The 55,617-nt window shown below is 61.7% G+C and carries 53 protein-coding genes, 2 tRNA genes, 1 pseudogene and 1 riboswitch (1 of these 57 only partly in view); of the genes and pseudogenes, 27 read left to right on the top strand and 29 right to left on the bottom strand.

All coding sequences use genetic code 11. From position 1 onward, the window contains the following. Positions 1-465: the 5' portion of a DMT family transporter gene (locus tag J7557_RS13995; protein WP_291420673.1), read on the bottom strand. It extends 483 nt beyond the left edge of the window; 465 of the gene's 948 nt are visible here — the first part of the coding sequence; the start codon lies at positions 463-465; its stop codon lies off the left edge, out of view. A gap of 179 nt (positions 466-644) precedes the next feature. Between J7557_RS13995 and J7557_RS13990 the strand changes: the two genes are divergently transcribed. After that, on the top strand, positions 645-1,934 hold the full coding sequence (locus J7557_RS13990; RefSeq protein WP_291420672.1) for an adenylosuccinate synthase: 1,290 nt from the start codon (positions 645-647) through the stop codon (positions 1,932-1,934). A 48-nt stretch (positions 1,935-1,982) separates the two neighbouring features. Next, the gene (locus tag J7557_RS13985) at positions 1,983-4,013 is read left to right on the top strand and encodes a hypothetical protein (RefSeq protein ID WP_291420671.1); all 2,031 of its coding nucleotides are present in this window, start codon (positions 1,983-1,985) and stop codon (positions 4,011-4,013) included. On the opposite strand, the gene J7557_RS13980 is transcribed toward J7557_RS13985, so the two are convergent. From J7557_RS13980 to thiB, 3 genes are all read right to left on the bottom strand, one after another. Next, positions 4,014-4,652 (bottom strand): ATP-binding cassette domain-containing protein, encoded by a 639-nt coding sequence (locus J7557_RS13980; RefSeq protein WP_291420670.1) that lies wholly within the window; start codon positions 4,650-4,652, stop codon positions 4,014-4,016. It lies immediately after the preceding gene. Then, positions 4,639-6,228 (bottom strand): hypothetical protein, encoded by a 1,590-nt coding sequence (locus tag J7557_RS13975; RefSeq protein WP_291420669.1) that lies wholly within the window; start codon positions 6,226-6,228, stop codon positions 4,639-4,641. The genes J7557_RS13980 and J7557_RS13975 overlap by 14 nt, the downstream gene beginning before the upstream one ends. 177 nt (positions 6,229-6,405) lie before the next feature. After that, on the bottom strand, positions 6,406-7,410 hold the full coding sequence (gene thiB, locus J7557_RS13970; RefSeq protein ID WP_291420668.1) for a thiamine ABC transporter substrate binding subunit: 1,005 nt from the start codon (positions 7,408-7,410) through the stop codon (positions 6,406-6,408). A gap of 68 nt (positions 7,411-7,478) precedes the next feature. Beyond that, positions 7,479-7,580, bottom strand: a riboswitch (TPP riboswitch). Positions 7,581-7,613: 33 nt separating this feature from the next. Between thiB and J7557_RS13965 the strand changes: the two genes are divergently transcribed. Next, positions 7,614-8,291, top strand: coding sequence for a thiamine diphosphokinase (locus tag J7557_RS13965; protein ID WP_291420667.1), 678 nt, complete (start codon positions 7,614-7,616; stop codon positions 8,289-8,291). Positions 8,292-8,359: 68 nt separating this feature from the next. Here the strand turns inward: J7557_RS13965 and rpoH are convergent, their stop codons facing one another. Together rpoH and J7557_RS13955 are read right to left on the bottom strand one after the other, a co-directional pair. Beyond that, the gene (gene rpoH, locus J7557_RS13960) at positions 8,360-9,229 is read right to left on the bottom strand and encodes an RNA polymerase sigma factor RpoH (RefSeq protein WP_291420666.1); all 870 of its coding nucleotides are present in this window, start codon (positions 9,227-9,229) and stop codon (positions 8,360-8,362) included. Positions 9,230-9,461: 232 nt separating this feature from the next. Continuing rightward, positions 9,462-10,490: an RluA family pseudouridine synthase gene (locus J7557_RS13955; RefSeq protein ID WP_291420665.1), complete on the bottom strand. Its 1,029-nt coding sequence runs from the start codon at positions 10,488-10,490 to the stop codon at positions 9,462-9,464. Between J7557_RS13955 and J7557_RS13950 the strand changes: the two genes are divergently transcribed. After that, positions 10,489-10,842 (top strand): DUF6476 family protein, encoded by a 354-nt coding sequence (locus tag J7557_RS13950; protein ID WP_291420664.1) that lies wholly within the window; start codon positions 10,489-10,491, stop codon positions 10,840-10,842. The two genes, J7557_RS13955 and J7557_RS13950, sit on opposite strands and share 2 nt — an antisense overlap. A gap of 18 nt (positions 10,843-10,860) precedes the next feature. Here the strand turns inward: J7557_RS13950 and J7557_RS13945 are convergent, their stop codons facing one another. Both J7557_RS13945 and J7557_RS13940 read right to left on the bottom strand, forming a co-directional pair. Next, entirely contained in the window at positions 10,861-12,030 is a 1,170-nt protein-coding gene (locus J7557_RS13945; protein ID WP_291420663.1) for a hypothetical protein, read from the bottom strand. A gap of 180 nt (positions 12,031-12,210) precedes the next feature. Then, on the bottom strand, positions 12,211-12,783 hold the full coding sequence (locus J7557_RS13940) for a DUF1134 domain-containing protein (RefSeq protein WP_291420662.1): 573 nt from the start codon (positions 12,781-12,783) through the stop codon (positions 12,211-12,213). Positions 12,784-12,880: 97 nt separating this feature from the next. Here J7557_RS13940 and J7557_RS13935 point away from each other — a divergent pair, with 97 nt between their 5' ends. The 3 genes from J7557_RS13935 (at position 12,881) to J7557_RS13925 (ending at position 14,606) form a co-directional block, all read left to right on the top strand. Next, on the top strand, positions 12,881-13,378 hold the full coding sequence (locus J7557_RS13935; RefSeq protein WP_291420661.1) for a YHS domain-containing (seleno)protein: 498 nt from the start codon (positions 12,881-12,883) through the stop codon (positions 13,376-13,378). Positions 13,379-13,447: 69 nt separating this feature from the next. Further along, positions 13,448-14,158 (top strand): histidine phosphotransferase ChpT, encoded by a 711-nt coding sequence (gene chpT, locus J7557_RS13930; protein WP_291420660.1) that lies wholly within the window; start codon positions 13,448-13,450, stop codon positions 14,156-14,158. A gap of 76 nt (positions 14,159-14,234) precedes the next feature. Continuing rightward, positions 14,235-14,606 (top strand): PleD family two-component system response regulator, encoded by a 372-nt coding sequence (locus J7557_RS13925; RefSeq protein ID WP_035085758.1) that lies wholly within the window; start codon positions 14,235-14,237, stop codon positions 14,604-14,606. Here J7557_RS13925 and J7557_RS13920 read toward each other — a convergent pair. The 3 genes from J7557_RS13920 to ctrA all read right to left on the bottom strand — a co-directional run bounded on the left by J7557_RS13920 (position 14,603) and on the right by ctrA (position 17,679). After that, positions 14,603-15,868, bottom strand: coding sequence for an RNA polymerase sigma factor (locus J7557_RS13920; RefSeq protein WP_291420659.1), 1,266 nt, complete (start codon positions 15,866-15,868; stop codon positions 14,603-14,605). The genes J7557_RS13925 and J7557_RS13920 overlap by 4 nt on opposite strands. An 81-nt stretch (positions 15,869-15,949) precedes the next feature. Beyond that, on the bottom strand, positions 15,950-16,720 hold the full coding sequence (locus J7557_RS13915) for an alpha/beta fold hydrolase (RefSeq protein ID WP_367272904.1): 771 nt from the start codon (positions 16,718-16,720) through the stop codon (positions 15,950-15,952). 251 nt (positions 16,721-16,971) lie between these two features. Then, positions 16,972-17,679 carry a response regulator transcription factor CtrA gene (gene ctrA / locus J7557_RS13910; RefSeq protein WP_035085763.1) on the bottom strand — a complete coding sequence of 236 codons (708 nt, stop codon included), beginning with the start codon at positions 17,677-17,679 and terminating at the stop codon, positions 16,972-16,974. Positions 17,680-18,109: 430 nt separating this feature from the next. Here ctrA and fliI point away from each other — a divergent pair, with 430 nt between their 5' ends. Together fliI and fliJ are read left to right on the top strand one after the other, a co-directional pair. Next, on the top strand, positions 18,110-19,438 hold the full coding sequence (gene fliI, locus J7557_RS13905) for a flagellar protein export ATPase FliI (protein WP_291420657.1): 1,329 nt from the start codon (positions 18,110-18,112) through the stop codon (positions 19,436-19,438). A 58-nt stretch (positions 19,439-19,496) separates the two neighbouring features. Continuing rightward, the gene (gene fliJ / locus J7557_RS13900; protein ID WP_291420656.1) at positions 19,497-19,910 is read left to right on the top strand and encodes a flagellar export protein FliJ; all 414 of its coding nucleotides are present in this window, start codon (positions 19,497-19,499) and stop codon (positions 19,908-19,910) included. 95 nt (positions 19,911-20,005) lie between these two features. Here fliJ and J7557_RS13895 read toward each other — a convergent pair whose 3' ends face one another. The 3 genes from J7557_RS13895 to J7557_RS13885 all read right to left on the bottom strand — a co-directional run bounded on the left by J7557_RS13895 (position 20,006) and on the right by J7557_RS13885 (position 22,649). Then, positions 20,006-20,614: a PRC-barrel domain-containing protein gene (locus J7557_RS13895; RefSeq protein WP_291420655.1), complete on the bottom strand. Its 609-nt coding sequence runs from the start codon at positions 20,612-20,614 to the stop codon at positions 20,006-20,008. Positions 20,615-21,056: 442 nt separating this feature from the next. Then, on the bottom strand, positions 21,057-21,515 hold the full coding sequence (locus tag J7557_RS13890; protein WP_291420654.1) for a GNAT family N-acetyltransferase: 459 nt from the start codon (positions 21,513-21,515) through the stop codon (positions 21,057-21,059). 42 nt (positions 21,516-21,557) lie between these two features. Continuing rightward, the gene (locus J7557_RS13885) at positions 21,558-22,649 is read right to left on the bottom strand and encodes a putative zinc-binding peptidase (RefSeq protein ID WP_291420653.1); all 1,092 of its coding nucleotides are present in this window, start codon (positions 22,647-22,649) and stop codon (positions 21,558-21,560) included. Between the two features lie 97 nt (positions 22,650-22,746). Between J7557_RS13885 and J7557_RS13880 the strand changes: the two genes are divergently transcribed. Together J7557_RS13880 and J7557_RS13875 are read left to right on the top strand one after the other, a co-directional pair. Then, positions 22,747-23,358, top strand: coding sequence for a LysE family translocator (locus J7557_RS13880; protein ID WP_291420652.1), 612 nt, complete (start codon positions 22,747-22,749; stop codon positions 23,356-23,358). 79 nt (positions 23,359-23,437) lie between these two features. Continuing rightward, positions 23,438-23,635, top strand: coding sequence for a DUF2934 domain-containing protein (locus J7557_RS13875; protein WP_291420651.1), 198 nt, complete (start codon positions 23,438-23,440; stop codon positions 23,633-23,635). 62 nt (positions 23,636-23,697) lie between these two features. Here J7557_RS13875 and flhA read toward each other — a convergent pair whose 3' ends face one another. The 6 genes from flhA to fliF form a co-directional block, all read right to left on the bottom strand. Next, a complete protein-coding gene (gene flhA, locus J7557_RS13870; RefSeq protein ID WP_291420650.1) occupies positions 23,698-25,851 on the bottom strand; it encodes a flagellar biosynthesis protein FlhA in 2,154 nt (717 codons plus the stop codon). 92 nt (positions 25,852-25,943) lie between these two features. Beyond that, complete coding sequence (locus J7557_RS13865; RefSeq protein ID WP_291420649.1) at positions 25,944-27,311, bottom strand: sigma-54-dependent Fis family transcriptional regulator; 1,368 nt, start codon at positions 27,309-27,311, stop codon at positions 25,944-25,946. A 20-nt stretch (positions 27,312-27,331) separates the two neighbouring features. After that, positions 27,332-27,622 carry a flagellar motor switch protein FliN gene (fliN, locus tag J7557_RS13860; protein ID WP_291420965.1) on the bottom strand — a complete coding sequence of 97 codons (291 nt, stop codon included), beginning with the start codon at positions 27,620-27,622 and terminating at the stop codon, positions 27,332-27,334. A gap of 56 nt (positions 27,623-27,678) precedes the next feature. Then, positions 27,679-28,362, bottom strand: coding sequence for a hypothetical protein (locus J7557_RS13855; RefSeq protein ID WP_291420648.1), 684 nt, complete (start codon positions 28,360-28,362; stop codon positions 27,679-27,681). Between the two features lie 4 nt (positions 28,363-28,366). Next, the gene (fliG, locus tag J7557_RS13850) at positions 28,367-29,446 is read right to left on the bottom strand and encodes a flagellar motor switch protein FliG (RefSeq protein WP_084587782.1); all 1,080 of its coding nucleotides are present in this window, start codon (positions 29,444-29,446) and stop codon (positions 28,367-28,369) included. Positions 29,447-29,452: 6 nt separating this feature from the next. Continuing rightward, entirely contained in the window at positions 29,453-31,105 is a 1,653-nt protein-coding gene (gene fliF, locus J7557_RS13845) for a flagellar basal-body MS-ring/collar protein FliF (RefSeq protein ID WP_367272900.1), read from the bottom strand. A gap of 150 nt (positions 31,106-31,255) precedes the next feature. On the opposite strand from fliF, the gene J7557_RS13840 reads away from it, so the two are divergent. Further along, on the top strand, positions 31,256-31,876 hold the full coding sequence (locus J7557_RS13840) for a glutathione S-transferase family protein (RefSeq protein ID WP_291420647.1): 621 nt from the start codon (positions 31,256-31,258) through the stop codon (positions 31,874-31,876). Between the two features lie 237 nt (positions 31,877-32,113). Here the strand turns inward: J7557_RS13840 and J7557_RS13835 are convergent, their stop codons facing one another. Both J7557_RS13835 and J7557_RS13830 read right to left on the bottom strand, forming a co-directional pair. Continuing rightward, positions 32,114-32,392, bottom strand: a complete 279-nt coding sequence (locus J7557_RS13835) for a DUF1153 domain-containing protein (RefSeq protein WP_035085775.1) — start codon at positions 32,390-32,392, stop codon at positions 32,114-32,116. A gap of 130 nt (positions 32,393-32,522) precedes the next feature. Next, on the bottom strand, positions 32,523-33,116 hold the full coding sequence (locus J7557_RS13830) for a TetR/AcrR family transcriptional regulator (RefSeq protein WP_291420646.1): 594 nt from the start codon (positions 33,114-33,116) through the stop codon (positions 32,523-32,525). Between the two features lie 83 nt (positions 33,117-33,199). Between J7557_RS13830 and J7557_RS13825 the strand changes: the two genes are divergently transcribed. After that, on the top strand, positions 33,200-34,123 hold the full coding sequence (locus tag J7557_RS13825; RefSeq protein WP_291420645.1) for an SDR family oxidoreductase: 924 nt from the start codon (positions 33,200-33,202) through the stop codon (positions 34,121-34,123). A gap of 31 nt (positions 34,124-34,154) precedes the next feature. On the opposite strand, the gene J7557_RS13820 is transcribed toward J7557_RS13825, so the two are convergent. Next, positions 34,155-34,856, bottom strand: coding sequence for a flagellar hook capping FlgD N-terminal domain-containing protein (locus J7557_RS13820; RefSeq protein ID WP_291420644.1), 702 nt, complete (start codon positions 34,854-34,856; stop codon positions 34,155-34,157). A 12-nt stretch (positions 34,857-34,868) separates the two neighbouring features. Then, positions 34,869-36,272: a flagellar hook-length control protein FliK gene (locus tag J7557_RS13815; RefSeq protein WP_291420643.1), complete on the bottom strand. Its 1,404-nt coding sequence runs from the start codon at positions 36,270-36,272 to the stop codon at positions 34,869-34,871. Between the two features lie 283 nt (positions 36,273-36,555). Here J7557_RS13815 and mnmA point away from each other — a divergent pair, with 283 nt between their 5' ends. Beyond that, positions 36,556-37,707: a tRNA 2-thiouridine(34) synthase MnmA gene (mnmA, locus tag J7557_RS13810; protein ID WP_291420642.1), complete on the top strand. Its 1,152-nt coding sequence runs from the start codon at positions 36,556-36,558 to the stop codon at positions 37,705-37,707. A 173-nt stretch (positions 37,708-37,880) separates the two neighbouring features. On the opposite strand, the gene J7557_RS13805 is transcribed toward mnmA, so the two are convergent. Beyond that, complete coding sequence (locus J7557_RS13805) at positions 37,881-38,054, bottom strand: hypothetical protein (protein WP_291420641.1); 174 nt, start codon at positions 38,052-38,054, stop codon at positions 37,881-37,883. Between the two features lie 140 nt (positions 38,055-38,194). Here J7557_RS13805 and J7557_RS13800 point away from each other — a divergent pair, with 140 nt between their 5' ends. The 3 genes from J7557_RS13800 to J7557_RS13790 are packed head-to-tail and all read left to right on the top strand — an operon-like array spanning position 38,195 to position 41,501. Beyond that, complete coding sequence (locus J7557_RS13800; protein ID WP_291420963.1) at positions 38,195-38,716, top strand: RNA polymerase sigma factor; 522 nt, start codon at positions 38,195-38,197, stop codon at positions 38,714-38,716. After that, positions 38,713-40,761: a VWA domain-containing protein gene (locus tag J7557_RS13795; RefSeq protein ID WP_291420640.1), complete on the top strand. Its 2,049-nt coding sequence runs from the start codon at positions 38,713-38,715 to the stop codon at positions 40,759-40,761. The genes J7557_RS13800 and J7557_RS13795 overlap by 4 nt, the downstream gene beginning before the upstream one ends. 26 nt (positions 40,762-40,787) lie before the next feature. Continuing rightward, on the top strand, positions 40,788-41,501 hold the full coding sequence (locus J7557_RS13790; protein WP_291420639.1) for a hypothetical protein: 714 nt from the start codon (positions 40,788-40,790) through the stop codon (positions 41,499-41,501). Between the two features lie 39 nt (positions 41,502-41,540). On the opposite strand, the gene J7557_RS13785 is transcribed toward J7557_RS13790, so the two are convergent. After that, positions 41,541-42,491, bottom strand: coding sequence for a ring-cleaving dioxygenase (locus J7557_RS13785; protein WP_291420638.1), 951 nt, complete (start codon positions 42,489-42,491; stop codon positions 41,541-41,543). Positions 42,492-42,564: 73 nt separating this feature from the next. Next, entirely contained in the window at positions 42,565-43,602 is a 1,038-nt protein-coding gene (locus J7557_RS13780) for an AraC family transcriptional regulator (protein ID WP_291420637.1), read from the bottom strand. Positions 43,603-43,754: 152 nt separating this feature from the next. On the opposite strand from J7557_RS13780, the gene J7557_RS13775 reads away from it, so the two are divergent. After that, positions 43,755-44,498 carry an alpha/beta hydrolase gene (locus J7557_RS13775; RefSeq protein WP_291420636.1) on the top strand — a complete coding sequence of 248 codons (744 nt, stop codon included), beginning with the start codon at positions 43,755-43,757 and terminating at the stop codon, positions 44,496-44,498. Positions 44,499-44,602: 104 nt separating this feature from the next. After that, positions 44,603-44,812: a 2TM domain-containing protein gene (locus J7557_RS13770; protein ID WP_291420635.1), complete on the top strand. Its 210-nt coding sequence runs from the start codon at positions 44,603-44,605 to the stop codon at positions 44,810-44,812. Here the strand turns inward: J7557_RS13770 and J7557_RS13765 are convergent, their stop codons facing one another. Further along, positions 44,813-45,142 (bottom strand): putative quinol monooxygenase, encoded by a 330-nt coding sequence (locus J7557_RS13765; RefSeq protein ID WP_291420634.1) that lies wholly within the window; start codon positions 45,140-45,142, stop codon positions 44,813-44,815. Between the two features lie 225 nt (positions 45,143-45,367). On the opposite strand from J7557_RS13765, the gene J7557_RS13760 reads away from it, so the two are divergent. The 8 genes from J7557_RS13760 (at position 45,368) to J7557_RS13725 (ending at position 54,856) form a co-directional block, all read left to right on the top strand. Beyond that, positions 45,368-46,015 (top strand): glutathione S-transferase family protein, encoded by a 648-nt coding sequence (locus tag J7557_RS13760; RefSeq protein WP_291420633.1) that lies wholly within the window; start codon positions 45,368-45,370, stop codon positions 46,013-46,015. Between the two features lie 375 nt (positions 46,016-46,390). Beyond that, a complete protein-coding gene (locus J7557_RS13755) occupies positions 46,391-47,629 on the top strand; it encodes a putative DNA modification/repair radical SAM protein (RefSeq protein ID WP_291420632.1) in 1,239 nt (412 codons plus the stop codon). Then, positions 47,629-49,071, top strand: coding sequence for a UdgX family uracil-DNA binding protein (locus tag J7557_RS13750; RefSeq protein ID WP_291420631.1), 1,443 nt, complete (start codon positions 47,629-47,631; stop codon positions 49,069-49,071). The genes J7557_RS13755 and J7557_RS13750 overlap by 1 nt, the downstream gene beginning before the upstream one ends. A 77-nt stretch (positions 49,072-49,148) precedes the next feature. Next, positions 49,149-49,225 (top strand) — tRNA-Met (locus J7557_RS13745). A gap of 269 nt (positions 49,226-49,494) precedes the next feature. Further along, complete coding sequence (locus tag J7557_RS13740) at positions 49,495-52,284, top strand: bifunctional aconitate hydratase 2/2-methylisocitrate dehydratase (RefSeq protein WP_291420630.1); 2,790 nt, start codon at positions 49,495-49,497, stop codon at positions 52,282-52,284. A gap of 280 nt (positions 52,285-52,564) precedes the next feature. After that, positions 52,565-53,500 (top strand): VOC family protein, encoded by a 936-nt coding sequence (locus J7557_RS13735; RefSeq protein WP_291420629.1) that lies wholly within the window; start codon positions 52,565-52,567, stop codon positions 53,498-53,500. A gap of 29 nt (positions 53,501-53,529) precedes the next feature. Beyond that, positions 53,530-54,570, top strand: a complete 1,041-nt coding sequence (locus tag J7557_RS13730) for a maleylacetate reductase (RefSeq protein WP_291420628.1) — start codon at positions 53,530-53,532, stop codon at positions 54,568-54,570. Between the two features lie 211 nt (positions 54,571-54,781). Further along, positions 54,782-54,856 (top strand) — tRNA-Gln (locus tag J7557_RS13725). 197 nt (positions 54,857-55,053) lie between these two features. On the opposite strand, the pseudogene J7557_RS13720 reads toward J7557_RS13725, so the two are convergent. Next, positions 55,054-55,506: pseudogene (locus tag J7557_RS13720) on the bottom strand (IS3 family transposase); the annotation flags it as partial. Positions 55,507-55,617 lie beyond the last annotated feature (111 nt).

Below are 55,617 nucleotides of genomic sequence, written 5' to 3'. Positions count from 1 at the left end.
ATGCGTCGCGGTCAGGATCACGCCAAAGATCGCCAGCAGCACGCCAAAAATCTGCAAGAGATTGGCGCGCACGCGGAAAAACAGAAAGTTTGCACCGAGAATCAGCATCGGCAGCGAGGCTTGCTCGATGGCCGAATTGACCGCCGTGGTCATGGTCAGGCCGACATAGAGCAAGACGTTGAAGAACGCATAGCCGACAATGCCGAAAGCCATCAGCACCGGCCAGGTGCGCTTAACTTCCGCCCAATCATTGCGCAAGTGCTTGTATGCAAACGGCAAAATGAACAGCGTTGCCAGCACGCAGCGGCAGGCGAGCAGCAGGAAGGGGCTGATTTCGCCCACGACCAGTTTGGCTGCAACCACATTGCCGCCCCAGAAAAGCGGCGCCAGCACCAGCAGAAGATAGGGCTGATCGAGAAGTCCGGCGGAAATGCCGCGCTTTTCAGTGGTCTGCGGCTTTGTCATTGCGGCTTCAGTGATGTAAGGACAGTCGGACTTATCAGTTATTCGGCTGCAATCAAACCCGTGGGGGCAGTGGTCGAACGGACCGATGTCCGCAACCTGGGTAAGGGTGCTGCCAGCACAGCCGGCCCGATTTCATCGTGCCGGATTTCGGCACGCCTCAGTTTAAGGAAGACTGGACTATGGCGAATGTGGTTGTCGTCGGCTCTCAATGGGGCGACGAGGGCAAGGGCAAGATCGTGGATTGGCTCTCGGAGCGCGCCGACGTTGTCGTGCGTTTCCATGGTGGTCACAATGCCGGCCATACGCTGGTTATCGATGGTGTCAGCTATAAGCTCGCGCTGCTGCCCTCGGGCCTCGTGCAGGGCAAGCTCTCGGTCATCGGCAATGGCGTGGTCGTTGATCCCCACCACTTCGTCCAGGAAATGGCAAAGCTGCGTGGCCAAGGCGTGACCATCACCCCCGAAATCCTCCGCATCGCCGACAATGCCCCCCTGATCCTGTCGCTGCACCGCGAACTCGATGGTATCCGCGAAGACGCCAATTCCGGTCTCAAGATCGGTACGACGCGCCGCGGCATCGGCCCGGCCTATGAGGACAAGGTCGGCCGTCGCGCCATCCGTCTCATCGACCTCTCCGAACCCGACACGCTCATGCCCAAGATCGAGCGTCTCCTTTCGCACCACAATGCGCTGCGTCGCGGCATCGGCCTTGCCGAGATCGAAGCGCAGACGATCTATGACGAACTGACCTCCATATCAGGCGAAATCCTGCCCTTTATGGACCAGGTCTGGCGCGTGCTCGACGACAAGCGCCGCGAAGGCGCCCGGATCCTCTTCGAAGGTGCACAGGGTGCGCTGCTCGACAACGATCACGGCACCTATCCCTTCGTGACCTCGTCCAACACCGTTGCCGGCCAGGCTGCCGCCGGTTCGGGTCTTGGGCCCACGGCCATCGGCTATGTGCTGGGCATCACCAAGGCCTATACGACCCGCGTCGGCGAAGGCCCGTTCCCCTGCGAGCTCGACGACGAGATCGGCCGTCACCTGGCAACCGTCGGCAAGGAAGTCGGCGTCAATACCGGCCGTCCGCGCCGCTGCGGCTGGTTCGACGCGGTGCTGGTGCGCCAGACCGTAAAAACCTCGGGCATCACCGGCATCGCGCTGACCAAGCTCGACGTTCTTGATGGCCTCAAGGAAATCAAGGTCTGCGTCGGCTATGAGCTTGACGGATCACGGATTGATTATTTGCCCGCCTCAATGGGGGCACAAGCTCGCGTTAAGCCTATTTATGAGACACTCGAGGGCTGGTCGGAAACGACGGCCGGAGCGCGCTCCTGGGCCGAGCTCCCGGCGCAGGCCGTAAAGTATGTTCGCTATATCGAAGAGCTGATCGGGGCCCCGGTCGCGCTTCTGTCTACCAGCCCGGAACGAGCGGATACCATCTTGGTGGTTGACCCGTTCCAAGACTGATAATTTTTGCTAAAAGACGTCGCTGCAATTGTGAGTACCCAGTAGCCTATGGCGGACTATAAGGAGCTGTTGCGCCGAGCGATCTCGGCGCTGCCGGAGAACAATGGAGCTGCGCGGCGCGCAGTTTACGAAAAGGCGCGCGCGGCTCTGGTCGGACAATTGCGGGCTATCCAGCCCCCTTTGCCTGCCCGCGAGATCACACAGCACCGGCTCCAGCTCGAAGATTGTATCCGACAGGTGGAACAGGAAGCCAGCGAAGCGGTCATCAGCCTCGGGCGCGACAACATGTTTGCGCCGCGCCCGGCGCCGGCGGCAGTCGCTCCCGCAGCCGCCGCGCCGCCTCCAGCAGCACCACCCTCGCGAGCGCCCGAGCCGGCGCCCGTGGTGGAAACCAAGCCCGTCATTGCCGAGCCTCTTCCGATCGCCGCTGTAAAGCCGGTCGAGCAGCCCGCTGCAGTGGAGGTCGAGGCGGAAGTCGAGCCTGAATCGGACGAATTGCCGGCCGATGTCGTGCCGAGTGAAGTCGTCGAAGAAGACGAAGGTCCGCTCTCGATCGAAGAAATCATCGGTCAGGCCGCTAGTGTCGGTGGGGCACGGGTCGAACCCGTCGCAGCCCCTGTTCCGGTCAGAGACGAGGTCGCTGTCCAGCCCGCAGTTCACGTGGTCGCCGAAGAGATAGATCCCTCGCCTGCGTCGGCTCCCGTGCCGCTCAAGCGTCCCAGCATTCTGCCGCGCCGCGATGCCTCGGTTGCCGTCAGCACTGCCGCCAATGGCGGTTTTAGTGCCCAGCCGGCTTTGGCGCGCGTCGAGCCCTCCATGGGATCGAGCGCTGCCCTTGCCCGCCAGGCTGTGGTCGAGCCCGAAATCAGCGTTATCGAACCGCAGGTCGAAACGGCTCTTTCGAGCGTGCGCGAGGTCGAGGTCGAGCCCGACGAGACCCGGGAAGCCGAAGGCGCGATTGAACGGGCCATCGAAACGCTTGATCGCGAGGCTCGCGGCGAGCCCACGGAAATGTTGCCCGAGCGCGAAGCGCGCGCCGCGCGCGACGAAACCCTTATCGATGAAAACGCCGATTCCAGCGCTTTTGACGCGGCTGATGGCGAACGGCGATCCGGCGCCGGCATGACGATTTTCCTCATCGTCTTTGCACTTCTCCTCGTTGGTGCCGGCGGCGCCGGCTTCTGGGCTTGGCGCGAAGGCTATGTCGATCTTGACCAGATGTTCGGCCGTGCCGAGCCTGCCGTGGCCGAGACCACCGAAGTTCCCGTGCCCACGACCCCGACGCTCGACGCTCCTGCCGGGCCCGACGCCACCACCGGCCCGGGCAATACGGCAACCACGACGCCAAGCGAGCCGACGACATCCATGCAGGGCATCGACGCCGAAGAGCGGCTGGAACCGACGCCTGAGGCGGTGACGCCAAGCGGCACCGAAACCGTGCTGCCCTCCATTAGTGGCGGCGAGAACAAGACCGAAGAACGTCTCTCCGGTGCCGATACCAGCATTGCCGCGACCAATGACCCTGCCAACAGTGTCGATCCGGCTGTGCTTGCCGGCAGCCAGTCGCTGCTGCTCGAAGCCTCGGCCGATGGTCGTACCGGCGCAGTGCCCTTCTCGGGCACGGTCGAATGGACCAAGGGCGAGGATGAGCTTGGCCTGCCGACGCTGATTGGTGAAGCCAGCATTCCGGCGCGCAATCTCAATGTCTCGGTGACGATCCGGAAGAATGGCGATCCGAGCCTGCCGGCCAGTCACCTGATGGAAGTCAATTTCGACGTCAACGACACCTTTGTCGGCGGCGCCATTTCGAGCCTGCCCGGAGTTCTGCTCAAGAACGAAGAACTCGTGCCCGGCACGCCGCTGGTGGGCGCTTCGGCCCGCGTCATGGGCAATAGCTTCCTCTTTGCCCTCTCGGCTTCGCCCGACGACCAGACGACCAATTCGCAGCTTCTGGAGTCGCGCCGCTGGCTCGACCTTGCCATCGTCTATGGCACGGGCCGCAACGCCATCCTGACGCTCGAGAAGGATTCCGATGCGCAGGCGCTGTTCAACGAAGTCTTTGCGGCCTGGAACCAGTGATCAGGCCGGCGTAAGCCGGCCTTCCGCCAGGCGATAGCGGCGTGCTGCAAGCGCCGCTATGTCGTCCTCATGGTGGCTCACGAGGATTGTGTGCCAACCCTCGCTCTGCGTGAGTTCACCTACCAGCGCCCGAATGACTTTTCGCGTGTCGTCATCGAGCGCTGAGAAGGGTTCGTCCAGCAGCAGAATGGCACGGTGCCGCAGCAGCGTGCGAGCCAAGGCCACGCGCTGCTTCTGCCCGCCCGAAAGCGTCGCTGCGGTCTGATCTGCGAGACCTTCCAGTCCGACACGCACCAAAACCTCTTCTACACGTTGTCGACCTTCGGCCTTGCTCGTGCCCTTTGGCAGACCAAGAGCGATGTTTTCGCGGGCGCTGAGATGATCGAAGAGATTGTCCGATTGCAGCAGTAGTGAGAGGGGACGTGTCTCGGGCGGCAGGGGTAGGAGGTTGGCGCCGTCGAGCGTCAGCGCACCACTTTTCGGCGCCAAAAATCCTGCGATAAGGTCGAACAGTGTCGACTTGCCTGAACCGCTGGCCCCGGAAATGGCCGTGACGGAACCTGCCTCGGCCTCGAAGGAAAAGTCATAGGTCTGCGTCTCTTTTCCATAGGCGAAGGCGAGGTGCTCAGCTTCGAGCATGGGCGATCCTTTCAAAGAGGCGCGGCAGGCCGACAAAGGCGATGATGGTGCCGACGAGTAGAATGGCGGCGATGGCCGCGGCGTCATTGCTGCGATAGGCGCCGAGGGCGCGGAACATCATCAGCGGCAGGGTCTGGAAATCCTGCGTGCCGAAAAGCGCGATGACGCCGAGATCGCCGAGCGAAAAGCAGAAGGCGAGGGCGAGCATGAGCCCGATGTCTTTTCCGAGCAGCGGATATTCCACCCTCCAGAACTGTTGCCAGCCCGAGAGCCCGAGCGAGCGGATGAGTTTTCCGCGCGCCCGCACCATGGCATCGAGCGGGGGCCCGAGCGTTGCCACCGCAAAGGGCAAAGCAAGGAGACTGTTGGCGATGATGACCACCACCGGGGCGGCCTGCGCCGGGGCAAGACCAAGGTTACGCACGATGAGGAAAAAACCGAGCGAGAGCACCACAGCCGGCACTGCGAGATAGGCAAAACTCGGCGTACCCAAGAGAATGCGCAACGGCCTTCTTCCACTCGCCGCGCGGCCCAGCGTCAGGGCGAGAGCCAGCAGCAGGGTCAGGATGGCCGAGGCGCTGCCGATGATGAGGCTCGTTGCCAGCGACCACCAGAAAGTCGATTGCGCCAGCACCCGGCCAAAACCGGAAACCACGCCGTCAATCAACACCGACAGGAGCGGCAGCGCAAAGCCGACCGTCGCCAGCAGCAGCACCAGCCATTGCAGCGCCTGCGCCGGGACGGCATCCCGCCAGCTCGGCGCGACTGAACGGCCATGCACGCTGACGACTGGCGTGCTTGCCGAGGCAAGGAGAATGACTACGGCGCAGACCGCAATCTGGGTCAGCGCCAGCCGCACCGCGCCGACGAGATCGAAATCGAGCCGAACGGCGGAATAGATGGCCACTTCCAGCGTCTGATTGGCCGGCCCGCCGCCGAGCAGCAGCACGATCGGGAAGCTGGTGAAAGCCAGAAGAAAGATGATCGCACCAAGTCCCGGCAGGCTTGAACGGATGGCTGGCCAGTCGATCAGGGCAAAGCGTTGCGTCGCTGAAAGCGCCAGGGATTGCCCGACCTTCAGCCGCGTCGCGGGAATTGCGTCGAGCCGCGCGAGAAGAATACGCGCGGCAAAGGCGCCGTCGAGAATGACATGGGCGAGCAGAATGCCCGAGAGCCCGAAGGCGGGATTGCCCAGCGAGAAGCCGAAAAGCGCCTCGCTCGTCTGATTGATCCAGCCATTGCGGCCCCAGATGGAGAGGAGCCCGAAGGCGACAACCATGCCGGGGGTGACAATGGCCGCTGCAAAGAGCCCCACGACAAGATCGCGACCCGGGAAGCGCAACCGGTTCAGCGCCCATGCCAGCGCCGTGCCGACGGCGAGTGATAGAACGGTGGTCAGCCCCGCCTGAATAGCGGTCATGCGTAGCAGATGTGGAATATCCACGCGCGAGGCCGAACTCGGTTCGGTCGCCGCGTCGAGAATGGCCCAGAGCACGGCTGCAATCAGGCCGGCAATGGCGATTGCGAGAACGCTTGAAACAGCGATGCGGGCAGGGCGGGGGGGAAGAGTCAGCATGTTTGCAGGTCCGATGGGCCGGTTCGCACCCCCTCCCATCCTCCCCCATCAAGGGGGAGGTGTTGCATCGAGTATGGCGCACAATGTTTCCGTATCCACCGGCCTGCACCTCCCCCTTGATGGGGGAGGATGGGAGGGGGTGTTGGCGTGCGCGTGTACCAGCGGCCAGTCACGATCTTACTGAACCGCCGCCAGCATCTCGTCGATCCAGGCGGAGGAATTGGCCAGAATATCCTCGTCGCTGAGCTGCAGCGTCTTTTCGGGCTGCGGCAGGCCGGCAAAGGCGGGATCGAGATCGGCGCCGAGGTCAACCACCGGGAACATCCAGTTGGTCGTCGGAATGATTTTTTGGCCTGCGGGCGAGGCGAACCAGGCGAGGAACTGCTTGGCCAGTTCCTGCTGATCCGAAGACTTCAGGACGCCGGCTACTTCGATCTGCGGGTAATGCCCCTCTTCGAAGAGCGCGGCCTTGATGGTCTCATCCTTGTCTTCGATGATGTGGTAAGCGGGCGAGGTCGTGTAGGAGAGTGCCATGTCGGCCTCGCCATCGAGGAAGAGAGAATAGCTCTCGCTCCATTCGCGCGTCACGGTGAGGATATGGGGCTTAAGCCCGGCCCAGATTTCAGAGGCGCGATCGCCATAGGCGGCCTTGATCCAGAGCACGAGACCGAGGCCGGGCGTTGCCGAACGCGGGTCCTGCACCACGATCTTGAAATCCTCGGGCATGGCGATCAGCTCTTCGAACGACTTCGGCGGCGTTTCTGTCCGGTCCGTGTCGTACATGAAGGCGAAGTGCGAATAATCGAAGGGCACGAACTGCTGATCGGTCCAGGCTTCGGGCAGCACCAGATTGTCGAGCGTCAGGCCATGATCGGCAAAGAGCCCGGTGGCGCGAGCTTCTCCGGCAATCGCGGTATCGAGACCAACGATGAGATCGGCTTCGGTGGTCGGGCCCTCAAGCTGCACGCGGCGCAGCGTGCCGATGGAGCTATCGGCGGCAACCCAGTTGAGCTTGCAGCCGCAGACCGGCTCGAAGGCGGCAGAAAGCTGTGGGCCGGGACCCCATTCTGCGGCAAAGCCGTCATAGGTGTAGATGGTGAGCGTGGGCACATCCTGCGCTTGCGCAGAAACAGCAGACAATCCAATAAGGACCGCAAGCGCCATGGAGATGGATTTGACCATTTGGTCATCCCTTCAACGGTTGCGGCCATGGGAGAAGGGCATGTGTCAATGGGAAGAGCACGAAAAGGCACCCTTGCCATCTCGAACTTCCTCCGCCAGCATGACCTGGTTCAGGTTCAATGGGTAACTCTCAGCTCCGGCTTGCATCCGGAACACCCCAGCGAGACGGGTCGGACCTTATTGAGAGAAATGTGACAGTGCAAGTGACTTCAGAACGCGAGCCCGATGGGTCGCCGCTGGTCTTCGATCGCCCCCTCGCCATTGTCGGCGGCGGCACGGTTGACGGGGCTTTGCTGCGCGAATTGGCCGAAAAAGGCGTCGCTATGGTTGGGGCAGATGGCGGCGCCGACACGATCGACGCAGCCGGCCTCTTGCCCGATGCCGTGATCGGCGATCTCGATTCCCTGACGAATCGCACCGCCTGGGAGAGCCGCACCCGCGTCATCCATATCCCCGAACAGATCACGACGGATTTCCAGAAAGCGCTCTATTCGACCGAAGCGCCGGTCACCCTCGCGCTCGGTATGACCGGCAAGCGGCTCGACCACACGCTTGCTGCCCTCAGCGCCGTGCTGCAATATGCGCCGAGCCGCCGGATCATGCTGGTGGACGAGGTCGATGTGGCCCTCGCCGTCACCGGGTGCATTGCCTTCGACGCCGGCAAACGCGAACGCGTGTCCATCCACCCACTCTTGCCCATCCGCTTCCGTCGTTCGAGCGGGCTTTTCTATCCCATGAACGGCCTGCTGCTGGAGCCCGGAGGCCTCATCGGCACATCGAATGAAGGCACAGGCGGGCGCGTAGAAGTCGAACCCGAAGACGATACGCCCTGGCTGCTTATTCTCGACAAGTCGCGGCTATGGGACCTTATCGCCGTCTAGCCCCCCAAAACAAAAACTCCCGCGTCTCTTTCGAAACGCGGGAGCCATATCTTCAATCGCAAAAGCGCCTAGTGTGCGTGCGCAGCCTGCTGTACCGCTTCCTGCACCTTTTCGAAGGCGCGGACTTCGATCTGCCGGATGCGCTCGCGGCTGACGTCATATTGCTGGGCCAGTTCTTCGAGCGTCGCGGGATTGTCCTGCAGGCGGCGGGCCTGGAAGATGGCGCGTTCGCGTTCGTTGAGCACGTCCATGGCCTGGTTGAGCAGGGTCATGCGCTCGTCGAACTCTTGGGTTTCACCCAGGCTCGTTTCCTGGTCCGGCGTGTCGTCGACCAGCCAGTCCTGCCATTCGGACGAACCCTCATCCGCCCGCATGGGCGAATTGAGCGAAGCGTCACCCGAGAGGCGGGCATTCATCGACACCACGTCGTCTTCGGTGACGTTGAGGGTCGTCGCGATCTGCTTGATCTGGTCCGGGTGCAAGCTGCCATCGTCCAGGGCGGCGATCTGTCCCTTAACCTTCCTGAGGTTGAAGAACAGGCGCTTCTGGGCCGCGGTGGTGCCGATCTTTACGAGGCTCCACGACCGCAGGACGTATTCCTGGATGGCGGCCCTGATCCACCACATTGCATAGGTCGCGAGCCTGAAACCCTTTTCGGGTTCGAACCGCTTGACCGCATGCATGAGGCCGACATTGCCCTCGGAAATGACTTCAGAGATCGGCAAGCCATAGCCACGATAACCCATGGCGATCTTGGCGACGAGGCGCAGATGGCTGGTGATCAGCTTCTGGGCCGCGCCTGGATCGGCATGTTCCTTGTAGCGCTTGGCGAGCATGTATTCTTCATCCGGTTCCAACATGGGGAACTTGCGGATTTCCTGCAGATAGCGGCTGAGACCGCCTTCCGAGGAGAGGACGGGCAGATTGGTTTGGGCCATGGACGCACCCCCTTTCGTATCCCCCGCATTGCGCGGGCGGAAGAATCTCCCCCTGTCCATGCGGCACAGGCGGAGACGCACCGCCTAATATAGGCGGTAGTTTGGCGAATTTAAGAGGCAGAAACCAATCCGAACGTTACAAATCGGATAAGGTTCCGGCCGGCATAGTCGATGTGCCTCAAACACTACGCGCCAAAGAGCCTTTCGGTTCGATCACCCTTGGGTGATCTCCTTATCGCGCAAAAGCCTTGTCATAGGGTTCGAGCGCATCCTGGAGCACCCGCATATCCCCGGGGAGGTCCGCCTCGAACATCATTTCTTCGCCCGTCACCGGATGCTCGAAACCGAGTTCGGCGGCGTGTAGCGCCTGGCGGCCAAGAGAGCGAATGGCGCCGGCCAATTCCTCGGGCAGGCGATTGACCTTGGTCGCATAGCCCGAGGCATAGATCTGGTCGGCCACCAGTGGATGGCCGATATGGGCCAGGTGTACGCGGATCTGGTGGGTTCTGCCGGTTTCGAGCTGGCACTGGATGCGGGTAATGTCCCACTTCTCGTCGCCATAGCGGGCTTGCACGGCATAATGGGTAATCGCCTCGCGCCCATCCTTGCGCACGGCCTGTTTCAGGCGATTGCCGGGATCGCGGCCAAGCGGCGCATCGACCGAGCCCATGGCGCTCTGCGTCGAACCCCAGGCATAGGCAATATAGGCGCGGTGTAGCGGCCCCGTGCGGCCGTGATCGGCAAATTGCTCGGAGAGATGCTTGTGCGCCTTCTCGGTCTTGGCGGCCACCATGACGCCGGAGGTGTCGCGGTCGAGCCGATGCACGATGCCGGGGCGCTTGACCCCGCCAATGCCTTTCAGACTCTCCCCGCAATGGAAGATCAGCGCATTGACCAGCGTGCCATTAGGCGAGCCGGGGGCAGGGTGCACCACCATGCCGACGGGCTTGTTGATGACGATGAGTTCGTCGTCCTCATAGAGGATATCGAGCGGAATATCCTCGCCCTGCGGCTCCGGATCTTCCGGGGGTGGGGCAAGAAGGACGATTGTCTCGCCGGCCTTCAAGCGATACTTGGGTTCGCTGACGGGTTTGCCGTCGATGGTGACGGCGCCATTGAGGATCAGGTCCTTGATGCGGCTTCGGCTCAGAACGTCGTGCTCTTTGGCGAGCACGGCATCGAGCCTGCCCCCGGCGTTGGTGTCATCGACGACAAGTTCGATCGGCTCGCCCTCGAATTCGAAATCGGTATCGTCTGCCATGAGTGATCCTGACAAGTCCGGCAATAAGCCCGCCCCTGCCGAAACCGAAGTCTCGCCCGAGGCTGCTGCCGCTATTGGAAAAGCACGCCGCTCGGCGGGTGTCGCCATGGGCATCATGTTGCTGGGCTTTATGGCGATTGGCGTGGCCGTTGTCTATCGCCTCATGCGCGATGCGCCCCCACCGACCATTGCGGCAAGCGTCAGCGTGCCTCAGGGTTCGGAGGTGATTTCCTCGCTTACCGTCGATGGCACGATCCAAGTTACCTATCGCGCCGGCGGCGCGGTGATGCTTGCCGTGTTCGATTCCAAGACCGGCGAATTGCGCCAGAGCACGGAAATTGCGGCGCAGTAGTGCCGGTGAGGGGGCGGTCTAGCGCCCCTGAATTTCCCGCAGCGCCGCGAGGCGATCCGAAACCGAACCCCGGCGCGGGCCTTCACCCGTCGGCGGCTCCAGCGTGCCCATCGTCTCGCCATCATCGGCAAAGCGCTGGACCCGATCGAAGAGGCTCTCTTCGACATTGGTTTCGAGCGGCGTATCGTGGTCGACGGCATAGACCAGCCGGCTGACGCTGGCGGCGATATCATTGAGCTTTTCGCGCAGGTGCGCCTCTTCGAAGCGCTCGGTCTGCCAATCGGCAAGGATCGAGGATTCGACATTGGCGACCTTATTGCGCAGGCGCTCCACCTCGTCTTCGAGCCCGAGCTTGTTGGCCAGCAATTGCTCGACCCGGCCATTGCTCTGGGCGACAGCTTCGCTCGATTCCGCAAGGAGCGCATTGAGCCGGTTTTCGGCGCTCGCCATGCGGGCTTCCGCCGCCACCAGCGCTTGGGCGTTTTCCTCGTCCCGCGCATCTTTTCGGGCCAGCGCATCGCGCATCTGGGCGATGGCGGCCGTGGCCTCCGAAGACCGACGGTCGGAATTTTCCAGCCGTTCGATCAGGCTGTGGGCCTGTTCCTCGAGGAAGGCAGCACGCTTGCGCTCGACGGCGAGCAGCGCGGTCAGCCGGTCGACGTCGTGATCGTAGTCGCCGCTGAGGTTTTCGCCGCCGGTTGCTTCGGGAAAACCTTCGCGCAGGCTCCCGCGCAGGGTTTCGATCTCGTCCTGGCGCACTTCTACATCGCGCTCGCGCATGCGCAGCCGTTGCGCGAGGTCGGTGCCTTCCTTTTCGAGTTCCAGAATGCGCGCCCGCAAATCGACCTGCCGGCTTTCAAGCTCGGAGACCACGGCCATGTGTTGTTCGCGCTCGGCTTTGAGCGCACCAAGATCAGTGCGCTTCTGGTTCACATCGCTCAATTGCTCGGCGAGGCGCTTGCGCAGCGTCTCGACATTCATTTCGAGCCGGCGCGTCGAAAGCGCGAATTCGGCCCGCAACTGGTCCTTGTCGGCGCGGAATTCGGAGAGGGTAATGGGCGTTGCAGCCTCGATGCGGCGCTTGGTCAGGCGCACGGCGCGTTTCCACACGGCCGGCATGATGATCAGCGCGACCAGCCCTGCCACCAGCAGGCCCAGCGCAAAATACATCATGTTTTCGATCAGCATCGTGTGTACTCCGGCTGCAAGCAGCCCCGGCAAAGCCGGCTCGTCCATATTCCGATTTACCGCTCAGGTTTTATCCTGACCATCTCCACAGAAGATTAACCCTAACGGCTTCGGGACACGAGTCACGAAAAAGCCGGGGACAAAGCCCCGGCTCATCAATTCGCTCAATGCATCCTGCCGTCAGAACGGGTTCCAGGTCGGCTGATTGGTGAAGTTGAGATAGCCGACATTGATGCCGAGGCGGGCGCCGACGCCGGAACGGATCGGCACGACGACGACGTCGCCGCGCTTGGTCACCGTCATGCCCAGGCCACCGATCACATAGGCGGAGCCATCGACGCCGGGATAGCGACCCAGAATGTCCTGAATGGTCTGCAGGTTATAGACCAGCATCATCACCTTCGAGCCGTCGCCGCCGACGTCGAAACCGATGCTCGGACCCTGCCAGAAGATCGAATATTCCCCGGCATTGCGGGTATAGAGTTTGCCCTCGCCATATTTGGCGCCGACAAACAGGGCGCCGCCGGCTTCCTCGCCGAGGATATAGCCATTGGGCAGGCCGAACTGGCTCACGGCCTTTTCGACGACGGAGGCAAGGCCCTGGCTGGCCGAGCCGAAGAACTGGTGTCCGCTTTCAACCAGCTCTTCACCCGAATAGGTATCGCTCAGCGAACCCTGCGCCAGGGCGGGTGCCGCGGCGGGCAGTGCGAGCGCCAGCAACAGGGCACCGATTTTGGCCAGGCGTTTGAACATGGATCATCTCCCTTGGGCGGCTCAGCGTGGTTACGAAGACATTAAGGTCTTTGCGGCAAATTTACCGCCGACGACGTGCCGTTCCTGGATTTCGATCATGCAGCAAACCTCTAAACAAATCTTAACCATGTTCGCCGTGGTGCTGCCGCTTTTTGGGCCGTTTTCTGCCCATTTTACCCCCGCCATCGCCCAGTCCGTCGTCAGCTACATCACCACCGATCCGCTCACCGGCATCGCCATCGGCGGCATGGATCCCGTCTCCTATTTCACCGAGACGGCACCCCAGCCGGGCAAGCCCGAATATGAATTCTACTGGATGGGTGCGCCCTGGCATTTTGCCAACGAGGCCAATTTCGAGATTTTCAAGCGCCACCCGGAAATCTATGCGCCCCAATATGGTGGCCATGGTGCGATGAGCATGGCGCGCGGTTTCGTTTCGGATTCCGATCCTCGGCTCTATACCGTGTTCAAGGAGCGCCTCTTCCTCTTCTATTCGGCAGCCAATCGCGAGGCATTCCTGCTCGCGCCCGATGCTGCCGCCCGCCAGGGCGCCGCAAACTGGCCCTCATTGTCCAAAACGCTATCGACGCAGTAGTGCTGGGCCGCGCGTCCCTTTATCCTCTAAATGACTGATTCACCGCTTCGGCGGGCATGGAGACCTAAGATGACCGATATCATTGAGCTCAAGGCAACGGACCTCGCCGCGATGCTGTGCTCGCGGGTTTGCCATGACCTGATCAACCCAATCGGCGCCATCGGCAATGGGCTTGAAGTCCTCGCCGATCCCTCGCAGGCCGAAATGTCGGAAGGCGCGCGCGACCTCATCGCCAGCGCCGCCAAGCAGAGCCGCGCAAAACTCGAATTCGCCCGCCTCGCCTATGGCGCCTCTTCCACGGCCGGCACCGATATCGACACGCGCGAATGCGAGCGTGTCGCGCGCATTCTCTTCGATATCGAAAAGGCCGATCTCGACTGGCAGGTGCCGCTGATCCTCCTGCCCAAGCACAAGGCCAAGCTCCTCATGAACATGCTGCTCATCGCAGCCGGTTCCGTGCCGCGTGGCGGCCTCGTTACCGTCAAGGTGACCGGCCCGGCCGGCGAAGAAAAGTTCGAGTTCAATTCCAAGAGCGATCCGGAAAAGCGCCAGAAAACCCTGGTTCCCTCCGGTTCCGCCGGCCTTCTCTCGGGCATGCCGGAAGAAGGCTCGGTCGACGCCCGCGGCATCCAGCCCTTCTATACCGGTCTTCTCGCGCGCATGACCGATATGGAACTCGATATCGGCATCGAAACCGACGTTTTCTTCTTCACCGCCATTCCGAAAGCCAAGGAAGACGCGGTGGCCGAAGAGGCCAAGTCCGAGACCGCCAGCGAATAGTTGGCAGTTCGCTAACCATTCCCAAACCACTTGCCGCGCATAGTCCGGGCAGCGCCTGTCTGCCCGGAGCTTTGTTATGCCCACTTGCCTGATTGTCGACGACTCCACCGTCGTGCGCAAAGTGGCGCGTCGTATTCTTGAAGATATCGACTACACGGTCGAGGAAGCCGAAGACGGCCAGGAAGCCTTCGAGAAGTGCAAGGCGAACATGCCTGACGCGATCCTGCTCGATTGGAACATGCCGATCATGAGCGGCCTCGAATTCCTGAAGTTGCTGCGCGCCTATATCGGCGGAGAAAAGCCGCGCATCGTCTATTGCACGGTCGAGCATGACATCGGCGCCATCGCCCTTGCCCGCAAGGAAGGCGCCGACGACTACATGCTGAAGCCGTTCGACCGGAATAGCCTCGAAGCTAAGTTCGACCTCAGCCGGATCGAGGCGGCCTAGGCCGCCACCTCTGCCGCCCTGCCGAGGAGATAAGCCCTCTCCCGCTCGTTGCGCGTCAATTCGGCCGCCTTCAGAAAATCGAGATTGGCTTCCGTATGCCGCTCAAGCTTGCGGAGGAGGTCGCCGCGCACGCCATAGAGCAGGTGATAGTTCTCTAGCATGCCACCCTCGCGGATGGCTTCCACGAGAGGCAGGGCCGCCGCCGGCCCTTCGGCCATGGATACTGCCACGGCCCGGTTCAATTCGACCACCGGCGAGGGCATGATTTCCACCAGCACGGCATAAAGCGATGCGATCCGCCGCCAATCCGTATCGCTGGCCCGACGCGCCCGCGCGTGACAGGCCGCGATCGCCGCCTGCAGCGCATAGGGTCCGCCAACGCCATTGAGTGCATTGACGCGATCGAGCCCGGCAAGGCCGCGCCGGATCATCAACTGATCCCACAATGCCCTGTTCTGGTCCGGCAACAGGATCGGTTCGCCCTTGGCATTGGTACGGGCATTGACGCGGCTATGCTGGATTTCCATCAGCGCCAGAAGACCATGGACCTCCGGCTCCTCCGGCATCAGCCGAGCCAGGATACGCCCCATGCGCATGGCCTCTTCGCAGAGCTGTGGCCGCATCCAGTCTTCCCCGGCCGTTGCCGAATAGCCCTCGTTGAAGATGAGATAGAGCACGCCCAGCACCGATTGTAGTCGCTCGACCCGCTCTTCGCCGCGCGGCACTTCGTAGGGCACGCCGGCATCGGCAATGGTGCGCTTGGCACGCACGATGCGCTGGCCGATGGTCGTGTCATTGGCGAGAAAGGCGCGGGCGATTTCTTCCGTCGTCAGCCCGCCGATCAGCCGCAGTGTTAGGGCAACGCGGCTTTCGGCCGGCAGGATCGGGTGGCAAGACGTGAAAATGAGGCGCAGGAGATCGTCGCCGACATCGTCGTCCATGCTGTCATGGATGGCGGCTTCGGCGTCCGGCACCTCGTCCTCCATGATGCGGCCGACCTCTTGGAGCTTTCCCGCCGCCATCTTGCGGTGGCGGAAATAGTCGATCGCCTTGCGCTTGCCCGCCTGCATCAGCCAGGCGCCGGGGTTGCGCGGCACCCCGGTTTCCGGCCAATGCTTTAGCGCCGCCATCAGGGCGTCCTGCGCCAGTTCCTCGGCCAGCGAAATGTCGCGCACCAGCCTCGTCAAACCGGCAATCAGCCGCGCCTGCTCGACGCGCCAGACGGTCGCGATGGCCTTGTCGGTTTCTTGGCGATTGCTCATCGGCCCCTCCAAATCGCGGGCAAATCTGCCAGCGAAGTGGCACGAGGAAAAGACCGGAGTGACTGATCCCGGCAGGTGTGATCATTGATCGAACATGCCCTTGGGCGTTTCACCCTTGAGGAAGGGCTCCGTAAAACCCATCAGCAGGTCGACCTGATTGATCACCGCCGTGTGCGAAGTCGCGGGCAGGATGGCAAGGCGCGAAGCACCCAAGGGTTGGCCCATATCGCCCGGCTCGCCGCCGCCGAGCAGACGGAACATGCTCACGAGATGTTCGAGCGTCATCATGTCCGCGTCGCCCGCAATGATCAGCACCGGCGATTTCAGGTCCTTGACCTCGTCGCCCCAGGCGAGCGGCTCGTGCTCGAGCGCAATCATGCGCTCGACAAAGGGGCGGAAGCCCTCGGGATTGGGGGCATATTGCTTCCAGGCATCTTCCATCGGCGAACCGATGAACATTTCGGGCACCATGGTCGGGATCATGGCGAGAAAAGCCGGCTGCGCGCCCTCCATGTCATAGCTGACCGAAGCGGCAACGAGCTGGTCGACCTTTTCCGGATGGTCGATGGCGAGCCGCAGTCCGGCCGCGGCACCCATGGAATAGCCAAAGATATCGGCCTTTTCCAAGCCAACGGCATCCATGAAGGCGGCAACGTCGCTGGCAAGATTGGGATAGGTGATCGGCCGGTCGATATCTCCCGTCCGCCCATGGCCCTGGAATTCGATGGCATAGACCGTGTGGCTTTCCGCCAGCGCCGGAATGATGCCGCCCATGGTCGGGATGTTCATATAGGCGCCGTGCAGCACGACGATCGGATCGCCGGAGCCGGACACCTCATAATACATGCGCATGCCGTTGACGTCGGCATAGTCGCCCTTGGCGACATCCTCGGCGAACACGCCGGCGCTGGCGGCGAGTGTCATGGTCAGGGCAGTAATTGTCGAACGCATCATGTCCAGTCTCCCATGGCGCTATCGGTGCGCCTTCATGGAGACGACGACTGGTCGTTTGTGGTTTCGACAGGGTCTGACAAATTTTGCGGCAGAAAAGCAAAAGCCCCGCGCGATGCGTCGCGCGGGGCTTTGATTGGGTCGTCCTGAGATCAGGCGACGTTTTCGCTATAGACATCAGCCTCATCGGGCTCGCGCAGCACATAGCCGCGGCCCCAGACGGTTTCGATGTAATTCTTGCCGCCGGTGGCAACGCTGAGCTTCTTGCGCAGCTTGCAGATGAAGACGTCGATGATCTTCAGTTCCGGCTCGTCCATGCCACCATAGAGGTGGTTGAGGAACATTTCCTTGGTGAGGGTCGTACCCTTGCGGAGCGAAAGCAGCTCCAGCATCTGGTATTCCTTGCCCGTCAGATGGACGCGGGCGCCCTGCACTTCGACGGTCTTGGTGTCGAGGTTGACCATGAGGTCGCCCGTCGAGATGACCGACTGGGCATGGCCCTTGGAGCGGCGAACGATGGCGTGGATGCGAGCCACGAGTTCGTCCTTGTGGAAGGGCTTGGTCATATAGTCGTCGGCGCCGAAGCCGAGACCACGCACCTTGTCTTCGATGCCGGCAAGGCCCGAGAGAATAAGGATCGGCGTCTGCACCTTGGCGACGCGCAGCGTCCGCAGGACCTCATAGCCGCTCATATCAGGCAGATTGAGATCCAGCAGGATAATATCATAGTCATAGAGTTTGCCGAGATCGACGCCTTCCTCACCGAGATCGGTGGTGTAGACGTTGAAACTTTCGGACTTGAGCATCAGTTCGATGCTCTGCGCCGTGGCGCTATCGTCCTCGATGAGGAGTACCCGCATTATATTCCCCTTGTCATTCGTTCCTGCTGGAACCCGCGTGGTGGGATGACAAGTCCAACCACCACGCTCCAACCCTACTGGATATGACTGAAGCCTAAGCCCAAATAGTTAACAAAGTTTAATTCGCTTCGGCAATACGCAAACACTGTTAGGGTGATTTTAATTTAAGTGTTTGAAATTGTTAAGAAAAATAGATGAAAATTTCTTAAGGTAGTACGTTAAGAAGTGCCTACAAGCGATTCAGACGACTCGTGCATTCACTGATGTGGGAGTGATTTGGGCGCAAAGCTCCGCCATCTACGCCAGCGGCCCGAACGCTCAGCCAATAGCGAATTTAAGTTAATGTTCGGTTATCTTGCGATTCGCGCCGGCCCCGATTCGGAGGCGGGACGTAAACCATATTTGTGTCAGCAAAAGGCCCGAACCAAGCATGAAGGCGCTCATATCGGCCATCGACGCCATCGACGATGTCGAGGTGTTCGGGCGCGTCAAATCGGTTCAAGGGCTGCTGATCGAGGTGGTCGGCCCGGTGCGCGAGCTGCGCGTCGGCGGCCGCGTCATGGTCGAGGGCAGCGATGGCGGGCATCTTGCCGCCGAGATCATCGGGTTTCGCGATGGTCACGCCCTCTGCCTGCCCTTCGGGGAGCTAGGCGGCGTGCGCATGGGTTGCAAGGCGGTGTTCAAGCGCCACGATGGCGCCGTCAATCCTTCCATGGCCTGGCTCGGCCGCGTCATCAATGCCAATGGCGAGCCGATCGACGGCATGGGCCCCCTGGCGCGCGGCGCAAAATCCTACCCACTGCGCCAGTCCCCGCTCGCCGCGCATGATCGCGTGCGCGTGGGCGATCCCCTTGATCTCGGCGTCCGCACCCTCAACACCTTTACGACGCTCTGCGAAGGCCAACGCATGGGCATTTTTGCCGGCTCGGGTGTCGGCAAGTCGGTGCTCATGTCGATGCTGGCGCGCAATACCAATGTCGACGTGTCGGTCATCGGGCTCATCGGCGAGCGCGGCCGCGAGGTGCACGAGTTCATCCAGGAATATCTGGGCGAAGAAGGTCTCAAGCGCGCCATTGTCGTGGTCGCGACCTCGGACGAAGCCGCGCTGATGCGCCGCCAGGCCGCCTACATCTCCTTGGCGCTATCCGAATATCTGCGCGACGAGGGGCTGCGGGTTCTGTGCATGATGGACTCGCTCACCCGCTTCGCCATGGCGCAGCGCGAGATCGGTCTTTCCATCGGCGAACCACCCACGGCCAAGGGTTATCCACCGACAGTCTTCACAGAATTGCCACGTTTGCTCGAACGCGCGGGGCCTGGAACGCCTTCTACCGGTTCTATTACCGGACTATTTACCGTTTTGGTGGAAGGTGATGATCACAATGAGCCCATTGCCGATGCCGTGCGCGGTATTCTCGATGGGCATATCGTGATGGAGCGCGGCATTGCCGAGCGGGGGCGTTATCCCGCCGTCAACGTGCTCCGGTCCATTTCGCGCACCATGCCAGGGTGCGTACCGACCGAGGTTCGGCCGGTTCTGGCAAGGGCGCGAGAGCTCATGTCCATATTTTCGGACATGGAGGAACTGATCCGGCTGGGGGCTTACCGCAAAGGGTCAGATCCGAATGTGGACCGCGCTATCGCCGTGAATCCCAAGCTGGAAGGGTTTTTGAACCAGCAGCGGGAGGAGACGTCGACGATCGCCGAGGGCTATGAACGCCTTGCTGAGATCATCGCCGAGGCGGATGCGCAGGTCTGACGGGAGTGTGCTTGGGGCCTCTTTCGGAGACTGACTTGATGTGTAAGGAGTACAGGTCTTGAAATCGCGCAGTGAGAGCCTCATTCGGCTCAAGAAGTTCAATGTCGACGAAAAGCGCCGACAGGTCATGCAGATCGAAATGATGGTCGCGGACTTCGAGCGCATGGCTTCCGAACTCGATCAGCAGATCGAGATCGAGCAGACCAAGACCGGCATTTCTGACGTCGCCCATTTTGCCTATTCAACGTTTGCCAAGGCCGCCTTGCAGCGCCGCGACAACCTTCTCGCTTCCGCTACCGATATGCGCGGCAAGCTCGAGACGGCGCAGGATCAGCTGGCCGAAGCCCTCGAAGACCTCAAGAAGGTCGAACTGCTCGACCAGCGCGAACATCAGCGCGAGCGTGACGAGCAGAACAAGATCGAACAGCAGGAATATGACGAGATCGCTCGCCAGCGCTTCCGCAACCGCTGATCTCATTCAGAATACAAAAAGGCCCGCCGAAGCGGGCCTTTTCCTTTCCGTGGGCCTCCAGTGAGCAAAGGCCATCGGGAAAAATTCCGTCGATGCTACTGCGTGGTGACGGGAGCCGGTGCCATCGCATCGGGGGCCGGGGCCATGGCATCAGGTGCGGCCGGAGCCATGCCATCGGCTGCCGGAGCGTCAACCGGCTCATCTTCGGCCCAGACGAAGTCAGGCGCCGTGGTCAGGGCTTCAGCCGTGGTCGGCAGCACCCAGCGTTCGGTATTGTCAGCGGCGAGGGTGAATTCGAGCGAGTCGAAGTCAACGGCGACGCTCTTTTCGCCAATGCCGAGGAAGCCGCCGACGCCGATGACAACGGCTTCGATCTGGCCGCCTTCAGAAAAGACGAGATCGCTGATTGAACCGATCTCTTCGGCATCGTCACCGGCGCTCGAATAGACCGGCTGGCCGATCAGGCGCGTACCAAGATTATCCGTATCAGCGGCAACATAGCCGGCCGACATGTCCCAAGGCTCGTGGACGTCGGTGGTCTGCGCAGCACCGGTATCAAGCGGGGCGGCAGGAACTTCAGCCGCAGGGGCTTCAGTTGTGGTCGCCGGCGCATCAGTCGGGGCGGGTGCGGGCGCTTCCTGAGCAATAGCAGCAGTACCCATGAGCACGGCAACGGCCGTAGTAGTCAAAAGCGTGCGGATCATTGTAGGCTCCAATGGTTCATTTGTTTGAACAGAGCCATGCGGCGCAAAACTTGCCGGTAGAGTGCCGCGTGGCCCGTTGATTGATGAACGTCTCGATCCCGATGCCGTTCCCCATCAATTTCCCAACTATTTGTGGAACCCGCATTTCCGCCGGAAACCCTGCGGTCTGCGGCGAAATCATTGAACGATTTCGGAGAAATCATTGAACGATTTGCTTCGCAAACGTTGAAAAGGCCGGCTCCCGCGCGAGGCGGTGCCGGCCCTTTTTCGCCTCCCTGGCGATTGGTCGCGTCCTGCGAAAAGACAAGAATTCGCGTTCTTGCCTTAAGTAGCACCACACCTGGTTGCCGCCCGGCAGGACGCGCTCTATGAGCGACAAGCCCACAATAACGTAGACTTGAGGGCAGGAGTCCCTCAGCCGGGTTAATGCGTTAAATTTGAATTAATCGATTAAGGTTGCACTAGCCTTGTCATAGTCGCGCATGGCCCGGTGCGGCATGCCGCCATCCATGAATTCCGGGCCGAAAGCGACAAAGCCGAGCTTCTCGTAAAGCCCCAGCTTGTCGGACTGTGCGGTGAGGTAAAAGCGCTCGCTTCCCTTGGCCCGCGCATCCGCCATGGCCTTTTCGATCAGCTTTCGCGCCACGCCCTTGCCGCGCCAGGCCTGGTGCACGGCCACCCGGCCGATCTTCATGTGCTCGGGCTGCTCGATCAGCCGTAGCGTCGCAACCACATTGCCCTCGGCGACGGCCACATAGTGGGTCGCGGTGAGATCGTAACTGTCGAGCTCTTCCTCTTCCGGCACTTTCTGCTCCCAGACGAACACCTCCTTGCGCAGGGCAAAGGCGGCATTGGACAGGGTGGAGAAAACGGGGACGCAGAGAATGGTGATATCGGACATGAGGAGGGTTTAGCAGCAAGCGCGATCTGCTGGAAGCACCCCTCAGTTCGTGGCTTCGAGCGCCGCCAGCTGTTCCAGAGCCGGTGCCTGATGCACCAGATCGTTGATGAAGCTGAGCTTTCCGATGACCACCTGCGACAGCACGAAGGGATACGCATCGGCCTGCCCCATGGCACGGTTGAGATTGTTGAGAAGCGAAGCCAGGGGGATCCAGTTGTCGACGATCACAGCCATGTCGGGCGCCATATAGGGGTCGAAGGAGACCGGGAGCAAAGCAAGGCTTTCGTCACCGGTCCTCGGCTTTGCCCGGATGCCAAAGGCAGCCGCCATTTCCACCGTATCGACGATATGGAGGTAGTGCGCAAAGGTCTCGGCAAAGTCCTCCCAGGGGTGGGCGGTTGCATAGGCCGAGATATGGGTTGCAGGCCATCCAGCCGGAGCGCCATTGCCGTAATAGGTCTTGAGCGCTGTTCCGTAGTCGGCGCGCTCGTCTCCAAAAAGCTCGCGGAACCGCTGCTCCGGCGGCTGGCCACTGACGAGTAGGTCCCAGTAATGGTGTCCGATTTCGTGCCGGAAATGCCCGAGCAAGGTGCGATAGGGCTCGCCCATGCCGGTCCGCCGCCGCTCGCGTTCGGCATCGTTGGCTTCGGCGAGGGCAATGGTGATAATACCGCTTTCATGCCCCGTCATCACATGCGGCGCGCTTTCGGCATCGGCGAGAAACCTGAAGGCGAGGCCATGCTCGGGATCTTCGGCCCGCGTCGCAAGCGGCAAGCCCAGCCGCAGCAGGGAGTACATCAGGCGCTTCTTGGCGCGCTCGACCACCTGCCAGCGGGTGAGGTTGTCGGGATTGTCGAGCGCCGGAATGGTCTCGTTGTGCTGGCAGGCGGTACAAAAAACCGGGCCACCGTCCTCCGCTTCGATCAGCCAGTTACAGGCGCCGTGCTGTGCATTGGCGCAATAGATGTAGCGCGAGCCGGGAATGGCCGGCGCGACCCAGCCGCCGTCGACTGCATCGAGTGACACCAGCGCATTGTGCCGGGGCAGATAGCCCAGCGCGTGGCCGCAATGCTCGCAGCGGCTGTTCTCGAAATAGACGGTATTGCCGCAGTGATCGCAGACGAAGAGGCGCATGCTGGTCCCCTGTTGGTGACGGGGATAATGTCACGGAGGACTTGCCGTTCCGCGCGAAAAGAGAAACTGTCCTGACAGCCCTCCGGAGGACCGTCCCTTGAGCGTCGAATTTCTCATCACGACCCTGATCGTCGTCGTCTCTCCCGGCGCCGGTGCGCTCTACACCATCGCCGCCGGCCTTGGTCGCGGCAGCAAGGCGAGCCTCTGGGCCGCGCTCTTCTGCACCCTCGGCATCGTGCCGCACATGATTGCGGCCATTACCGGTCTTGCCGCCATTCTCCATACCAGCGCGCTCGCCTTCGAGATAATCAAGTATCTCGGCGTTGCCTATCTCCTCTACATGGCTTGGGCGACACTGCGCGAAACCGGCTCCCTCTCGGTCGCCGCCAATGCCGAGCCCAAGAGTTTGAAAGACATGGCCGTTGAGGTTGTTCTCATCAACCTCCTCAATCCAAAACTCTCGATCTTCTTCTTTGCCTTCCTGCCGCAATTCGTGCCGGCCGATGCGCCGGGCGCAGTGCCGCAGATGCTGCAATTGAGCCTTGTCTTCATGGTGATGACCTTCGTGGTCTTCGCGCTTTATGGGCTCTTTGCCGCCGCCATTCGCGGCCACGTCATCTCCAAGCCCGCCATTATGGTCTGGATGCGCCGCTCCTTTGCCGCCGCCTTCGTGGCGCTTGGGGCCAAGCTGGCCTTGACCAGCCGGTAAAATCTCAGTCACTGCGCCGTCGTCGGCAACTGCTAGGTCACGCTCGCGTTCTGCATTCATGCGTTACGAGGAGAGCACCATGCCACATGTCGAGGAATACAAGATCCGTGACCGTGCCTACCAGCTTTGGGAAGAGGCGGGCCAGCCTGAGGATCGCGAACAGGAATTCTGGTTTCAGGCCGAGCGCGAGCTGGCCGAGGAAGACGAGATCGATGTCTCGCGCGAGGCATCGGTGATCGATCTGCCGCCGCTGGTATCGGGCAATATCACCCACTGATCAAACAGAAAGGGCGAACCACTGGTTCGCCCTTTCGCTATTCTGATGCTGCTTGAAACCGCCTAGATGGCGCCCACCGTCTTGAGGCGGACGCGGGGGTGAACCTCGTTCTGGCTCATCACGACCGTCTGCGGGCGGAAGCGCTCGATGATGGCGCGCACATGCGGACGGATCGAGGGCGAGGTGATCATCACCGGCAGTTCGCCCTGCTGGGCTGCCTTTTCGAAGGCCTGACCAACCGAGATGATGAACTGCTGCAAGCGGCTCGGCGCCATGGCGAGGTGGCGGTTCTCGCCTTCGCCAACCATGGCTTCGGCAAAGTCGCGTTCCCACTGCGGGGAGAGCGTGAGGAGCGGCAGGTTGCCGTCCTGGCCCAGATTTGCAGCGCAGATCTGGCGGGCGAGGCGGCTGCGAACATGCTCGGTGATCGCCTGGATCGAGCGGCCCGGTGCGGCCACTTCGGCAATGCCTTCGAGAATGGTCGAGAGGTCGCGGATCGAGATGCGCTCGGTGAGGAGGCCCTGGAGGATACGCTGCACGCCGGAGACCGAAATCTGGCTCGGAATGATGTCTTCGACGAGCTTCTGCTGGTCCTTGGGCAGGCCCGAGAGCAGGGTCTGCACATTGGCGTAGCTAAGGAGTTCGGCGACGTTGGCCTTGAGGACTTCGGTCAGGTGGGTCGAAATCACGGTCGACGGGTCGATGATCGAGAGGCCACGCAGTTCGGCTTCGTCGCGCAGCGCCGGGTCGATCCAGGTCGCCGGCAGGCCGAAGGTCGGCTCGGTCGTCTGGTGGCCTGGCAGGTCGATCGGATTGCCATAGGGGTCCATGACCATGAGCAGGTTGGCGTGGATCTGGCCGTGGGCGGCTTCGACTTCCTTGATGCGAACCTTGTAGTCGTTGGGTTCGAGCTGCATGTTGTCGAGGATGCGGACTGGCGGCATGACGAACCCCAGTTCCAGCGCCAGCTGACGGCGCAGGGCCTTGATCTGCTCGGTGAGGCGATCGGTGCCGCTTTCGTCTTCCTTGACGAGACCGAGCAGGCCATAGCCGAGTTCGAGCTTGAGATCGTCGATCTTGAGGCTATCGCTGATCGGCGGTTCGCCGGCCGGGGCAGCGCCTGGCTGGCCCGGGGCGCCCGGCGCCTTGGCTGCCGCTTCCGCCACGGTCTTGGCGCGCTCGACGACTTCACGGGCCGATTTGGTGCGCGCAGCGCGGTAGGCGGCATAGCCGACGCCACCGGAGAGGGCGAGGAAGGGGATGAGCGGCATGCCCGGCAGCAGGGCCAGGGCCGCCATCACGGCCGATGCCATGCCCAGAGCCTTGGGATAGCCGCCGAACTGGGTGGTGAGGGCCTTGTCGGCGGCGCCCGAAACACCCGACTTCGACACGAGGATACCGGCTGCGGTCGACACGATCAGGGCCGGGATCTGCGAGACGAGACCATCGCCGATGGTCAGCAGCGTATAGACGCTGCCGGCTTCGCCGGGCGAGAGACCTTCCTGCATGATGCCGATAGCCATGCCGGCCGAGACGTTGATGAAGGTGATGATCAGGCCGGCAATGGCATCGCCGCGCACGAATTTGGACGCACCGTCCATGTTACCGAAGAAGGCGCTTTCGCCTTCGAGTTCGGCACGGCGCTTCTTGGCGGTGTCTTCGTCGATGAGGCCCGCCGAAAGGTCGGCGTCGATGGCCATCTGCTTGCCGGGCATGGCGTCCAGGCTGAAGCGCGCCGCGACTTCGGCGATACGACCGGAACCCTTGGTGATGACGATGAAGTTCACGATCACGAGGATGATGAAGATCACGATACCGATGACGAAATTGCCGCGCGTCACGAAGTTGCCGAAGGCCTCGATGACGTGTCCGGCGGCGGCGGAGCCGTTGTGACCCTCCGATAGGATCAGTCGCGTCGTGGCGAGGTTGAGGCCGAGGCGCAACATGGTCGCGATCAGCAGCACCGTCGGGAAGGACGAGAATTCGAGCGGCTTCTGGATGAACAGCGCCGTCATCAGGATCATCACCGAGAAGACGATCGAGATGGCGAGGAGTCCGTCGACCATCAAGGCCGGCAGCGGCACGATGAGGATGACGATGAGACCCATCACGCCGGTGGCCAGCGCGATATCGCCCGAGCGCAGCGTATCCAGAATGGACTTCACTGACGGCAGCTTGAAGCTGAGGCGGGAAGACGAAGAAGAAATATCGGTCATCGTGCCGGTCCTATGGCCTCAGGCCAAAGTCGAAAACCCCTCTCCCAGGATGGGAGAAGGGGAAGAGAGGTCGCTGGGAGCAGGAAGGGCGCTCAAGCCACGTTCCGCCGTTCGCCGGGCTCGGGAATATTGAGCCCTTCGTCGGAATATTGGTTGAGCTTATTGCGCAGCGTCCGGATCGAGATCCCCAGGATATTGGCCGCATGCGTGCGGTTGCCCCAGGTGTGGTCGAGCGTATCGAGGATCAGTTCGCGCTCCACATCGGCCACGGTGCGGCCGACCAGGGCCCGCGACATGGCTTCGGCGGTTTCGGCAAGCTGCTGGGCCGGCGAATGGATGCGCGCGGCTTCATTGAGGCCCATGCCGTCGGGCAGCACGATGGCTTCGGCGCCGATCATGGTGCCGGTCGCAAGGAGTACCGCGCGGTGCAGCGTATTTTCGAGTTCACGCACATTGCCCGGCCAGGGCGCATGGAGCAAAGCCGTGCGCGCATCTTCGGAAAGTTCGCGCTTCGGCAGGCCATTGGCCTTGGCATATTTGGCAACGAAATGATCGGCCAAAGCCACGATGTCACCCGGACGCTCGCGCAGGGCCGGGAGCTTCAGGTTGACGACGTTGAGGCGGAATAGCAGGTCTTCGCGGAACGAGCCTTCACGCACGGCTTCCGTCAGGTTGCGGTTCGAGGTGGCGAGAATGCGGATATCGACCGGCACGGGCTTGGTGCCGCCAACGCGGTCGATGACGCGCTCCTGGATGGCGCGCAGCAGCTTTGCCTGCAGGCGCACGTCCATTTCCGAAATTTCGTCGAGCAGTAGCGTGCCGCCCGAGGCTTCCTCGAATTTGCCGACGCGGCGGGCGACGGCGCCGGTGAAGGCACCCTTTTCGTGGCCGAAGAGCTCAGATTCGAGCAGGGCTTCGGGAATGGCGGCGCAATTGACCGAGATAAACGGCTTGTTGGCGCGCTTGGAGCGCGAATGAACGAAACGGGCGACGACTTCCTTGCCGGTGCCGCTTTCGCCGGTAATCAGAATGGATGCTTCGGAGGCCGCAACCTGCTCGGCCATCTTGACGACGCGCTGCATGGCCGGATCGCGGAAGAGGAAATCTTCGCTGTCACGAGACACGGCCTGGATGACCGCCGCGATCAGCATCGCATCGGGGGGCAGGGGGATGTATTCCTTGGCGCCGGCGCGGATGGCGTTGACGGCGGCGGCGGCATTGGTCTCGACGCCGCAGGCGACGACGGGAATGGCGATGCGTTCGGCTTCCAGCGCAGCGATGAGACCGGCAATGTCCATCATCACGTCGACGAGCAGCAGGTCAGCGCCGCGGCCGGTGCGCAAAGCGGCCATGGCGATATCGATGCCGGGGGCGTGAGCGACCTTGGCGCCGCCATCCATGGCCATTTTGGTGGCCTGGCTCAGTTGACCTTCGAGGGCTCCGACGATGAGGAGACGCATACCAGTCACTCCCGTTCTTGTTATTGAGGCTTGATGATCTCGGTCATGGTGACGCCGAGCCGGTTTTCCACCAGCACGATTTCGCCACGGGCCACGAGGCGGTCATTGACGTAGATTTCCACGGCTTCACCGACCTGGCGGTCGAGTTCGACCACGGTGCCGGTATTGAGCTTCAAGAGGCTCGCGACCGGCATCTTGGTGCGGCCGAGCACGACCGAGACGCGCACGGGCACGTCGAACACGGCTTCGAGATCGTCCGCGGTGCGCTCGACATAGGCCTCGGCGCGGGTGTCGGAACCGGTGCCGGGCATGTCGCCCGCGCCAAAATCTTCCATTTCCGCTGCGTTGGTCTCAGGATCGGTCGGGTTCATTCACCGCTCTCCTTGGCTATATGTGATCCGGCCTTGTTCGCCTTGGCGGCGAGATAGGCGGCGATTGTTTCGTTGATCTCGGTGTCGAGGCCGTCGGAATCGCGGATGAGACCGCCATCGACCCATTCGAGCCTGCCGTCGCCGAGACGGATATCGGGTTCCCCCATCACCACCAGGCGCCCGGCATAGCCGGATGTCGCGATCTGGGCCGTGGCGATGTCGCGGATCTGGTCGGCCAGATCCTCGTGGCAGCGGATCACCAGATGCGGTACGCCCGAAAGGCTCGGCATGCATTCGGCAATCAAGGCTTCGAGTTCCGCCGTCGGCTCGCGGCCGACGAGATGGAAGGCCAGTTTCCGGCCCACGCTGACGGCGAGGCCCACGGCCTCCTTGTGGCTCTCCGCCCGTGCCTCGTCGAGCGCTGCGGTCATGCTGGCCGCATGCGCTGCAAGCGTTCCGGCTGCGGCGGCAATGGTCTGAGTTGCCATGGATGTAGCATTGCCTTCGCCGGCCACCAGACCCTCGGCATAGCCTTCCTCGCGGGCCTCGCGCACGAGGCGCTCGACCACATCCTCGGGAATGCCGACCGGCTCGGGCGGCAGGTCCGGCACGACGCTCTGGGACAGAGCAGGGCGGTCGGCCAGATCGAGATCGAAGGTGAAACGGGCAAGGGCGGCCATGGCGTCAACCGATCATCTGGTCGTCGCCCTTGGACTTGACGATGAGGATTTCCCCCTTCGCCGCCAGGTCCTTGGCAACCGACACCATGCGGGCCTGGGCTTCGTCCACGTCCTTGAGACGCACCGGGCCCATGGCCATCATGTCGTCCTGCATCAGCTTGGCCGCACGGCTCGACATGTTTTTCAGGAAGAAATCCTTGATCTCGTCGTTGGCGCCCTTGAGGCAGAGCGCCAGTTCGCGCTTGTCGACGCGAGAGAGCAGGGTCTGGATCGCCGACATGTCGAGCTTGGCCAGATCCTCGAAGGTGAACATGAGCGACTTGATGCGCTCGGCATCTTCGCGGCTCTTTTCTTCAAGGCTGGTGATGAAACGCGCTTCGGTCTGGCGATCGAAGGTATTGAAGATTTCGGCCATCAGCTCGTGGCTGTCGCGGCGCTTGGACGTATTGAGCGTCGAGATGAATTCGGTGCGTAAGGTCTGCTCGACCTTTTCGAGAATATCCTTCTGCACCACGTCGAGGCCGAGCATGCGCTGCACGACTTCCATGGCGAGCTCTTCGGGCAACGAGGCGAGCACGTCGGATGCGTGTTCTGGCGCGATCTTGGAGAGGATCACGGCAACGGTCTGCGGATATTCGTTCTTGAGATAGGCGGCGAGAACGTCGGCCTGCACATTGGAAAGCTTTTCCCACATGTTGCGGCCGGCCGGGCCGCGGATTTCTTCCATGATCGCGTCGACACGATCCTGGGGCAGGAAGCTCAGGAGCAGGCGTTCGGTCGAGTCCGAATTGCCCGCCACATTGCCGTTGGAGGCAATGTTGGTGACAAATTCGGCCATCAGTTCGTCGAGCATTGCCGGGGTGATCGGACCCAGTTTGACCATGGCGCGTGACAGCGTCTTGATCTCGTGTTCGTCGAGTTCTTCAAAGATCGGCTTGCCGTGGTCGGGGCCGAGCGCCAGCATCAGGGCCGCGGCCTTCTCGTCGCCCTTGAGGGCGCGATAGTTCGAGGCACCGCCGATCTTGAGCTGGGGGCCGCCTGCGCGGGCTTCTGGGGTCTCAACGGCTTGAGCTACAAGGGCCATGTCAGATCACGCTGCGTTGGAGAGCCAGCCGCGCACGATCAGCGCTGCCTGCTTGGGGTTTTCTTCGACGAGCGAACCGACGGACTTGAGCTGCTGAAGCTGCTGCTCGCCCAGCGCCTTGGCGTCTTCGATCCAGTCGTGGTTGGCGAGAGCCGCCCGAGCCGCATCGCTCATCGGCTCGCCATTGTCGTTGCTGATGACATTGCCTTCGGCATCGAGCGTCGTGCCCTGGCCCAGTTCCACCGCGGCCGGCAGGGCCAGCGGTGCAGGTTCGGGGCTGATCACCTTCTTCAAGAGCGGACGCAGCACGAAGAACAGGAGGGCGAGGGCGATGAGCAGGGTCACGGCCATTTCCGCGCCATTCATCAGGTCGTCGCGGGTGAAGTCGAGGAGGCCGCCCTGCTGGTCGGTACCGGGCGGCGCCAGTTCCGGACGCTCGGCAAACTGCATGTTGACGACTTCGACATTGTCGCCGCGTTCTGCCGAGTAACCCACAGCCGAGCGGACCAGCGTCAGGATCTGGGCGATCTCGTCGGCGGAACGGGCGGTATAGGTCATATTGCCCGCGCCGTCGTCGGCATAGGTGCCATCGACAACCACGGCCACCGACAGGCGCTTCAATGCGCCCGCTTCGGTCACGGCCGTCTGGGTCTTCTTGGAAATCTCGTAGTTGACGACTTCCTCGGTCGAATTGCCCTGTTCGGTATTGCCATTGCTCGCGCCATTGCCGCTGGCCCCCGGCAGTTCATTGGCGACGGTCACCTGGCCGGCCGCAGCGCCGGACTGGTTCTGGGCTTCGCGGGTCTGGGTCGAGCGGACCACCTGGCCTTCGGGATCGAAGGTTTCCTCGGTCACCGTCGAGCGGTTGAAATCCATCTCGGCCGAGATTTCGACGCGGGCCCGGCCGGCGCCGACTACATTGGCCAGCATGTCTTCCACACGGGTGCGCAGACGATTTTCGAAGGCGAGGGAGCGCTCCTCGGCCTGGCCCGACATGGCGCCGAGACCATCGTCTTCGGTGCCCGAAGCCAAGAGGTTACCGGCATCGTCGACGATCGATACGCGCTGGGGGCTCAGGCCTTCGATGGCCGAAGCCACGAGGTGCTGGATAGCGCGGATTTCGCCGTTCGAGAGCGCGCCGCGCACGGAAAGAACGATTGAAGCTGATGGGTCCTTGCGCTCGCGGCGGAAAAGTTCGCGCTCGGGCAGGACGAGGTGGACACGCGCACCCTTGATGCGCGAGAGCGAGGAAATGGTGCGGGCCAGTTCGCCTTCGAGGGCGCGAACATTGTTGATGTTCTGGACAAAGCTCGTGGCACCCAGGGTCGATTGCTGGTCGAAGATTTCGTAGCCGACTTGGCCGCGCGTGGGCAGGCCTTCGCCGGCCAGGTTCATGCGCAGCGTGGTGATCTGGTCGCGCGGCACGAGAATGGTGTCGCCATCGCCGCGCAGTTCGTAGGGCACATTGGCCGTTTCGAGCTGGGAGATGATGGCCGAAGAGTCTTCGAGGCTGAGCCCGCTATAGAGCGGGGATAGGTTTGGCGTCTGGGCCCGCATCATCAGGAAGACGAAGAAGCCCATGATCAGGACGGCGACCGTCGCCATGGCGGCCAGGCGCGGCATGCCGATGCGGTTGATGAGAGTAGTTAGACTTTCCACGCTGCCACTCGAGTTTGGTCAAGTGCAATCGTCGGAGCCCCCGTCGACCGCTGGGCAAAAATTACCCATCAGATGGTAAACAATCTCTTAACCACTCGAACCAAAACGAAAAATCAGGCAAAAACTGCCTACTAGATTCGGGAGTGAAAAATGGTTCGGGTTCTTGGCCGCGTGACCTCGATCAATGTGCGTAAAGTGCTGTGGGCACTGGACGAATTGGGAATTTCCTATGAACGCGAGGATTGGGGCCTGCCGCTGCGTGACCCCAATGACCCCGCGTTTCTGGCTCTTAATCCCAATGCACAGATTCCGGTCTTTATCGAGGACGATGGAAGCGCGATTTGGGAGAGCAATGCCATCCTAGTCTACCTCGCCCAGACCCGTTCCGCCCTGCTTCCCGAGGCGCCGCGGGCCCTCGGCTTCGCGCTGCAATGGTTCACATGGCAGGCGACCGAGCTTAATCCGCCTTGGGGCTACGCACTCAACGCTTTGGTCCGAAAGCGTACGGGATATGACGACCCGGCAAAAATTGCCGAATCAATCGCTACCTGGACAGCGCGAATGGACCTACTAGAGGCGGAACTCAGGAAGGGGAACGCCTTCATCGCCGGCGACGACTTCACCATTGCCGACATCGTCCTGGGGCTTTCGATCCACCGCTGGTTCATCGTGCCCTTCGATCACAAGCCCATGCCGCATGTGCAGGCCTATTACGAACGGCTGAAGCAGCGTCCCGCGGGTGCCCGCTGGATGCCGGACGATATGGTCTAGTTTTTAGGCTTTTTAGCGCTCAGGGTCACCCAACCCGCGGTGTCATTCCCGCGAAAGCGGGATCCCTGTTTTGAAACGAGATCCCCGCTTTCGCCGCGAAAAGCGGACTTCCGCTTTTTCGCGGGGATGGCGGGCGAGAGTCGAAAACTTGGGTCCTTAGCCAGGTGCTGACCTTAAATGCGCAAAACCCCCATGGCCTCGGGCCGTGGGGGCTACGCAATCGTCATGACCGGGATGTCAGCCTTCTCGGTAGTGCTGAATCCAGGTTGTCCGCAATCCGGCAAGGCCATGCTTGTCGATGGCAGCCTGCCAGTTAAGAAATTCATCGACGCTCAGCGTATAGCGTTCACAAGCCTCTTCGAGGCTTAGAAGGCCACCACGCACGGCGGCAACGACTTCCGCCTTGCGGCGAATTACCCAACGACGGGTATTGGCGGGAGGTAGATCCGCAATGGTGAGCGGGCTACCGTCCGGACCGATAACGTACTTTACGCGAGGACGCATCTGTACGGTCATTTTACTCTCTACTCAACCTGACCATATGACCAAGAGAGTAGGACGGTGACCTTAAGATACCGCTAAAGGGAAACTTACAACCAGTTAAGATTACGACGGAAAATCAATCAATTGATCCGTCATGGGGACTTCATGTCTGTTGGGCCAGTTGCCCCAGCGCGTCGAAGCTTTCCGCCAGCAGCGCCGCCAGCGGGCGTCTTCCTTCTTCGCGGCTGAACGTGTCGAGCGAGAGACGAACCGCCCCGATGGCAAAAGCGGCGAGAAGCCGCATCTGCGTTTCCGGCTCGTGCGGCCAATGGGCTTTAAGGGCGGCGAAAACCGTGGCTTCGTCGCGGATATAGCTTGCCTGCTTGCGCGCCTGCACCGTCTCGCTCGATCGCATCATCCTGTCGATGGCCAGAAGGCTCTTCGGCGAATATGGAGCCACCATGCCCAGCATGGCGTCGCGCAGGGCCGGCAGCGGCCGCCGGTCCCTGGGCTGGGCCCGGATCGCCGTCGACAGCTGTTCCCCAAGGCCCGCCTGCAGCGAGATCAGGATTTCGTCCTTGGACTTGAAATAGTGAAAGAAGGTCCGCCGCGAAATGCCGGCTTCAGCGGCAATGGCATCCAGCGTCGTCGCCTCATAGCCATTGCCGGCAAAGAGTTTTAGGCCCGCATCCACAATGCGTTGTCGGGTCTCCCGGCGCTTTTTGTCCCGCACGCTTTCGTCGCTTGTCGCCGTCATCGGGCACACCCCTTGAAATTTATGCACCCGGTGCAATATATATTTTTGCACTGAGTGCATGAATGTCGGGAAGGACATAGGCGATGGACAAGTGGACTGCAACGGATATGCCGCCGCAACGGGGCCGGTCGGCTGTTATTACCGGCACGGGCGGTTTGGGCTACGAGGACGCCTTGGCGCTGGCGCGGTCGGGCGCCGATGTCATCATCGCCGGGCGCAACCCACAAAAGGGTGTGGACGCTGTCGCCGGAATTCGTGAGGCTGTCCCGGCCGCCAAAGTCCGCTTCGAACAGCTCGATCTCGCCAGCCTCAAGTCCGTCGAAAACTTCGCCACGCGCCTCAATGGCCAGTTGGATGGCCTCGATCTTCTCGTCAACAATGCCGGCGTCATGGTGCCGCCAGAGCGGCAGGAGACTGCGGATGGTTTCGAGCTGCAGTTCGGTACCAATTATCTCGGACATTTCGCACTCACGGCTCATCTGCTGCCGCTCCTGCGGGGCGGGAAGGACGCTCGCGTCGTCACCCTCTCCAGCATCGCGGCCCGCCAGGGAAAGCTCGATTTCGATGACCTGCAAAGTCGCAAGACCTATATCCCCATGCAGGCCTACAGCCAATCCAAGCTCGCCTGCCTGATGTTCGCTTTCGAATTGCAGCGCAAAAGCATGGCCGAGGGTTGGGGCGTCACGAGCCTTGCGGCCCATCCCGGCGTTTCCCGCACCGAGCTTTTGCACAATGCGCCGGGCCGGGGCAGCCTGATGAGCGCGGCGCGCTCGTTCATGTGGTTCATGTTCCAGCCGGCGGCGCAGGGCGCCTTGCCAACCCTTTATGCCGCAACATCGCCTGCCGCGGTGCCGGGCGCCTATTACGGCCCGCATGCGCTTGGCGAAATCCGTGGCTATCCGACCCTCTCGAAGGTTCCAAAGCAAGCGACGGATGAAGTCGTCGCCCGGCGCCTCTGGCAGGTCTCCGAACAATTGGCCGGAATTGGGCTTAGCGCGGAGGCCTGACGCTCATGCGCCGGCCCCGCGACACCATGCATCAAGCCTTGGTTTCGTCGTCCTTGCCGGGCGTGGTCGGTGCGTCCGGGATACGCACTTCCGAAACGTCGCTCAGCGGCACCTTGGCAGCGCCGACGGTCACCATGGGCTGGCCGCTCGAGAAGTCGACGGCGCTGACGATGCCGATGGCGGACGTCGTAACCTTGACCGGTTTGCCCGACAGGTTCGTGCCTTCGATGGTCATCGTATAGAGGCCGTCCGGCTGCGGCTGGCCGTCGCTGGAAATACCGTCCCAGGTAAAGACGCCGTCGCCCATGTTGAGCGAGCCGTTTTGAGTATAGACCACATCGCCCGAAGCGTTCTTGATCGTGATGTTGGCATTGGCGACGTTCGCCTCGGCCTTGTAGCCCCACATGGCGTGAGTACCGCTCAGCTGCGTGGTCTTGCCGGTGATCGTGACCTGCTTGCCGATATAGCCCACGGCGTCCATGCGGCCCGCCGTCTGCGTCGAAGCGAGCAGGCTTTCAAGGAACGTATTGGTCTTGAGCTGCTGCTCGACACCGGTGAACTGCACGAGCTGCTGGGTGAACTGATTGGTATCCAGCGGGTCGAGCGGGTTCTGGTTCTTGAGCTGCGTGGTCAGGATCGACAGGAAAGTGTCAAAGTTCTGCGCGATCGTCTGGCGTGAGCCGGCGAGCGAGCTGTTATTTGCTGAGGACGAACCGGAAACGCCGTCGACCATGGTGAAACGTCCTTATGCCAGGATATTGAGGCCGCTCGCCTGGAGCGCGCCGCGATAAAGGGTGATGGCGGGGGCGGAAACTTCTGTTTCCTCTTGGCTATCCTGGCCGCTGCCCGACCCGCTTCGCTCCTCGCCCGAACGCTGGTTCTGATCACCGGCGAAGGGGTTTTGCTTGAGCGAGAATTCGAGATTGGTTTTGCTCTGATCGAGGCCAGCCTGCTGCAGCGCCTTTTCCAGCGCGCGCTGGTCACGCTGCATCAGGTCGAGCGTTTCGGCCTTTTCGACCGTCAGCCGCGCATGCACCTGGCCGCTCTTGTCGATGTCGAGTTTGACGTCGATACGGCCCAGTTCCGCCGGATCGAGCCGGATCTGGAAGCGCGTATTGCCATCGCCCACCTGGCGCGACAGCTCGAAGGCGATCTGCGGCAGGTTCAATTGCTGCTGGCTTGTCTGATAACCAGTCTGCACCACGCGCGGGGTCGTCGCAGCGTCGACCTGCTGCGGCGCATCCGCCTGCGCTGCGGCGGGCGCGGTCGGCGTCAGGTTGAGGTTATTGTCCTGGCCGCCATTGGGGCGGGCAGTATGGGCCTGCGTATTCTGGCCCTTGTTCTCTGGCTCGGCCGGCTTGGCGTCGGCCTTGCGCTCGAGACTTTGCGGCTCGACCTTGAGTTCGGGTTCGCTGACCTCGACCTTCGGCTCGGGCGCGGCCGTTTTCGGCGCCAGCACCGGTTCAGGCATCTTGAGCTGAGCCGAAGCCAGCTCCGGCTCGGCCGGGATGGCCTTGGCAAATTCGCCGAGCCCGTCCATCAGCTTGGCAAGGCTCGCCTCGGCATTGGCGTCGAGTGTCAGGCCGGCCGCGCCCAGGCGCTCGCCGAGCCAGCCATTGAGTTTGGCCGCCAGTTCCGCCTCGCCGCCGCCTTCCGCCGCAACGCCTTTGGCGAGGGCGGCTAGTTGCTGCATGAGCGTCTTCACATCCATACCCAGCAGTTGCGAGAGCTCGCCGATCGCGTCCTTGATATCGGAAAGCGCCGCGGCGTCGACGAGATCGCCCTCGCCGGCTTCGCCATCGGTTGCCCCTTCGGTCGTCAGACCCAGCGCGGCAAGTGCTGCCAGCAGCGTATCGGCCAGCGAGGTCGTGCCGGTATCTTCGGTGCTGTCGTCCTCGGTTTCCGTCTCTGCCGGCGCGGCGGCTGCGGTCTCGGTCGTTTCAGCCGCATCCTTGGGGGCAGCGTCAGGCGTTGCCGGCTTGTTATCGCTGCTCTGCGCTGCCTGCGCGTCATTGCGCTTGGCCGGAGCCGCCGGAGCGTCGAGAAGGCGCGCGAACTGGTCGTCATTGTTGGATTTGACGGGCGGTTGCACCGGCTTTGCGGCGGAGCCGAAGGCCGAGACCAAAAGATTTGCCAGTTGTGAAGCCACGGTTGCGCCTCTTCAAACACGAAAGAACTCCTGCCGGACAATGCAAGAGCCTTGCCAAGTTCCTGCCTCCTCCTGAAGTCTCTTTGTTTTCAAACCTATATCTACGTTTCCACCCCACCCCATCCCGATGCCGTCCGGTCGGTCTCCGATGCCCTTTGGGTCAGTTTCGCCCCAAACCCGGCAATTCCTGCCGGGCAGGGCAATTGCCAGAATTATCCAATGGCGGTATGAGGCGACCTCACGCTTATCCGTTGGCCCTTGACCCCATCCGGATTGGAAAGACATGTTGAATTCGCTTGATATCGCCAAGCGTCCCGAGGACACGCGCGTTGTTGTCGCCATGTCCGGGGGCGTCGACTCCTCCGTCGTTGCCGGTGTACTCGCCCGAGAGGGCTATGAAGTCATCGGCGTTACCCTGCAGCTCTACGATCACGGCGAAGCCACCCATCGCAAGGGTGCGTGCTGCGCCGGCCAGGATATCCACGATGCCCGGCGCGTCGCGGCCAAGCTCGGCATTCCGCACTATGTGCTCGACTATGAAGAGCGCTTCAAGGCCTCGGTGATCGAGCCTTTTGCCAATGCCTATCAGCAGGGCGAAACCCCGGTGCCCTGCATTGCCTGCAATCAGTCGGTGAAATTCGTCGACCTGATGACCGTTGCCCGCGACCTCGGCGCCGATGTCCTCGCCACCGGTCACTATGTGCAGACGCGCCTTCTCGAAGATGGTCGTCGCCAGCTTTTCCGCCCGGTCGATTCAGATCGCGACCAGACCTATTTCCTCTTCGCCACCACCCAAGAGCAGCTCGATTTCCTGCGCTTTCCGCTTGGCGGCCTGAGCAAGCCGGCCGTGCGTGAACTGGCCCGCGAATTCGGCCTCGAAATTGCCGAGAAGCACGACAGCCAGGACATCTGCTTCGTGCCGCAGGGCAAGTATGCCGATATCATCCGCAAGATGCACCCCGAGGCCCTGGCCCAGGGCGAGATCGTGCATCTCGATGGGCGCGTGCTTGGGCTCCATGAAGGCATCGTCAATTACACCATCGGCCAGCGCAAGGGCCTGGGCGTCGCCGCCGGCGAACCGCTCTATGTCGTAAAACTCGACCACCGCAGCGGCCGCGTCATCGTCGGTCCCCGCGAAGCCCTCAAGACGCACACGGTGCGCCTGCGCGACGTCAACTGGCTCGGCGCCACCCCGCTCGTTGAAGCCAGCGCCGGCAATGGCGCGCCGGTGGAAGTAAAAGTCCGCTCCACCCGCGGCCCCCAGCCGGCCGTGATCCAGATGCAGAATGGCGAGGTCTTTGTGACACTCGTCACCGGCGAATACGGCATTTCCCCCGGCCAGGCCTGCGTCTTCTATGCTGACGATAGCCAGACGGCAGAGGTACTCGGCGGCGGGTTTATCGCCGAAGCCGTGCCGCAGGCATTGGTGGCTTAGTCTTCCTTGTTCCTCTCCCCATTGGGGAGAGGTGGCTCGGCGAAGCCGAGTCGGTGAGGGGTAGCTCTCAATTTAAAACTAATGCCTTTCCCTCATCCCTACCGAATTCGCAAATGCGAATTCGGTGAGCTGCGCGCCACCTTCTCCCCAATGGGGAGAAGAATATCGGCGCATTACTGTCCCACCTGCTCCGCCGTCGGCTCCTTCGCCGCATTGGCCGCTTCCCGCAGCGCCTGATACTGCCCCAGCCCGCCCATCATCATCGATATGGCGATCAGCACCACCACCGCGCCCATGGCGAGGATGAAAATGCGCGTACGGTTCAGCTTGAAGGGGCTTTCGGACATGCTCGTCTCCATACAAAAAAATCTCGGCGACGACCAAAGGATTGCAGCAGCACCGGCGTCCTACAGCTAAACTAGCTGCAAAGAGGCTTTCTGTGCAGGCACGATTGGTGGGACTGACTGCCGCATCCATACCCGATCCAATGGCCGCCTTCACCGAGGCGCTGGTTCGGCGCGCCCAGAATGGCGATGCCGGGGCCTTTGCCGAACTGGTCGAGGATCAATATGACCGCATCTACCGCACCGCCTGGCGGTGGTGCGGCAATGGTCACGATGCCGAAGACATCGCACAGGATGTCTGCGTCCGCCTCGGAGCGGCGCTGCAATCCTTCGATGGGCGCAGCGCTTTCTCAAGCTGGGTCTATCGCATCACGCTCAACATGGTGCGCGACTGGCAACGCGCCGGTCGCCGCCGCGGCGCCCATGTCGATGCCTATGCGGAGATCGCGCCGACCGAAGAGGCGCCAAACCAGGAAGACGCGACAACCAGCAGCCAGCTCTGGGCCGCCGTGCGCACACTTCCGGAAAAGCAGCGCGACGCCGTGCTGCTCGTTTATGCCGAAGAGATGAGCCACGCGCAGGCCGCCGAGATCATGGGGATCAAAGAGGCCACCGTTTCCTTCCACGTTCACGAAGCCCGCAAGACATTGAGGGGGCTACTATGACCGATCACCGCCCCGATCCTTTCGAAATTCTGGGTCAGTCGCCCGTGCCAAAGCCGCGCGCCTCTGCCAAGGCGGCAGCGCTCGCGGCCGCACGCGCCGTCTATGAAGAAGCCGAAGCCAAAAAAAACGCTGGTTCGACCCAAGGATCGAATCGCGGCCGCCGTCACATGTCCATCAAAGAAATCCTGAAGGGACTTTCGATCATGGACATCCGCATTCCTCTGGGCACCACCGCCGTGGCCCTGCTGCTCCTGCCGCTCGGCTACCAGCTCTATTCCACGACCGCGATGACCTCGGTCCAGGCGCCGCCACGCCCACAGATCGCCACACCCGCCGTCGAGCCAGTGTCCCCTCGCGCCCGCGAAGAGGTGGCCGACATCGCCGTGCAGCAGGCGCCGGCCGAGGTCGCCGCCGATAGCGATGCCCTGGCGGCGCCCGAACCTATGCTGCTCGAAAGCGAAGCCGCCCCGGACATGCGCATGGTCGCGCCGCAGAGTATGCCCGCGCCCGCACCGGCAATCACGCCCTCGCTGTCAGCCGTCCAGACCGAAGCCTATGGCGGTGCGCCTGTCGGTGGTCTCGCCAAGCAGAGCGTCTTTGCCGACGAAGCTGGCCGCATGGCGCCGCTGCCGAGTGGCGACGAATTCACCAGCTTTGACGAACAGCGCCTGAAAGTCGCCGCCGAAGAACCGGTCTCGACCTTCTCCATCGATGTCGATACGGCGAGCTATTCCTATGCCCGCCGTATGCTCGAAGACGGCTACGTCCCCGAACCCGATGCCGTGCGCATCGAGGAGCTGATCAACTATTTCCCCTATGACTACCCCGCTGCGCCCAGCGCCGAGGTGCCGTTCCAGCCGACCCTAAAAGTCTTCCCGACCCCGTGGAACGACAAGACGCAGATTCTCTCCATCGGCATCCGTGGCTATGAACCACCCGCCGAAGCCATTGCGCCGAGTAATCTGGTCTTCCTCATCGACACTTCCGGGTCGATGGACGAGCCCGACAAGCTGCCCTTGCTAAAACGCTCCTTTGCGCTGCTGCTCGATCAGCTTTCGGAAAAGGACACGGTTTCCATCGTCGCCTATGCCGGTTCGGCCGGTGTGGTGCTCGACCCAACCGCCGCCAGCGAAAAGGCCAAAATCCTCTCCGCTCTCGACGAACTCGGGGCAGGGGGCTCGACGGCCGGTGCCGATGGTATCGAACTCGCCTATCGCCTCGCCGAGGAAGGCAAAACGAGCGGTACCAATCGCGTCATCCTCGCCACCGATGGTGACTTCAATGTCGGTATCGACGATCCCGATGCGCTAAAGCAGTTCATCGCCAAGAAGCGTCAGTCCGGCATCAGCCTCTCGGTGCTTGGCTTCGGCCGCGGTAATCTCGATGACGCGACCATGCAGGCCTTGGCCCAGAACGGCAATGGCAATGCCAGCTACATCTCCAACTTCGCCGAAGCCAAGAAAGTGCTGGTCGAGGAAGTGGGCGGCACGCTCCATACCATTGCCCAGGACGTCAAAATCCAGGTCGAGTTCAACCCGGCTCTGGTCTCGGAATATCGCCTTATCGGCTACGAAACCCGTCATCTCGAACGCGAGGATTTCAACAATGACGCGGTGGATGCCGGCGATATCGGCGCCGGCCACACGGTCACCGCGCTTTACGAAATCACCCCGGTCGGCGCCGGCCAGGTCGATCCGCTGCGATATGGCACCGACGCGGCCACGACGGGCGGCAGCGATGAAATCGCCTTCCTCAAAATGCGCTACAAGCTGCCCGGCGAAAGCGTCAGCCAGTTGATCGAACAGCCGGTCACTCCCGAGGTCACCTATGACGACATCGCCCTTGCCGGCAGCGACGCCCAGTTCGCCACCGCCGTCGCCGCCTTTGGCCAAAAGCTCAAGGGCAGCGTCTATGGAGCCGACATGACCTGGGCCGAAATTGAAGCTCTGGCCAAGGCCGGTCGCGGCGAAGACGAAGGCGGCTACCGCGCCGAATTCATTCGCCTTGTTCAGGATGCCGCCCTGCTCGAACCCGACGCCAGGTAAGGGGCAATTCCCAGCCCTGTCAAACCATGCCAGTCTGGCCCCAATCACAGGAGGCCAGACTGCGCAATTTCGATTTCAGTTCCTGGGAAAGCGTGCTCGGCACGCTGATCGGCATCGCCCTCTTCGCCCTTGTCGGCATCGGCATCCGCCTTCTGGTCATGACCACGATCCAGCAGCGCCAGCAGCGGATGAACCGCCAGATCAACGAGCGCCTCCGCACCCTCATTGCCGCCTACAAGGTTTTGGGCGGGTCCTTCACCGGCACGCTCACCGTCAATCCCGCCCACAAGCGCGATGAGAAACGTGCGGAGGGCGACGAAACCACCGAGATCATCACCGGTTCCGATCGCCAGCGCCGCATTCGCGACGATGTCGAAGCCTCGCTTTCCGACATTATCCTGCTGGGCACCGAAGAGCATGTGCGCCTCGCCGAAAAGGCGGCGCGAGAACTGGTCGCCGGCCATCCTATCCGCACCGACGCCCTGGTCGTTTCCCTGCGCGATTTCATCCGCAAGGCGCTTGATCTCGATCCCGTCCCTGCCGATCTCGCCATTCCCGTCCAGGGCCCGAAACGCCCGTCTGCCAGCGGTGGTCGCGGCAAGGGTGAAGGCGGCGAAGGCGGTCGCCAGGGCGGAGGCGGTGGAGGAGGCGCCGGTGGCGGTGGGGGCGGCATGGGAATGGGCATGGGCGGCGGCCGTGCCGACGACCCCGATCCACTCGATACGAACAGCAGATCGTGAGCCACCCACCTCTCCCTTAGGGGAGAGGTGGGCTTCGGCTTAAACCAGCGGCTTCAAGCCGGCCTCGATCTGGGCTCGCTGGCTTTCGAGGAACGGTGGCAGCGACAGGCTTTCGCCCAGCGTTTCCATCGGCTCGTCGGCAGCAAAGCCGGGCACGTCGGTGGCGATTTCGAACAGGATTCCGTTCGGTTCGCGGAAGTAGAGCGAGGTGAAGTAGAACCGCTCCACTTCGCCTGAGGAGCGAATGCCAAAGCTGTTCACCCGTTCGATCCATTCGCGTAAGGAACTCTCGTCCGGCGTGCGGAAAGCGACGTGGTGGACGCCACCGGCACCGGGCCGCGCCCGCGGCAGGCTCGGATCGACCGAGACATGGAGTTCGGCTGCCGGACCGCCCGGACCCATTTCATAGACGAAGGTTTCAGCGCCCCGCTCACGAGCCGGATAGTGCCGCACCTGCCGCATGTTCATCACGCGGGTCAGCATGGCATCAGTCGGCTCAAGTTTTGGTACCGACAGGGTGATCGGGCCAAGCCCGACAATCTGCTTGTCCGCCGGCAGCGGCGACTTGGCCCATGGGATCACCTTGTTCGAACCATCGACGACGAGCCGGAAGCGCTGGCCTTCAAAATCCTCGAAATCCATCGAGACATGGCCAAAGCGTTCCTTGATGCCGCTGGTGGAAACCTTGCTGGCCTCCAGATGCTCCTTCCACCACTTCAGCGTCTCCTCGCTGTCGACGCGCAGACCGGTGCGACCAACCGTGTGGTTGCCGCGCTGTTCGCGCATGGTGGGGAAATCGAAGAAGGTCAGGTCCGCGCCGGGCGAAGCGACGCCGTCGCCATAGAAGAGGTGATAGGCCGAGGTGTCGTCCTGATTGACCGTCTTCTTGATGAGGCGCATGCCCAGCGTCTCGGTATAAAACTTCAGGTTGCGCGGTGCGTCTGCAGTTACGGCTGTCAGGTGGTGGATGCCGCCAAGTTCCAGGGTCATTTTCCAAAACTCCCAATATTCGCGGCGTCTCCCGCCGTGTTCGACAGGGAATGTAGGCGAACCCTCCCGGTGTTCATATCGATACAATCGCAACGCACTGGTGTCGATTATTGAACAATAATTCCTCGGGATGCACCACCGTAACAGGCGAGACCCCGAACTGCGCCTTGAACGCACGGCTGAACGCCGCGTCGGAATCATAGCCTATCCGGCGCGCCACCTCGCTCACGCGGGTCCGGCCGCCCTTGAGCATTTCATTGGCCAGCAAGAGCCGCCAGCGCGTCTGATAGTGCAGCGGCGCTGCGCCGATCAGGTTCGTGAACCGCTCGGCAAAGCTCGATCGCGACATGCCGGCAATGTCGGCCAACTCGGCCACAGTCCGCCGCTCGAATGGTGCGTCATGGATGGTTTTGAGCGCCCGGCTGATCCGCGGGTCAGCCAGTGCGCCCAGCCAGCCCTTGTTCTCCGGTGGCGCCTTGTGCACCCAGGTGCGAATGGCGCGGATCACCAAAACGTCGATCAGCCGCGAGATCATGATTGCCGCGCCTGATTGCGGCGCCCGCGCTTCGGCATGGAGGTAATGCGCCAGCCCATCGAGCCAGCCGGCCTCCTCGGCGAGCGCCTCCCGCGAGATATGGATGATGGACGGCAGCACGGCGAGCATGGAGGGCAGATTGTCGCCCTCGAAGCGAAACGCGCCGCTGATGAGATTGGTCTGCGCCCCGCCGCCACCAAGGCTGATGGTCAGGCTCTCCTCCTTCATCTGCGCAAAGAGCACCAGCCGCGCTGAGACCGGCTTGCCGTCCGGCGTGCCGATGACATGCCCGCGCCCTTGCGGCAGCACCAGCAGGTCCCCGGGCCCGGCCTCGATCACGCGCCCATCGCTGGCGCTGACACGCATTTCTCCGTCCTGCACGACATGGAAATAGGCCGATCCCGCGTCGAAATTCAGCGCCCATGGCGCGGTCAGTTCGGCGGAGAAAACCAGTTCGCCTCGGAGCTTTATCAGTGTCAGTACCTGCGAGAGCAGATCCACCCGTGAAGCCATCATGGGAAAAGCGGCGTCGGATTCCGGAGCAAGAGGTCCGGAGGCGCGGTCATGGCTGTTCATGCTGCAAGCCTCTAAATAGAGCCCATCACTTGGCGAGGAAATCAAGCAATCCTCGGCCGAAACGCAAAAATCCAGAAGCACACGCTAGCGCAAAGCCAGCGGCAGGGGAACTTTGCCGATCGTCCAACCTCGCCCAAATTTTGGAGATGAAAATGAAAACCGCACTGTCCGCCCTCATGCTCGCTGCCGCCGCAATCGGGGTTACCGCCACCACGGCTCAGGAAGCCAAGAACATCGTCCTTGTGCACGGCGCCTTTGCCGATGAAAGCTCCTGGGACAAGGTCGCAGCCATCCTTTCGGCCAAGGGTTTTAATGTTACCCAGGTCGCCAATCCGCTGACCTCGCTCGCCGATGACGTCGCCGCCACCCAGGCCGCCCTCGACGCGCAGGATGGTCCGACGGTTCTTGTCGCCCATTCCTGGGGTGGCGTGGTCATCGGCGAGGCCGGTGCCGATGAAAAGGTGAAGTCGCTGGTCTATGTCTCGGCTTTTGCGCCGGACAAGGGCGAAACGCTCAATGCCCTGCTTTCGGGCGGCGAACCCAGTGAAGGCGTCAAGGCCATCCGTCCCAACGAGCAGGGCGGCCTGATCTTCGATCCCGCCAGCTTCCCGGCGCTCTTTGCCGGCGATCTGCCCAAGGAAGAAGCCGAAGCCATGGCCGCAAGCCAGCTGCCGTCCAACCCGGCCAATTTCGACGCCGTTGCCGAAGTCGCCGCTTGGCATGGCAAGCCCAACTTCTATGTCGTGACCTCCGAGGATCTGGTGATCCCGCCCGATGCCCAGCGCTTCTTCGCCGGCCGGATCGGCGCAACCACCACTGAGATCGCCGCCAGCCACTCTGGCCTCGTCTCGCAGGCCGAAGCGGTGGCGAAAGTCATCGAAGACGCCGCTCGCTAAACGGCAGCCGTTGAAATCGTACGTGCCGACACCCCCACCCATCCTCCCCCATCAAGGAGGAAGGGTGGGGGTGTCGGGAGCCAATCAACCATCAGGAGACCATCATGACGAACCTAGGAAAATGCGACGGCCGCCTCGGCCTCCAGATTCACGCCATCGTCTTCGTAGCGACCATGGCTCTGCTCTTTGCCATCAATCTCTTCACCGGCGCCCCGTTCTGGGCCCTGTGGGTCTTCCTCGCTTGGGGCATCGGCCTTGCCGCCCACGCCATCAGCCACGCAGCGACGCGACCCCACAAAGTTGCAAAAGCCTGATCACTCAGCCCGCAGTGGCGTCAAAAACGTCAGCACGGAATTGGGTTCGACAATCAATTCCCGCAGCTTGGCGTTGAACACCGCGCCGTAGTCAGCCGAGATGTGAGCCTCGAATGCCGCCTTGTCGCGATAGATTTCATAGACGACGAACTTCGCCTGATCATCCAGTCGCTGGAAGCAATCGAAGACGACATTGCCCGGCTCGCGCCGCACATCGGCCGCTAAGCCCGCCAACAGAACTGCCACCCTTTCGACGTATCCTGCGCGCGCCGTAAATTCGGCAATCAACGAAACCGAACCTCGCTCCGGCAGGTTGTTCAAAATGTCCATCTTTGCTCCTGGCAGTGATCTCGTTCCAACCTCGATTGTCACCCCGGCGACGGCCGGGGCCCATCTCGAAATCTCAGGATGGATCCCGGCCTTCGCCGGGATGACAGACAGTAAGTGATGAACCGTTTCAATGCGCGCTTGGTCAGTGAGAATTCGGGTAAAAAATATTAGTCGAAATGCCGACGCGGCGTTCGTCCTAAGACTGTACCCAAGGAGGACACTGCAATGAAGCCGATCATTACCGCATTCGAGAATTCACCAGATGGTGGTCAGGGCCTAGCCCGCGACATGCGCGTGCGCTGGGCTCTGGAAGAGGTTGGGCTCGCCTATGATGTGCGCCTCGTCTCCTTCAAGACCATGAAGGAACACTCCCACAAATCGCGCCAACCCTTCGGTCAAATCCCAACCTATGAAGACGGCGATATCGTCATCTTTGAATCCGGCGCCATCGTTCTTCACATCGCCCAGCACCATTCAGGCCTCTTGCCCGCAGATGAACCCGGCCGCGCCCGCGCCATGGCCTGGCTCTTCGCTGCCCTCAGCACCATTGAGCCCTCGATCGTCGAGCGCGAACAGGTCTACTTCACCGAGCGCGACAAGCCCTGGTACGAGGACCGCCTGCCGCTCATCGACGACCAGATCCGCTCTCGCCTCGATCCTCTCTCCGCCCGCCTCGGCGATGCCGATTGGCTCGGCGGCGATTTCAGCGTCGGCGACCTGATGATGGTGATGGTCCTGCGCCGCCTCGAGCCAGAAATGCTCGCCGAATATCCAAGCCTCGCTGCCTATGTGGCCCGGGCCGAACAGCGACCGGCCTATCAACGCGCCTTCGCCGCGCAAAAGGCGGTGGCTGATGCGGCTAGCGTCGGGTGACTCTAGCTTCGGCAAAGCATGCTCGATTGCTCCACCTCCACCGTGTCATCCCCGCGAAAGCGGGGACCTCCGTTTAAAACAGGGGTTCCCGCTTTCGCGGGAATGACATCGCGCCTGACGGGTCGTTTGCCTCACACCGCCCGTCATCCTCGGGCTCGACCCGAGGACACTTCACCTCACTCGGTGTCGGCGAGGTCAAAGCCCTCGGGTGGTAGCCACTCCCGCGGCGTCACCCCCGCGAAAGCAGGGACCTCCGTTTCCTAGGCTAGAACGAAGCGTGCGGCCCCATCTCCGTTCACAAATCCCCCACTCATGTCTTTTTGACATGCGCGCCGCTCAGACTCGGCCTATTCATCCAGAACAAAGGATGAACAAATGGTCGCTCTCACCCTCACGCGAAAACTCGCCATTTTGGCCGATGCGGCCAAATACGACGCATCCTGCGCCTCGAGCGGTTCGGAAAAGCGCGACAGCAGCAAGACCGGTGGCATTGGCTCCACCGAGGGCAGCGGCATCTGCCATTCCTATGCGCCCGACGGTCGTTGCATCTCCCTCCTCAAACTGCTGCTGACCAATTTCTGCGTCTACGATTGCGCCTATTGCATCAATCGCTCGTCCTCCAACGTCGAGCGCGCCCGCTTTTCCGTCGACGAAGTCGTGCGGCTGACGCTCGACTTTTACAAGCGCAACTATATCGAAGGCCTCTTCCTCTCCTCGGGCATCATCCGCTCTCCCGACTACACCATGGAGCAGATGGTCCGCGTCGCCCGCACCCTGCGCGAAACCCATCTCTTTGCCGGCTATATCCATCTCAAAGTAATCCCCAATGCCGCGCCCGAGCTTCTCGCCGAAGCTGGCCGCTGGGCTGATCGCCTCTCCGCCAATATCGAACTGCCCACCGATGTAGCGCTTGAACAGTTCGCCCCGGAAAAGCGCCCTGCCGAAATCCGCACCGCCATGGCGCGCCTGCGCGGAAAACTCGATGAAACTACCGAGGACAAAAAGCCGACCAAGGCAAAGCCCGAAAAGTTCGCCCCTGCCGGTCAGTCAACCCAGATGATCATCGGCGCCGACAAGGCTGACGACGCCGCCATTCTCACCCGTGCCGCCGGGCTCTATTCCGGCTATCGGCTGAAGCGCGTCTATTATTCCGCCTTTTCGCCCATCCCCGATGCCTCCTCGCGCCTGCCGCTCGCTCCGCCACCGCTTATGCGCGAGCATCGCCTCTACCAGGCCGATTGGCTTATTCGCTTCTATGGTTTCGACGTGCCCGAAATCGTCGCGGGCGGAGAGGGAGGTCATCTCGATCTCGCGGTCGATCCAAAGCTCGCCTGGGCCCTGAAACATCGCGCCAGTTTCCCCATCGACGTCAATCGTGCCGACCGCGAACTTCTACTGCGCGTCCCCGGCCTCGGCGTTAGCGGCGTTGATCGCGTCATCTCCTCACGCCGCCATCATCGCCTCACCCTTGCCGACCTCGCGCGCCTCACCGCCTCCATCGACAAGGTCCGCCCCTTCATCGCCGCTGCCGATTGGACACCGGGCGGTCTCACCGACGACCTGCGCCTCCGGCAAAAGCTCGCGCCGCCGCCAAAGCAGCTGGAACTCTTCTAATGCTCTCGGTCCGGCTCGAACGGCTCAACGACCTCGACGAGTGGCGCGGCAAGGCGCGGCGCCTGCTTGTTGCCGGCATGAAGCCCTCACAGGTCGTGTGGCGGGTCGGTTCGGAAGAGAGCGGCCTCTTCGAAGCGGGCGACGACATGCTGCCCGATACCGATGGCCCGATCGGCTCCGTACCGCGCCAATTCATCGACCTTGCCGGCGACGTCATCCAGCACTCCGACCCGCAGCGTTTCGCACTGCTCTATCGTCTCCTCTGGCGACTGCAGGATGACTCGCACATTCTCGCCAATGCTGCCGATAGTGATAACAGTCTGCTAACGCGAATGGCCTCGGGGGTACATCGCGATGCACACAAAATGAAGGCTTTCGTGCGTTTTCGCACCGTCCTCCACGAGGACGAAGAGCGTTATATCGCCTGGTTCGAGCCCGAGCATTTTACCCTCGAAGCTACAGCCCCCTTTTTCACCCGCCGCTTTGCCGGCATGCATTGGGCCATCATCACCCCCTATGCTAGTGCCTTCTGGGACAAGGAGAATTTGCGCTTTGGCCCGGGCGGAAACAAAAAAGATATCCCCGCCGAGGGCGCGGTGGAGGATGATTGGCGCACCTATTACGGCGCGATCTTCAACCCGGCTCGGCTGAAAGTCGCGATGATGAAATCGGAAATGCCGGTCAAATACTGGCGCAACCTCCCCGAAGCCGACCGCATTGCTCCCTTGATCCGTAATGCAAGGCAAATAGAGCAGGACATGATCGCCCGCGCCACCACCCAGCCTCCGGCCCGCCACATGCGCCAGAAGGCGCGCGAGGCTGTGGAGGAAGCCCAACAAATTCAATCACTTGCCGACGCGGCCGAGGCCATCGAAGGCTGCCGCCGCTGCCCACTTTACGAGCAGGCGACCCAGGCCGTCTTCGGCGAGGGCCCGAAGGAAGCCGAGGTCATGTTCGTCGGTGAGCAACCCGGCGACCAAGAAGATCTGGCGGGCCGACCTTTCATTGGTCCTGCGGGACAAGTCTTTGACGAAGCTATCAAAAATGCCGGCATCGACCGCCGCCGCCTCTATGTCACCAATGCGGTAAAGCACTTCAAATTCATCCCGCGTGGCAAAAGACGCATCCACCAGAAACCTAATGCCGGCGAAATCCAGGCCTGCCGCTTCTGGCTCAATCTCGAACGCGAATTCGTCAAGCCCCGGATCGTCGTCGCGCTAGGCGCCACCGCCGCGCAAAGCCTTGTCGGAAAAGCGGTTTCCATCTCCGGCATGCGCGGAAAACCGATCGATCTGGAGGATGGTTCGGTGCTCTACATCACCAACCACCCCTCCTATCTCCTCCGCATTCCCGACCCCGAAACCAGGGCCCGTGAGCGCCAAAAGTTCGAAGCCGACCTCGCGCTTATCCATGCCCACATTCAACGTCTGGAAAAATCATAACCGGCCGGTCGCAACTCTTGACAGACCGGGGCCCCCGACCTTAGTAAGGCGCCATCGACGCAGGTCGAGCCCCTTGGGGCGGAGTAGCTCAGTTGGTTAGAGCAACGGAATCATAATCCGTGTGTCCCCAGTTCGAATCTGGGCTTCGCTACCAATCCAACCCCCGGAAATCGGGGGTTTTCTTTTTCGCGCAACGCGAAATCCAGTTGCCTCTTTAGATATGTCTGCCACCCCGTAGTCGCCTGCGCGGGGCGTTGCTATTTCTCGACCGCTCCTTGCTCAATTCGGAAGTACTTTGTTTGCGGAAATGCGCTAGGTTGCCGCCGACCTTGGGAGGGAAGCGCGACATTGGCGCTTCATCGACCAAAACAGCCCTATGTGGTGCCGCAGCCGGCACCTCACACCCACGATGTTGAGATTGCGATGACCCTCTATTCCGATTACCTCGCTGAAATCGAAAGCAGAAAAGAGCAGGGTCTCGCGCCCAAGCCGATCGATGCCGGCGGCCTGACCGGTGAGATCATCGCAATCATCCGCGATGCCGCCAATCCGCAACGCGCCGATGCCCTCAAATTCTTCATCTACAACACGCTGCCCGGTACCACGAGCGCCGCAACGGTCAAAGCTGCCTTCCTCAAGGAAATCATCCTCGGCGAAGTTGCCGTGGCCGAAATCACTCCGGCCTTTGCCCTCGAGCTGCTCTCGCACATGAAGGGCGGCCCCTCGGTCGAAGTGCTGCTCGACGTGGCTCTGGGCAATGGCGAAAATGCCAAGGCAGCCGGCGATGTACTGAAGACCCAGGTCTTCCTCTACGACGCCGACATGTTCCGCCTGCGCGATGCCTACAAGGCCGGCAATGAAGTCGCCAAAGACGTACTCGAAAGCTACGCCAAGGCCGAGTTCTTCACCAAGCTTCCCGAGGTCGAAGACGAGATCAAGGTCGTCACCTTTGTTGCCGCTGAAGGCGATATTTCCACTGACCTTCTCTCGCCCGGCAACCAGGCTCACTCGCGCGCCGACCGTGAACTGCACGGCCAGTGCATGATCACCCCTGCCGCCCAGCAGGAAATCGTGGCACTGCAGAAGCAGCACCCCGACAAGCGTGTCATGATGATCGCCGAAAAGGGCACGATGGGCGTCGGCTCCTCGCGCATGTCCGGCGTCAATAACGTCGCGCTCTGGACCGGCAAGCCCGCCAGCCCCTATGTGCCCTTCGTCAATGTCGCGCCGATCGTTGCCGGCACCAATGGCATTTCTCCGATTTTCGCCACCACCGTCGACGTGACCGGCGGCATCGGCCTCAATCTCAAGAACTGGGTCAAGAAGCTCGGTGAGGACGGCAAGCCGATCCTCAACAACGAAGGCAACCCGATCCTTGAGCAGAAGTACTCGGTCGAAACTGGCACTGTCCTCACCATCGATGCCAAGACCAAGAAGCTACGCGATGAAGCCGGCAATGAGCTGGTCGACATCGCCTCTGCCTTCACTCCGCAGAAGACCGAATTCATGAAGGCCGGCTCGTCCTACGCCATCGTCTTCGGCAAGAAGCTGCAGACTTTTGCGGCCCAGACCCTCGGAGTCACTGCCCCGCAGGTCTTTGCCCCGAACAAGGAAATTACCGTCGAAGGCCAGGGCCTGACCGCGGTCGAAAAGATCTTCAACCGCAACGCCGTCGGCGTCACGCCCGGCAAGATCCTCCACGCCGGCTCGGACGTGCGTGTCAAGGTGAACATCGTCGGTTCGCAGGACACGACGGGCCTGATGACCGCCCAGGAACTCGAGGCAATGGCCGCGACCGTCATCTCGCCGCTGGTCGATGGCGCCTATCAGTCCGGCTGTCACACGGCATCGGTTTGGGACAAGAAGGCCCAGGCCAACATTCCAAAGCTCATGGCCTTCATGAACAACTTTGGCGTGATCACGGCCCGCGACCCGCTCCACAAGTATCACTCGATGACCGACGTGATCCACAAGGTGCTCAACGACATCACCGTGGACGATTGGGACATCATCATCGGTGGCGATTCGCACACCCGCATGTCCAAGGGCGTGGCCTTCGGCGCTGACTCCGGCACCGTGGCGCTGGCGCTTGCCACCGGCGAAGCCACCATGCCGATCCCGCAGTCGGTCAAGGTGACTTTCAAGGGCAAGATGCAGCCCCACATGGATTTTCGCGATGTGGTGCATGCGACGCAGGCGCAGATGCTGCAGCAGCATGGCGACAACGTCTTCCAGGGCCGTATCATCGAAGTCCATATCGGCACCCTGCTCGCCGACCAGGCCTTTACCTTCACCGACTGGACTGCCGAGATGAAGGCCAAGGCGTCGATCTGTATCTCGGAGGACGAGACGCTGATCGAAAGTCTCGAAATCGCCAAGTCGCGCATGCAGATCATGATCGACAAGGGCATGGACAATGCCGCCCAGACCCTCAAGGGCCTGATCGCCAAGGCCGATCGCCGCATCGCCGAAATCCGTTCGGGCGAAAAGCCGGCCCTCTCGCCCGACGCTAATGCAAAATACTTTGCTGAAGTCGTGGTCGATCTCGACCTGATCGACGAACCGATGATCGCCGACCCCGACGTCAACAATTCCGACGTCTCGCGCCGCTACACCCACGACACCATCCGCCCGGTTTCCTACTACGGCGGCACCAAGAAGGTGGACCTGGGCTTTGTCGGCTCGTGCATGGTGCACAAGGGCGACATGAAGATCGTCGCCCAGATGCTGAAGAACCTCGAAAAGGACACCGGCAAGGTCGAATTTAAGGCGCCGCTCGTCGTCGCCGCGCCGACCTACAACATCATCGATGAGCTGAAGGAAGAAGGCGACTGGGAAATTCTCCAGAAGTATTCCGGCTTCGAGTTCGACGATATTCACCCCAAGACCGCTAACCGGACGGAATACGAGAACATCCTTTATCTCGAACGTCCCGGCTGTAACCTCTGCATGGGCAACCAGGAAAAGGCCGAAAAGGGCGACACCGTTCTCGCCACCTCGACCCGTCTGTTCCAGGGCCGCGTCGTTGAAGACACCGCCGAAAAGAAGGGCGAGTCCCTGCTCGCCTCGACCCCGGTCGTCGTTCTCTCCGCCATCCTCGGCCGTACGCCGAGCGCCGACGAATACAAGGCTGCGGTGGAAGGCATCGACCTGACCAAGTTCGCCCCGCCGACCTCGTCCAACCCCATGGACTCCAAGTCGGTCCATTTCTAGGACGCGGCCTTTTATGAACCTTTCCGGCCCGCGCATCCCAATGCTCGGGCCGGAAGCTGGCCCATCTCATCGGGCTTTCAAACGCTCCCAATCATTTCCAGACATTGCACAGGCGCTCGGCCATTGCCGGGGCGCAGACGACTTCTTCGTGCGATGTCGTTCGAAGAAAGACGACAATCCGTAGCGAATTGTCCAGCTACCCTGAAAGGCTCTGACATCCGATTTTGAACTCAGAACAAGCGTCGGGGCGATATCGGTCCGATCATTCATGGAGTGCAAAATGCTGGACCAGATCAAAGGGCTTCACCATGTGACGTCCATGGCCAAGGATGCCCGCAACAACAATCAGTTCTTCACCAAGAAGCTGGGGCTGCGCCGGGTGAAGCAGACCGTCAATTTCGACGAGCCGAGCGTCTACCACCTCTACTATGGCGACGAAAAAGGCACGCCGGGCAGCGTGATGACCTATTTCCCCTTCCCCAATATTGCCCGTGGGCAGTTCGGGGCGGGCGAGGTGGGAACCACGGCCTTCTCGGTGCCGGAAAACACCCTGGATGTCTGGTCGGAGCACCTGACCAAGAATGGCGTCTCTGGGTTATCGCGCGGAGCCACTTTTGGCCAGAAACGCCTCGATTTCACCGGTCCCGAGGGCGACAGTTTCTCCCTGGTCGAAACCAGGGATGACGTGCGCGCGCCCTGGACCACCGAAACGGTAAGCGATGCCTTTGCCATCCGAGGCTTCCATTCTGCTTCGCTGAGGTTGCGCGATGCCGGCGCCACCGAAGAACTGCTCAAGTTCATGGGATATGAAGAGGTCGACAAGCACGGAGGCATCAGCCGTCTGGGATTGCCGAACGGCAATGGCGCCGATTTCATCGACATCGAAGCGCTTCCTGAGGTGGGCTTCGGTCGCCTCGGTGCCGGGTCGGTGCATCACATCGCCTTCGCCGTGGAGAACCGGGCCAAGCAGCTAGAGGTACGCAAGGCGTTGATGGATACCGGCTATCAGGTCACCCCAGTCATCGACCGCGATTATTTCTGGGCGATCTATTTCCGCACACCCGGTGGCGTGTTGTTCGAAATCGCGACTAATGAACCGGGTTTTGATCGCGACGAAGACACCAAGCATCTCGGCGAGGCGCTGAAACTGCCCATGCAGCACGAGCATCTTCGGCCGTACCTCGAGCAGCATCTGCAGCCGCTCGAAAGCGCCTGAGCGGCGGACAGACTTCCAAGGAGCGGGCTATGAAAACCTTCGAGTTGCAGAGTTTTGAGCAGAGGGTCGTTTTCGGGAAAGATCACCTGTCCACCCTCTTGCCCCTCGTTCAGGACCTCGGCGTGACCCGGGCCATGGTCCTCAGCACGCCGGGGCGGAGCACGGGCGTCGCAGCAATCGCCGAGGCACTGGGCGAGAGGCATTTTGCGACTTTCGACGATGCTGTGGTGCACACACCGGTGGAGGTCACCGACCGTGCGCTGAATTATCTTGGCGACGCCGATGGGTTCGTCAGCCTGGGCGGCGGGTCTGCGGTTGGGTTGGGCAAAGCCCTGGCGCTGCGGACCGGCTTGCCGCATATCGCCATTCCGACGACATATTCCGGTTCCGAAATCTCGCCGATCCTTGGGCAAACGCGGGATGGCAAGAAGACAACCATCCGGGACAAGCGCGTCGTTCCGCAGGCCGTTATCTATGATGTCTCGTTGACGCTGTCCCTGCCACTCGACTTGACGGTGTCGAGCGGGCTCAACGCCATGGCCCACGCTTTCGAAGCGCTCTACGCGCCCGACAGGTCCCCGGAAACCGATCGCATCGCTGTGGAAGCGATAGCGGGATTTGCCGGGGCTTTGCCGATATTGGTCGACGCGCCGCGGGATTGGGACGCCAGAGCGACGGTGCTTTACGCAGCTTATCTCTCGGGGCGAGTTCTCGCTGCGCGAACCATGGGGCTGCATCACAAGCTGGCCCATGTCCTCGGTGGACTATACGATCTGCCGCATGCCCCTATGCATGCGGCGCTGCTCCCGCATGTCATCAGATTCAACGAGGTCGCGGCAAAAGAACAGCTTGGCCTGGCTGCTGATGCGCTTGGCCATGAAAGCGCTGCGGAAGGGTTGGAGGCACTGGCCCTCAGGCTCAACGTAGCAAGAAGCCTTGCCATTTTAGGCATGCCGCTCGATGGAGCGAGTGCGGCGGCGGAACAGGTCATGCAAAATCCGGCGCCGAATCCACGTGCCTATGGCGCCGCAGACATCGTGAAACTGCTGGAGGGCGCTCTTCGCTCTTGAGCCGAAGCAGGCAGTGCAAAACCTGAATATTCGAGCATGAGCGAGTGGGTGATGTCGCCGGTCGCCGGCAGATGCGATTTGCCGAAACATTTAGCGAAGTCAGATACTTGTTCGTTGATGCCTTGGGCAATGGGTTTGCTTTCGAGTGCTCAACAGGCTGTCACAAGGCGTGTTGCGCGGCTTTAGCAAACGGTGTAGGAACCGCGCCAGTTGGGGTGTCGCCAAGTGGTAAGGCACCGGTTTTTGGTACCGGCATTCCTAGGTTCGAATCCTAGCACCCCAGCCAGCAATCCCTAAATATTCTGCCCGCGAAAGAACGGCGCAATTGCGCTGAAAGTCCGAGCCTTTTCGCTTATATGAATGACAAAGGGACCAGGCGAACACCTGATCCCTCTGCAGCTAAATAAGCTGTCCGAAGCCTTTATCGAGCAAAAGACGATGGCGGCTTCTGAATAGCCCCGTGTTCTGTAGGCACCTTCGGGGTCAGATTTGGTTTCGCCGTTCGAACTCGACTGGAGAGAGCATGCCGTTGCGGACATGCTTGCGGGTCGGGTTGTAGAACATCTCGATGTAGTCGAACACATCCTGGCGGGCTTCGTCTCGCGTTCGATAGGTCCGGCGCCTGATCCTTTCGCGCTTGAGAAGGTTGAAGAAGCTTTCGGCCACAGCATTGTCGTGGCAGTTGCCGCGCCGGCTCATGGAGTGAACCAGATTGTGGTGCCGCAGGAAGCTGGCCCAGTCCATGCTGGTGAACTGGGAGCCCTGATCAGAATGGACCAGCACCGTGTTCTGTGGCTTGCGGCGCCAGACCGCCATGTGAAGCGCCTGCAGAACGACCTCGCTGGTCTGCCGGCTTTGCAATGACCAGCCGATGACGCGGCGCGAGAACAGGTCAATGACCCCGGCCAGATAAGCAAAGCCCTCCATGGTGTTGATTTCCGCCGAGAAGTGACCCGGGTTTTCCATTGAGAAGTGACCCGCCTGTTAGTTTTGTTTTGGGTCGGTTGCTGTGGTCAAGGGTCTAGGTTTCTCCTTTGTTTTTGGCGG

It is taken from the genome of Devosia sp. (assembly GCF_017744655.1).
GTDB lineage: Bacteria > Pseudomonadota > Alphaproteobacteria > Rhizobiales > Devosiaceae > Devosia.
The sequence above is the reverse complement of the archived record's forward strand: the minus strand, read 5'-3'. Positions and strand labels throughout refer to the sequence as shown.

Excerpts from the sequence above, each read along its gene's own strand:
- J7557_RS13950 (WP_291420664.1), top strand. The coding sequence starts at position 10,489 with ATGAGTGATCCTGACAAGTCCGGCAATAAGCCCGCCCCTGCCGAAACC.
- J7557_RS13775 (WP_291420636.1), top strand. The coding sequence starts at position 43,755 with ATGAAAACCGCACTGTCCGCCCTCATGCTCGCTGCCGCCGCAATCGGG.
- J7557_RS13825 (WP_291420645.1), top strand. The coding sequence starts at position 33,200 with ATGGACAAGTGGACTGCAACGGATATGCCGCCGCAACGGGGCCGGTCG.
- J7557_RS13760 (WP_291420633.1), top strand. The coding sequence starts at position 45,368 with ATGAAGCCGATCATTACCGCATTCGAGAATTCACCAGATGGTGGTCAG.
- ctrA (WP_035085763.1), bottom strand. The coding sequence starts at position 17,679 with ATGCGGGTACTCCTCATCGAGGACGATAGCGCCACGGCGCAGAGCATC.
- J7557_RS13945 (WP_291420663.1), bottom strand. The coding sequence starts at position 12,030 with ATGCTGATCGAAAACATGATGTATTTTGCGCTGGGCCTGCTGGTGGCA.
- J7557_RS13925 (WP_035085758.1), top strand. The coding sequence starts at position 14,235 with ATGCCCACTTGCCTGATTGTCGACGACTCCACCGTCGTGCGCAAAGTG.
- chpT (WP_291420660.1), top strand. The coding sequence starts at position 13,448 with ATGACCGATATCATTGAGCTCAAGGCAACGGACCTCGCCGCGATGCTG.
- J7557_RS13865 (WP_291420649.1), bottom strand. The coding sequence starts at position 27,311 with ATGCGTCTCCTCATCGTCGGAGCCCTCGAAGGTCAACTGAGCCAGGCC.
- J7557_RS13740 (WP_291420630.1), top strand. The coding sequence starts at position 49,495 with ATGACCCTCTATTCCGATTACCTCGCTGAAATCGAAAGCAGAAAAGAG.
- J7557_RS13920 (WP_291420659.1), bottom strand. The coding sequence starts at position 15,868 with ATGAGCAATCGCCAAGAAACCGACAAGGCCATCGCGACCGTCTGGCGC.
- J7557_RS13730 (WP_291420628.1), top strand. The coding sequence starts at position 53,530 with ATGAAAACCTTCGAGTTGCAGAGTTTTGAGCAGAGGGTCGTTTTCGGG.
- J7557_RS13980 (WP_291420670.1), bottom strand. The coding sequence starts at position 4,652 with ATGCTCGAAGCTGAGCACCTCGCCTTCGCCTATGGAAAAGAGACGCAG.
- J7557_RS13770 (WP_291420635.1), top strand. The coding sequence starts at position 44,603 with ATGACGAACCTAGGAAAATGCGACGGCCGCCTCGGCCTCCAGATTCAC.
- thiB (WP_291420668.1), bottom strand. The coding sequence starts at position 7,410 with ATGGTCAAATCCATCTCCATGGCGCTTGCGGTCCTTATTGGATTGTCT.
- flhA (WP_291420650.1), bottom strand. The coding sequence starts at position 25,851 with ATGACCGATATTTCTTCTTCGTCTTCCCGCCTCAGCTTCAAGCTGCCG.
- fliN (WP_291420965.1), bottom strand. The coding sequence starts at position 27,622 with ATGCCCGGCACCGGTTCCGACACCCGCGCCGAGGCCTATGTCGAGCGC.
- J7557_RS13955 (WP_291420665.1), bottom strand. The coding sequence starts at position 10,490 with ATGGCAGACGATACCGATTTCGAATTCGAGGGCGAGCCGATCGAACTT.
- J7557_RS13885 (WP_291420653.1), bottom strand. The coding sequence starts at position 22,649 with ATGCGCCTCTTCGTCTGCGATCACTGCGGCAATACCGTCTATTTCGAG.
- J7557_RS13790 (WP_291420639.1), top strand. The coding sequence starts at position 40,788 with ATGCCAGTCTGGCCCCAATCACAGGAGGCCAGACTGCGCAATTTCGAT.
- fliG (WP_084587782.1), bottom strand. The coding sequence starts at position 29,446 with ATGGCCCTTGTAGCTCAAGCCGTTGAGACCCCAGAAGCCCGCGCAGGC.
- J7557_RS13785 (WP_291420638.1), bottom strand. The coding sequence starts at position 42,491 with ATGACCCTGGAACTTGGCGGCATCCACCACCTGACAGCCGTAACTGCA.
- J7557_RS13895 (WP_291420655.1), bottom strand. The coding sequence starts at position 20,614 with ATGATCCGCACGCTTTTGACTACTACGGCCGTTGCCGTGCTCATGGGT.
- J7557_RS13935 (WP_291420661.1), top strand. The coding sequence starts at position 12,881 with ATGCAGCAAACCTCTAAACAAATCTTAACCATGTTCGCCGTGGTGCTG.
- J7557_RS13800 (WP_291420963.1), top strand. The coding sequence starts at position 38,195 with ATGGCCGCCTTCACCGAGGCGCTGGTTCGGCGCGCCCAGAATGGCGAT.
- J7557_RS13875 (WP_291420651.1), top strand. The coding sequence starts at position 23,438 with ATGCCACATGTCGAGGAATACAAGATCCGTGACCGTGCCTACCAGCTT.
- J7557_RS13735 (WP_291420629.1), top strand. The coding sequence starts at position 52,565 with ATGCTGGACCAGATCAAAGGGCTTCACCATGTGACGTCCATGGCCAAG.
- J7557_RS13820 (WP_291420644.1), bottom strand. The coding sequence starts at position 34,856 with ATGGTCGACGGCGTTTCCGGTTCGTCCTCAGCAAATAACAGCTCGCTC.
- J7557_RS13765 (WP_291420634.1), bottom strand. The coding sequence starts at position 45,142 with ATGGACATTTTGAACAACCTGCCGGAGCGAGGTTCGGTTTCGTTGATT.
- rpoH (WP_291420666.1), bottom strand. The coding sequence starts at position 9,229 with ATGGCCCAAACCAATCTGCCCGTCCTCTCCTCGGAAGGCGGTCTCAGC.
- J7557_RS13940 (WP_291420662.1), bottom strand. The coding sequence starts at position 12,783 with ATGTTCAAACGCCTGGCCAAAATCGGTGCCCTGTTGCTGGCGCTCGCA.
- J7557_RS13795 (WP_291420640.1), top strand. The coding sequence starts at position 38,713 with ATGACCGATCACCGCCCCGATCCTTTCGAAATTCTGGGTCAGTCGCCC.
- J7557_RS13755 (WP_291420632.1), top strand. The coding sequence starts at position 46,391 with ATGGTCGCTCTCACCCTCACGCGAAAACTCGCCATTTTGGCCGATGCG.
- J7557_RS13855 (WP_291420648.1), bottom strand. The coding sequence starts at position 28,362 with ATGGCCGCCCTTGCCCGTTTCACCTTCGATCTCGATCTGGCCGACCGC.
- J7557_RS13780 (WP_291420637.1), bottom strand. The coding sequence starts at position 43,602 with ATGAACAGCCATGACCGCGCCTCCGGACCTCTTGCTCCGGAATCCGAC.
- J7557_RS13750 (WP_291420631.1), top strand. The coding sequence starts at position 47,629 with ATGCTCTCGGTCCGGCTCGAACGGCTCAACGACCTCGACGAGTGGCGC.
- J7557_RS13890 (WP_291420654.1), bottom strand. The coding sequence starts at position 21,515 with ATGTCCGATATCACCATTCTCTGCGTCCCCGTTTTCTCCACCCTGTCC.
- J7557_RS13830 (WP_291420646.1), bottom strand. The coding sequence starts at position 33,116 with ATGACGGCGACAAGCGACGAAAGCGTGCGGGACAAAAAGCGCCGGGAG.
- J7557_RS13915 (WP_367272904.1), bottom strand. The coding sequence starts at position 16,720 with ATGCGCATGTATTATGAGGTGTCCGGCTCCGGCGATCCGATCGTCGTG.
- fliI (WP_291420657.1), top strand. The coding sequence starts at position 18,110 with ATGAAGGCGCTCATATCGGCCATCGACGCCATCGACGATGTCGAGGTG.
- J7557_RS13990 (WP_291420672.1), top strand. The coding sequence starts at position 645 with ATGGCGAATGTGGTTGTCGTCGGCTCTCAATGGGGCGACGAGGGCAAG.
- J7557_RS13805 (WP_291420641.1), bottom strand. The coding sequence starts at position 38,054 with ATGTCCGAAAGCCCCTTCAAGCTGAACCGTACGCGCATTTTCATCCTC.
- J7557_RS13985 (WP_291420671.1), top strand. The coding sequence starts at position 1,983 with ATGGCGGACTATAAGGAGCTGTTGCGCCGAGCGATCTCGGCGCTGCCG.
- J7557_RS13835 (WP_035085775.1), bottom strand. The coding sequence starts at position 32,392 with ATGACCGTACAGATGCGTCCTCGCGTAAAGTACGTTATCGGTCCGGAC.
- J7557_RS13840 (WP_291420647.1), top strand. The coding sequence starts at position 31,256 with ATGGTTCGGGTTCTTGGCCGCGTGACCTCGATCAATGTGCGTAAAGTG.
- mnmA (WP_291420642.1), top strand. The coding sequence starts at position 36,556 with ATGTTGAATTCGCTTGATATCGCCAAGCGTCCCGAGGACACGCGCGTT.
- J7557_RS13975 (WP_291420669.1), bottom strand. The coding sequence starts at position 6,228 with ATGCTGACTCTTCCCCCCCGCCCTGCCCGCATCGCTGTTTCAAGCGTT.